At 69.2% G+C, this 57,671-nt stretch carries 45 protein-coding genes, 1 tRNA gene and 1 pseudogene (1 of these 47 running past the window's edge); 20 read left to right on the forward strand and 27 right to left on the reverse strand.

The features are described 5' to 3' along the window. Positions 1-874: pseudogene (locus ACRX5S_RS27250) on the reverse strand (transcriptional regulator); the annotation flags it as partial. Between the two features lie 501 nt (positions 875-1,375). On the opposite strand from ACRX5S_RS27250, the gene ACRX5S_RS27255 reads away from it, so the two are divergent. Next, on the forward strand, positions 1,376-1,819 hold the full coding sequence (locus tag ACRX5S_RS27255) for a hypothetical protein (protein ID WP_436775744.1): 444 nt from the start codon (positions 1,376-1,378) through the stop codon (positions 1,817-1,819). A gap of 726 nt (positions 1,820-2,545) precedes the next feature. Next, on the forward strand, positions 2,546-2,881 hold the full coding sequence (locus tag ACRX5S_RS27260) for a hypothetical protein (RefSeq protein WP_436775745.1): 336 nt from the start codon (positions 2,546-2,548) through the stop codon (positions 2,879-2,881). A 286-nt stretch (positions 2,882-3,167) separates the two neighbouring features. On the opposite strand, the gene ACRX5S_RS27265 is transcribed toward ACRX5S_RS27260, so the two are convergent. From ACRX5S_RS27265 to ACRX5S_RS27280, 4 genes are all read right to left on the reverse strand, one after another. After that, the gene (locus ACRX5S_RS27265) at positions 3,168-4,544 is read right to left on the reverse strand and encodes an AAA family ATPase (RefSeq protein ID WP_436775746.1); all 1,377 of its coding nucleotides are present in this window, start codon (positions 4,542-4,544) and stop codon (positions 3,168-3,170) included. Then, positions 4,541-6,082, reverse strand: a complete 1,542-nt coding sequence (locus ACRX5S_RS27270; RefSeq protein ID WP_436775747.1) for a hypothetical protein — start codon at positions 6,080-6,082, stop codon at positions 4,541-4,543. The genes ACRX5S_RS27265 and ACRX5S_RS27270 overlap by 4 nt, the downstream gene beginning before the upstream one ends. Next, on the reverse strand, positions 6,079-7,272 hold the full coding sequence (locus ACRX5S_RS27275) for a hypothetical protein (protein WP_436775748.1): 1,194 nt from the start codon (positions 7,270-7,272) through the stop codon (positions 6,079-6,081). Before ACRX5S_RS27275 ends, ACRX5S_RS27270 begins: the two co-directional genes overlap by 4 nt. Positions 7,273-7,583: 311 nt before the next feature. Then, positions 7,584-9,335 carry a hypothetical protein gene (locus ACRX5S_RS27280; RefSeq protein WP_436775749.1) on the reverse strand — a complete coding sequence of 584 codons (1,752 nt, stop codon included), beginning with the start codon at positions 9,333-9,335 and terminating at the stop codon, positions 7,584-7,586. Between the two features lie 372 nt (positions 9,336-9,707). On the opposite strand from ACRX5S_RS27280, the gene ACRX5S_RS27285 reads away from it, so the two are divergent. Further along, positions 9,708-9,781 (forward strand) — tRNA-Lys (locus ACRX5S_RS27285). 251 nt (positions 9,782-10,032) lie between these two features. On the opposite strand, the gene ACRX5S_RS27290 is transcribed toward ACRX5S_RS27285, so the two are convergent. Beyond that, positions 10,033-12,009, reverse strand: coding sequence for a tyrosine-type recombinase/integrase (locus tag ACRX5S_RS27290; protein WP_436775750.1), 1,977 nt, complete (start codon positions 12,007-12,009; stop codon positions 10,033-10,035). 850 nt (positions 12,010-12,859) lie between these two features. Between ACRX5S_RS27290 and ACRX5S_RS27295 the strand changes: the two genes are divergently transcribed. Next, positions 12,860-13,009: a hypothetical protein gene (locus ACRX5S_RS27295; RefSeq protein WP_436775751.1), complete on the forward strand. Its 150-nt coding sequence runs from the start codon at positions 12,860-12,862 to the stop codon at positions 13,007-13,009. Positions 13,010-13,803: 794 nt separating this feature from the next. Here ACRX5S_RS27295 and ACRX5S_RS27300 read toward each other — a convergent pair. After that, a complete protein-coding gene (locus ACRX5S_RS27300) occupies positions 13,804-14,034 on the reverse strand; it encodes a hypothetical protein (protein ID WP_436775752.1) in 231 nt (76 codons plus the stop codon). Then, positions 14,031-14,495 (reverse strand): hypothetical protein, encoded by a 465-nt coding sequence (locus ACRX5S_RS27305; protein WP_436775753.1) that lies wholly within the window; start codon positions 14,493-14,495, stop codon positions 14,031-14,033. Before ACRX5S_RS27305 ends, ACRX5S_RS27300 begins: the two co-directional genes overlap by 4 nt. A 265-nt stretch (positions 14,496-14,760) precedes the next feature. Here ACRX5S_RS27305 and ACRX5S_RS27310 point away from each other — a divergent pair, with 265 nt between their 5' ends. Beyond that, entirely contained in the window at positions 14,761-15,621 is an 861-nt protein-coding gene (locus tag ACRX5S_RS27310) for a helix-turn-helix domain-containing protein (RefSeq protein WP_436775754.1), read from the forward strand. Continuing rightward, a complete protein-coding gene (locus ACRX5S_RS27315; RefSeq protein ID WP_436775755.1) occupies positions 15,614-15,823 on the forward strand; it encodes a DUF397 domain-containing protein in 210 nt (69 codons plus the stop codon). The genes ACRX5S_RS27310 and ACRX5S_RS27315 overlap by 8 nt, the downstream gene beginning before the upstream one ends. A 182-nt stretch (positions 15,824-16,005) precedes the next feature. On the opposite strand, the gene ACRX5S_RS27320 is transcribed toward ACRX5S_RS27315, so the two are convergent. Genes ACRX5S_RS27320 through ACRX5S_RS27330 form a run of 3 tightly spaced genes read right to left on the reverse strand, consistent with a single transcriptional unit; the run spans position 16,006 to position 19,557 of the window. Then, on the reverse strand, positions 16,006-17,325 hold the full coding sequence (locus ACRX5S_RS27320) for a UDP-glucose dehydrogenase family protein (RefSeq protein ID WP_436775756.1): 1,320 nt from the start codon (positions 17,323-17,325) through the stop codon (positions 16,006-16,008). Positions 17,326-17,372: 47 nt separating this feature from the next. Further along, a complete protein-coding gene (locus tag ACRX5S_RS27325; protein WP_436775757.1) occupies positions 17,373-17,816 on the reverse strand; it encodes an NUDIX hydrolase in 444 nt (147 codons plus the stop codon). Positions 17,817-17,844: 28 nt separating this feature from the next. Continuing rightward, positions 17,845-19,557: an asparagine synthetase B family protein gene (locus ACRX5S_RS27330; RefSeq protein ID WP_436775758.1), complete on the reverse strand. Its 1,713-nt coding sequence runs from the start codon at positions 19,555-19,557 to the stop codon at positions 17,845-17,847. A gap of 318 nt (positions 19,558-19,875) precedes the next feature. On the opposite strand from ACRX5S_RS27330, the gene ACRX5S_RS27335 reads away from it, so the two are divergent. The 8 genes from ACRX5S_RS27335 to ACRX5S_RS27370 all read left to right on the forward strand — a co-directional run bounded on the left by ACRX5S_RS27335 (position 19,876) and on the right by ACRX5S_RS27370 (position 33,656). Next, positions 19,876-21,282 (forward strand): sporulation protein, encoded by a 1,407-nt coding sequence (locus ACRX5S_RS27335; protein WP_436775759.1) that lies wholly within the window; start codon positions 19,876-19,878, stop codon positions 21,280-21,282. Between the two features lie 1,154 nt (positions 21,283-22,436). Further along, positions 22,437-25,709, forward strand: coding sequence for a type ISP restriction/modification enzyme (locus tag ACRX5S_RS27340; RefSeq protein WP_436775760.1), 3,273 nt, complete (start codon positions 22,437-22,439; stop codon positions 25,707-25,709). Positions 25,710-25,735: 26 nt separating this feature from the next. Next, entirely contained in the window at positions 25,736-26,422 is a 687-nt protein-coding gene (locus tag ACRX5S_RS27345) for a Crp/Fnr family transcriptional regulator (protein ID WP_436775761.1), read from the forward strand. 87 nt (positions 26,423-26,509) lie between these two features. Continuing rightward, the gene (locus tag ACRX5S_RS27350) at positions 26,510-27,313 is read left to right on the forward strand and encodes a hypothetical protein (RefSeq protein WP_436775762.1); all 804 of its coding nucleotides are present in this window, start codon (positions 26,510-26,512) and stop codon (positions 27,311-27,313) included. After that, complete coding sequence (locus ACRX5S_RS27355) at positions 27,306-29,441, forward strand: hypothetical protein (RefSeq protein ID WP_436775763.1); 2,136 nt, start codon at positions 27,306-27,308, stop codon at positions 29,439-29,441. Before ACRX5S_RS27350 ends, ACRX5S_RS27355 begins: the two co-directional genes overlap by 8 nt. Further along, on the forward strand, positions 29,438-30,331 hold the full coding sequence (locus ACRX5S_RS27360) for a hypothetical protein (RefSeq protein ID WP_436775764.1): 894 nt from the start codon (positions 29,438-29,440) through the stop codon (positions 30,329-30,331). Before ACRX5S_RS27355 ends, ACRX5S_RS27360 begins: the two co-directional genes overlap by 4 nt. Next, positions 30,322-30,846: a hypothetical protein gene (locus ACRX5S_RS27365; protein ID WP_436775765.1), complete on the forward strand. Its 525-nt coding sequence runs from the start codon at positions 30,322-30,324 to the stop codon at positions 30,844-30,846. Before ACRX5S_RS27360 ends, ACRX5S_RS27365 begins: the two co-directional genes overlap by 10 nt. A gap of 323 nt (positions 30,847-31,169) precedes the next feature. Then, positions 31,170-33,656, forward strand: a complete 2,487-nt coding sequence (locus tag ACRX5S_RS27370) for a helicase-associated domain-containing protein (RefSeq protein WP_436775766.1) — start codon at positions 31,170-31,172, stop codon at positions 33,654-33,656. Between the two features lie 85 nt (positions 33,657-33,741). Here ACRX5S_RS27370 and ACRX5S_RS27375 read toward each other — a convergent pair whose 3' ends face one another. Both ACRX5S_RS27375 and ACRX5S_RS27380 read right to left on the reverse strand, forming a co-directional pair. Continuing rightward, positions 33,742-33,942 (reverse strand): hypothetical protein, encoded by a 201-nt coding sequence (locus ACRX5S_RS27375; RefSeq protein WP_436775767.1) that lies wholly within the window; start codon positions 33,940-33,942, stop codon positions 33,742-33,744. A 1,138-nt stretch (positions 33,943-35,080) separates the two neighbouring features. Next, positions 35,081-35,503: a hypothetical protein gene (locus ACRX5S_RS27380; protein WP_436775768.1), complete on the reverse strand. Its 423-nt coding sequence runs from the start codon at positions 35,501-35,503 to the stop codon at positions 35,081-35,083. A 628-nt stretch (positions 35,504-36,131) separates the two neighbouring features. Here ACRX5S_RS27380 and ACRX5S_RS27385 point away from each other — a divergent pair. Together ACRX5S_RS27385 and ACRX5S_RS27390 are read left to right on the forward strand one after the other, a co-directional pair. After that, on the forward strand, positions 36,132-36,554 hold the full coding sequence (locus ACRX5S_RS27385; RefSeq protein ID WP_436775769.1) for a winged helix-turn-helix transcriptional regulator: 423 nt from the start codon (positions 36,132-36,134) through the stop codon (positions 36,552-36,554). A gap of 147 nt (positions 36,555-36,701) precedes the next feature. Continuing rightward, positions 36,702-37,595, forward strand: a complete 894-nt coding sequence (locus ACRX5S_RS27390) for an MBL fold metallo-hydrolase (protein WP_436775770.1) — start codon at positions 36,702-36,704, stop codon at positions 37,593-37,595. Here ACRX5S_RS27390 and ACRX5S_RS27395 read toward each other — a convergent pair whose 3' ends face one another. The 6 genes from ACRX5S_RS27395 to ACRX5S_RS27420 form a co-directional block, all read right to left on the reverse strand. Continuing rightward, positions 37,596-38,825: a WD40 repeat domain-containing protein gene (locus tag ACRX5S_RS27395; RefSeq protein WP_436775771.1), complete on the reverse strand. Its 1,230-nt coding sequence runs from the start codon at positions 38,823-38,825 to the stop codon at positions 37,596-37,598. A gap of 55 nt (positions 38,826-38,880) precedes the next feature. Then, positions 38,881-39,813 carry a YDG/SRA domain-containing protein gene (locus ACRX5S_RS27400; protein ID WP_436775772.1) on the reverse strand — a complete coding sequence of 311 codons (933 nt, stop codon included), beginning with the start codon at positions 39,811-39,813 and terminating at the stop codon, positions 38,881-38,883. Next, positions 39,813-42,773 carry a Z1 domain-containing protein gene (locus ACRX5S_RS27405; protein WP_436775773.1) on the reverse strand — a complete coding sequence of 987 codons (2,961 nt, stop codon included), beginning with the start codon at positions 42,771-42,773 and terminating at the stop codon, positions 39,813-39,815. Before ACRX5S_RS27405 ends, ACRX5S_RS27400 begins: the two co-directional genes overlap by 1 nt. After that, positions 42,770-43,795 (reverse strand): PD-(D/E)XK motif protein, encoded by a 1,026-nt coding sequence (locus ACRX5S_RS27410; protein ID WP_436775774.1) that lies wholly within the window; start codon positions 43,793-43,795, stop codon positions 42,770-42,772. Before ACRX5S_RS27410 ends, ACRX5S_RS27405 begins: the two co-directional genes overlap by 4 nt. After that, a complete protein-coding gene (locus ACRX5S_RS27415; RefSeq protein ID WP_436775775.1) occupies positions 43,792-45,315 on the reverse strand; it encodes an ATP-binding protein in 1,524 nt (507 codons plus the stop codon). The genes ACRX5S_RS27410 and ACRX5S_RS27415 overlap by 4 nt, the downstream gene beginning before the upstream one ends. A 157-nt stretch (positions 45,316-45,472) precedes the next feature. Beyond that, entirely contained in the window at positions 45,473-46,534 is a 1,062-nt protein-coding gene (locus tag ACRX5S_RS27420; RefSeq protein WP_436775776.1) for an iron-containing alcohol dehydrogenase family protein, read from the reverse strand. Between the two features lie 527 nt (positions 46,535-47,061). Here ACRX5S_RS27420 and galE point away from each other — a divergent pair. Next, on the forward strand, positions 47,062-48,039 hold the full coding sequence (galE, locus tag ACRX5S_RS27425) for a UDP-glucose 4-epimerase GalE (RefSeq protein WP_436775777.1): 978 nt from the start codon (positions 47,062-47,064) through the stop codon (positions 48,037-48,039). Between the two features lie 36 nt (positions 48,040-48,075). On the opposite strand, the gene ACRX5S_RS27430 is transcribed toward galE, so the two are convergent. The 7 genes from ACRX5S_RS27430 to ACRX5S_RS27460 form a co-directional block, all read right to left on the reverse strand. Continuing rightward, positions 48,076-49,254 (reverse strand): protein kinase domain-containing protein, encoded by a 1,179-nt coding sequence (locus ACRX5S_RS27430; protein WP_436775778.1) that lies wholly within the window; start codon positions 49,252-49,254, stop codon positions 48,076-48,078. Continuing rightward, on the reverse strand, positions 49,251-50,108 hold the full coding sequence (locus ACRX5S_RS27435; RefSeq protein ID WP_436775779.1) for a PP2C family serine/threonine-protein phosphatase: 858 nt from the start codon (positions 50,106-50,108) through the stop codon (positions 49,251-49,253). The genes ACRX5S_RS27430 and ACRX5S_RS27435 overlap by 4 nt, the downstream gene beginning before the upstream one ends. Next, the gene (locus tag ACRX5S_RS27440; protein WP_436775780.1) at positions 50,108-50,866 is read right to left on the reverse strand and encodes a vWA domain-containing protein; all 759 of its coding nucleotides are present in this window, start codon (positions 50,864-50,866) and stop codon (positions 50,108-50,110) included. The genes ACRX5S_RS27435 and ACRX5S_RS27440 overlap by 1 nt, the downstream gene beginning before the upstream one ends. A 57-nt stretch (positions 50,867-50,923) precedes the next feature. Beyond that, positions 50,924-51,967, reverse strand: coding sequence for a hypothetical protein (locus tag ACRX5S_RS27445; RefSeq protein ID WP_436775781.1), 1,044 nt, complete (start codon positions 51,965-51,967; stop codon positions 50,924-50,926). A 47-nt stretch (positions 51,968-52,014) separates the two neighbouring features. Next, positions 52,015-52,470 (reverse strand): hypothetical protein, encoded by a 456-nt coding sequence (locus ACRX5S_RS27450; RefSeq protein WP_436775782.1) that lies wholly within the window; start codon positions 52,468-52,470, stop codon positions 52,015-52,017. Next, entirely contained in the window at positions 52,457-53,581 is a 1,125-nt protein-coding gene (locus ACRX5S_RS27455; RefSeq protein ID WP_436775783.1) for a serine/threonine-protein kinase, read from the reverse strand. Before ACRX5S_RS27455 ends, ACRX5S_RS27450 begins: the two co-directional genes overlap by 14 nt. Before the next feature lie 375 nt (positions 53,582-53,956). Then, positions 53,957-54,718: a group II truncated hemoglobin gene (locus ACRX5S_RS27460; RefSeq protein WP_436775784.1), complete on the reverse strand. Its 762-nt coding sequence runs from the start codon at positions 54,716-54,718 to the stop codon at positions 53,957-53,959. Between the two features lie 1,145 nt (positions 54,719-55,863). Between ACRX5S_RS27460 and ACRX5S_RS27465 the strand changes: the two genes are divergently transcribed. From ACRX5S_RS27465 to ACRX5S_RS27475, 3 genes are all read left to right on the forward strand, one after another. Then, positions 55,864-57,018, forward strand: a complete 1,155-nt coding sequence (locus ACRX5S_RS27465) for a glycosyltransferase (RefSeq protein WP_436775785.1) — start codon at positions 55,864-55,866, stop codon at positions 57,016-57,018. A 3-nt stretch (positions 57,019-57,021) separates the two neighbouring features. Further along, positions 57,022-57,177, forward strand: coding sequence for a hypothetical protein (locus tag ACRX5S_RS27470; protein WP_436775786.1), 156 nt, complete (start codon positions 57,022-57,024; stop codon positions 57,175-57,177). 65 nt (positions 57,178-57,242) lie between these two features. Further along, positions 57,243-57,428, forward strand: coding sequence for a hypothetical protein (locus ACRX5S_RS27475; protein ID WP_436775787.1), 186 nt, complete (start codon positions 57,243-57,245; stop codon positions 57,426-57,428). 220 nt (positions 57,429-57,648) lie between these two features. Here ACRX5S_RS27475 and ACRX5S_RS27480 read toward each other — a convergent pair whose 3' ends face one another. Next, positions 57,649-57,671, reverse strand: partial view of a type IV secretory system conjugative DNA transfer family protein gene (locus tag ACRX5S_RS27480; RefSeq protein WP_436775788.1) — the end only. The gene runs 1,618 nt beyond the window's last position; the window shows 23 of its 1,641 coding nt (coding positions 1,619-1,641); its start codon lies beyond the right edge, outside the window; its stop codon occupies positions 57,649-57,651.

Below are 57,671 nucleotides of genomic sequence, written 5' to 3' on the forward strand. Positions count from 1 at the left end.
CCGCCGCCAGGTCCGCCAGCGTGACCGCGCGCTGCTTGTCCGCGTCGGGGGCGAGCCCCGCGAGGGTGCGGTGCAGCGTGGCCTTCGCATGGTCGGTACGCCCGGCGGCGAGTTCCGCGGCGCCCCGGAAGCCGTCGAGGCGCGGCCCCGAGAACCAGTCGAGCCAAGCCGGCGGCCCCGAGGCGGACCACGAGCCGGCCGTGGTCCGCGACGGATGCAGGACGTCCGCGGCCCGGTCGAGCAGGGGGAACGCGCCGCCCGGATTGCCGAGGCGTACTTCGGCCTCGGACGCGACCGCGTCGATCCACGCGTGGATGACGGGCCCCGCACCGCCGCGAGAAGCACACTCACGGGCGGCGTCGAGACGGCCGCGCGCCTCTCCCCCGCGCCCCGACCAGGCCGGGGCGAAGGCCATGTGGCCCAACACGGCCGCGCCGAGCGCCCCGTCGCCGGCCGATTCGGCCGCCGCAAGGGCGAGGTCCTGCCAGGATTCGACCTGCTCGGCGCCCAGTTGCAGGTCGAAGAAGGCTATGCGCGAGACCAGCAGCGCGGATTCGGCCAACGCGGCGGCGAGCCGCGGGTCGGGGCGGCCGGTCATGAGCCGGGCGCCGATACGGGCGTGCCGCGCGACCTTGGGCAGCAGGTGGGCCGGCTCCTTGGTCCAGTACTCCTCGCGCAGGCGGGCGGTGGTCCGGGCGTACGCCATGGGGTCGGCGGCCCCGGAGCCGGGAACGGATGTGGGGCCGGATCCGCGGGTGCCGGCCGCGGCGCGCCCCGGCGTGCCCGCGCTGACTCCCGCGGCCACGCCGGCGGCACCGGCAAGAAAGTTACGTCGTTGCACCGCGTCCTCCACGCGCAGGGTGATGAAGGGCATGCCCGCACCGCACCGGCCGCCGCGACGTCGCCGTGGCGGGTACCGGACTGCGGAAGGAGACGGAGGGGAGGGCTGCTGGTTCACGATCCTGGAGCCAGAGGACCCGCGCCGCCATCGGTTGAGGCCCCATAGGGGCCAAGAGTCCTCCACGAGTCCTCCAGAAGTCCCCGACGGCGACCTCGTCACACACGGTGCCGACCTGATTGCATCGATGTCAGGACGACGGGAGGACGCACAGGAGGACGTCCTGACACAACGTCAGGCCCGGTACCGGACGCGGGGAACCAACGGACCACTCCCGGAGCACCCGCGGACCACACGGGCGACACAGGCCAGACGGACTGCCACACGGACTGCTTGGACCACAGGCACCGCACAGACGGCACGGACTGCACGAACCGCAAGGACCGCAGGACCGCAAGAACCGCACGAACGGCAAGGACCGCACGACATCCACGGCTCAGACCACGGCCCACGCACCGACGAGAGAGGACGCCTCCGTTGAACGCCGACGTCAACCGCAGCAGGACGGCCGTGGTGCCGCAGGACATGATCCGGAACCCGCACGCCCCGCGCCTGGTCGCGGCCGGCGAGACCTTCGACGTCATCGAGGTCGAGGACCGGCTCGGATTCGAGGCTCTGGGAGCCCTGTACGCCCACCGCGTCGCGGTGGGACCGGTGATCTCCGACCGGCGCTACCGCCGCATCGGATTCCTGGTCCCCCCGGCGACCGCCGCCCCCGCGGCCCGGCAGCGCGCGGTCGGTCCGCGCCACCACGGCCGCGGAGCCTGGATCACCGTGCCCCCCGCGGACTGCGAGGACGGGCCGCTGGTGTGGCTGGTACCGCCCAGCCCCGAAGGACGGCTCACCGCGCTGCACCACGTGCGGGCCGCCATAGCGGAGGCGGCGAGAACGCTCGCCGACTCCCGCCCACGGGCCTCCTGAAGCCCCCGCAACGGGTCTGCTGAGACCCCCACATTCGTACCGGCCGAGGTTCCTGACTGAGCGGCTCCCCCTTGTCCGACTCGCCTCGGCCGGTACGCACCATTCGACTCCCCGACAGTCGTCGGAGTCATCGGAGTCGCCGTCACACACGTGTCACCCGGCGGAAGTCGGCGAACCTGCCTGAAGTTGCCCGATGTCGCGGCAGTCGCCGAAGTCGCCACGGCCCGACGCCGGATGGCGGAAGCGTGCGGCAACGCCGCCACACCGCACAGGCGTTCGGCCGACGCACGCGGAACTTCCCTGGGGCTTCCCGGCGCCGCCACGCCGCACACCCCGCTCCCCGCGGCATCCCTGTGCCGGACCCACCCCCCAGTGGTCGGCAGCCGCGATCCGGGAAGCGCGACCTCCGTAGCGCGGTCCCCGGAGCCCCGACCCCGGTCCCGATCGCAACACCGATCCCGGACCTGACCGATGGCCCGACGGGCCCGATCCCCGCCTTGGTACCGCCCGTCAGATCGGGCGCGAACTCCCCAGCCGGTTCCCCGACCCCGCCAGGTCGGGGAACCGTCGCGTTTTGCCCCGGCTCGGGCATGATTGAGACGAGCGTTGGGGACGTACGCCCCCCGCAAGATCGCGGTTACCGGTCGGTCGTGTGCGTAGTCGCAACGCCAGTGGGCATGCCCACATCGTTGTCACGGGGCCGCGACCACGCAGGAGGAGCAGACCATGCCGCCGGAGCCGTCCAAGCCACGCATTCGTCCCGCGCGGCTGCTGTTTGAACCCGCCGTGTTCGAGCGCGAGGAAGAGCGGTTCTTCGACCTGGACGACCTCACCGACCCCGGGGTCATGCTCGACCGCGCCACGCAGCTCGCGGAGGCCTTCCGGGCCGCCGCGGACCGTGCGGTCGACTACCAGGCCATAGCGGTGGCACGGCTCGCCGACCGCAGGCGGTTCGACCGGCTCGAACCGGCCCAGATCGCGGCCCGGACGGGCTGGAGCGAGGGCTACACGGTCAAGATGATCGAGTACGGCGAACGGCTGATCGCCAAGCGGGGCGAGTGAGTTCACCGCCCCGCTGCCTGCGCACATATCGTGGTGACGACTTCGCGGTCACAGCTCCGTTGACGGCGCGCTCACCGCGTCCCTGACTGCGCGGTCACCCGGTTCCACCGACGCCGCGGTCACAGCTCCAGTTCACGGCTGCCCACAAGCTCCACGTCACAGCTCCCCATAACAGCCCCGCTTCACAGCTCGGCTTCACAGCTCGGCTTCACAGCTCGGCTTCACAGCTCGGCTTCACAGCTCGACTTCACAGCTCGACTTCACAGCTCGGCTTCACAGCTCGACTTCACAGCTCCACGCAGTTGTCCGCGAGCGTGCCCAGGACGGCCTGGTTCGCCTCCCAGCCGTCCGGGAACGACACCGGAAGGCCGAGGTGCACCGGCTCGGACGACGGGTGGGCGTCCAGCAGTTCGGGGATTCCGGCACGCGCGACCACCAGGCACGCGTGGCGGTGGCGGGACGCCAGCACGCACAGGCGTCCGGTCTCCAGGTGGAACGCGGTGGCGTCCCGCCGCCCGGACAACGGGTGGAGGAAGACCGTGACGTCGAACTCCCGTCCCTGGAGCCGGTTCGCGGTGTCGACCACGATGTTGCGCGCGCCCGGCACCTCCGCCTCCAGCTTGAGCAGCGCCGCCTCGACGCGCGACCGCTGCTCGCGGTGGCTGACGCCGACCGCGATCCGGCCCGCGTCCAACGGGTTTTCGCCGCGCTCGGAGACCGCGCTGCCTCGGCGGGCCAACACCCGGGCGGCCAACTCCGCAACCGTACGCACCGTTTCGTCGTCCGAGGGCAGCGTGAAGCCGGGCGGCAGTTCGAGCAGCCCCCAGCCGGACTTCGCCGCGACGTCCACGACCTCGTCGTACGCATCCCCACGACGTCCGGACTCGAAGTGCAGAGCACGGTCCCGGCGTTCGGTGCCCGAGCGGAACGGTGTGAACGGGTAGAACGCCTCGGACACCAGCGGCGCGGCGGTGGCCGGGAGGCGCCAGGACACCGGCAGTCGGTGTACCGGGAGTTCGGGGTTGTGGCGGCGGAGTACCGCGACCGCGCTCTGCGAGGGGTCGTACGTCAGCCCGTGCCACTGCCCGGCGTCGACGGTCGCGAACGGGTCCAACTGGCCCGGGTCGCCCACGAACAGCGCCTTGTCGAACAGCCGCGCGACGAGCAGCAACGCGTCCGACCGCATCTGGTAGGCCTCGTCCACGATGGCCCAGGACCACCGCCGGTCGTCCACCAACGCCCACTTCGCGGCGGTGGACACCACGATCTCGCAGCCGTCGAGGTCGCCCGCCTTGCCCTCGATCTGCACCGGGGTGGCCGCGAGGTCCTCACCGGGGCGGTAGTCGGCGGCCGACAGGCGCCCCAGCACCAGGTTCGGATGGTCCTCGGCCAGCCGCAGCAGCAGGTCGTCGACCTGGTTGTTGGTCTGCGCGACGATCATCAGCCGGTCGCCGCGTCCGGCGATCTCCGCGGCGGCCCGGACCACCAGCGTGGACTTGCCGGCGCCGGGCGGCGAGTCCACGACGACGCCGCGGTGGCGGCCGGACGCGAGGTCGGCGAGGACCGCGGCGGTGACGCGTCCCGCGGCCTTGCCGGGATCGTGGTTCGTGTCCGCTCCCGGGTCGGAACCCAGGCCCGGGAAGAGGCTGTTCGGCCCGGTCATGCCCACTCCTCCTGCGCTGCGGCCAATTCCTCCTCGTCGGGTTCCCGCGGCGCGCCGTCCTCGGCGGGCTCGGGACGCGGCTCGGGCGGGCCGCCGTGGGTCCACGGAGTCTCTTCCGCGGCAGGCCACTTCGGGCCTCCTCGGAAACCGGACGCGGCGACCGTCCAGCACAGCAGCTCGCCTTCCTCGGGGATGCTCCCCTCCTCCGGCTTCTTTCCGCGCCCCATCCCGCCCGTCAGTTCGACGAGCACTTCGCGCGTGCCGCCCGGGCCCTCGACGACCGCGACCAACTTCGCCTTCGCCTTGGGGCGTTCGACGCACTCCAGTTCGGTGTCGAGGGGCAGCAGCGGCTCGTCCGAGGTCTGAAGGACCATCAACGGCCTTGGCCGGGCCTGCTTCTTGCCGGGCTCGGTCACCATGCGGTCCGCCTCGACCGACACGATCCGCCCCCGGAATGCCTGGCCGACCAGCCGTGCGCTCGCCATCAACAGCGGGTCGTCGCGCAGTTGTTCGGTCTCCAGGCGGGCCTGCGCCTGCTCGCGCCGGTGGAGTTGCTGCGCTGCGGCGACCGCGCCGGGGATGCGCGGCTGCGGACGCGAGTCCGGGCTCTCCAGGTCGGCCGCGAACAGGCTGTACGACATGCGGTCGGTCTCCCAGCGGCCCGCCACCGAGGCGCCGACCGGGAGTTCGCGCAGCAGTTCGATGCCGCGCCACATACGTCGCCAGGTCGGCATCAGTTCGGCGCCCAGCGCATCGCGGATGCGCTCCTCTGCGCGGGCCGCCACATGCGGGTCCTCGGCGCGTACCGCGGTGTCGTAGGCGGCGATGAGCGGGGCGAGCCGCTGGTCGAACTCCGGTGCGGACGCCGGGCCCGCGGGCGGCGCGCCCTCCGCGTCCCGGGCCGTGTCGACGCCGGTGCGTCCGGGATCGGGGTCGATCCACCCCATGAGCGCGGCGAGTTCGCCGTTCTCCAGATCGCTCTGGCCGGTTGCCCAGGTCTGCGTGAGCAGGTCGGTGAGGGCCAGGAGGACGCAGGAGCCGGGCGTACGCGCGCGTTCGGCCAGCCAGGTGCTCCAGCGGCCGAGCAGCGGGACGTCCGGGTGCACCGCGTACTCGCCCTCGCTGCGCCGGAAGCGCGTCGAACGCCCGAGCAGGCGCACGTACTCGATTCCGCCGCTCGACGGGACGATGACCTGCGGGGCGTCGAGCGCACGTTCGTACGCGTCGTCGTTGCGGCGCTCGACCGTCTCCGTCTTGGCGATGTACTCGGTGAGGTACGGCAGCAGCACCGTGGCCAGGCCGGCCACGTGGGCGAACCGGCGTGCGCGGTCACGGGGTTGGGGCACCACGAGCAGGTGCGGCGCGGCCGGGTCGTCGCCGACGAGGGCCGCGAGCGGGGCGAAAGCCTCGCCGGACATCGTGTAGGGCACGAAGACCACGGGCCGGTCGGACAGATGCCGGTGCCGCACGGTGGCGGCGGGCTGCGCGTACCCCGTGGCGGCGGCCCGGAGCCGACCGAGCGCCGCGACCGCGCTCACGAGACCGCTCCCGCCGGCGCCGCGGCGTCCGCCAGGACCTCGCGGCGCAGCGCCTCCGCGCGCCGGAGCAGGCGCGCGATCTCCTCCTCGCCGCGCTCCGGCGCACACTTGCCGTCGGCGAGATCAAGCGCGCGCCCGATGTCCTCTATGCCGCCGAGCTCGCCGCGGATGCCGGTGCCGAGTGTGCCGACGAGCCCGCCGGCCCCGTTCCCGCCCGCGCACGCACGGGCCTCCGACCGGCAGAAGTGCGCGAGCTCGCAGGTGGACAGGCAGTCCGGGACGTACGCGGCCCGCACCGCCCCGACCGCGCGCGCGACCGCGGCCTGGCCCGCCTCCTCGTCGAGGTCGAACGTCAGTCCGAGCGGCAGGACGCCGAGCAGGTCGTCCACCCGCGCGAGGCGGGCCAGGCGGCGGCGTGTGACCGCGAGTTCCTTGCGGATGTCGAGCAGCGCGGCGGTCGGCTGGTTCGAGAAGTCGCGGGGGCAGACGAGGACGACGTCGGTGGACACCACCTCGGGCGGGTGGCCGAGGGCGGCCGCGGTCTGCTGGAGGGCCAGCACGTACACCGCAGCCTGCCGCGCGGCCGAGGCGAGCTTGGCCGGGTCCGCGGTGCCGTCGATCACCGAGAAGGACTTGATCTCGACCACGTGCAGCTTCCCGGCGACCAGGCATGCCATGGCGTCGGGCTCCAGGTACGCGCGCGTCCCGGCGACGTCCAGGGGCAGGAGGGGGTGGTCGAGGATCGCGCACAGGCCGGGGCGCGCGTCCGCCAACGCGCGCCGGAGTGCGGACCGGGTGCGTGCGACGCGCTCCTCGCGCCCGGGGCGCTTGGCCGCGTCCGGCGCGTCCTCGGGCGGCTCGCCGCCCAGCTCGGCGTAGTCGCCCTCGCCGACGTCCTCGGGCGCGACCCCGAGGGTCTCGTGGAGCAGCGCGCGCAGCAGGGCGCCCGCGTCCTCCTTCACCAGCGCCTCGAACGCGTGGCCGCGGACGATCGCGAAGGGGGACTGTCCGTACGCCATAGGGAACCCGAGGCGGGCGGCCAGCACGGTCTTGTCTATCCCGGCGGCGTCCATCACACCGCGTCGCGCACAGCCGGGGTTGGCGGCGAGCGCCGCCACCGTGCGCGCATTGTGGTTGCGCGTCGGCAACGACCCCCGCAGCAGGTCGAGTCGTGAGTCGGTGGTGCCCATGTCGTGGTCTGCGGCTCCGTACCGTCGTGGGGCTTGTTGCGGTCCCGCCACAGTGTGTCCCATGTGTGCGACAACGCAGGCCATTCGGGTGGAGTCCGCGTGCCGCAACCTGTTTTCGAGGTGCGGGCGGGGGTTGTCGGGGGCTGTGGGGAGGGCTCTTGGGGCTGTGTGGCTGGGGCTGTGTGGCTGGGCTGGTGTGGCCGGGGTTGGTGTGGCCCGGTTGGTGTGGCCGGGGTTGATGTGGCCCGGTTGGTGTGGCTGAGGTTGGTGTGGCTGGGGCTACGGGTGTTCGTTCGCGTCCGTACGTCCCGTCACATCAGCGCCGGCGGGTTCCCGCCTTCCTCCGACGGGAGTTCGAGCGCGGGCTGCCCGTTCTGCCATGCGGACAGCTCCTGGTCGAGGCGCCGTATGCAGTGCGCGTTCTTGAACGGTTCGAGTTCGCGCCGGACTTGCCACACGCGGTCCATCGCGACCGAGTACCACTGCTTCGTCAGCGCTTCGAGCGCCCGCGACAACATGCCGCTCGCCTCGTCGACATCGCCGCTGGCGGCGGCGACCCGGGCGAGGCCCGCACACGTCACGGCCTGCTGCTTCGACGAGTTGGCCGGGAGGTCGCCGAGTGCGTCGGTCAGGGCGTCGCGCGCCGCGTCGTACCGCTTCGCGGCGAGCTCCGCCGTGCCCCGGAAGCCCCACAGGCGCGAGGAGTCGAAGAAGTCCAGCCAGGCGGGGACTTCGTGCTCGTCGGGATGGCAGAGCAGGTCTTCGGCCCGGTCCATCAGGTGGAGGGCGAGGTCCTTGTCGCCGATGATCGACTCGATCTCGGCGTTCACCGAGCACAGCCAGGACCGCATCAGCGCGGGGGCACCCGCATCGGCAAGTGCCCCGGGATTGTTGGCCCGTGCGATCATCGCCCGCGCCTCGGGACCGCGTCCCGCAAACGCCGGCATGAACGCCTGGTGCGCGAACACCGCCTGCCGCAACAGCGGTTCCTGCGCCTCGTAGGCCGCCTGGTCGGCCAACTGGTAGAACCGCCGGGCGATCGACTCACTGCCCAGGTCGAAGAAGGCGATGCGCCCCGCGAGCAGCGCCGTCTCCGCCACCGACGCCGCCAGCACACGGCGCGGCCGGGCGGGCCCGGGTGCCTTCAACAGCTTGTCGCCCAGCAGCACGTGGTTCACCACGGGGTCGTACGTCATCAACGCCGGTGCGACCCAGTACATCTGCCGGTACGAAGCGGTCAGCCGCGCGTACTGGTCCGCCACCGGCGACCCCAGCCGCCCGACCCGCCCCGGCCCCGGCACCGCCTCGGTGAGGTCCGGCAGTCCGCCGACCCGCTCCACGCGGTCGACCGCCCGCAGCAGCGCCGGCGTCGCCGCCCGCAACCGATCGGGCCGCGCGGACCGCGGTAGCGGATGCTCCTCCGGCCCACCCGGCAACCCACCGTGCGGCCCGACCTGCCCGGGCAGGATCAGACCGGACGAACGGCGGTACCCACCGGGCGCATTGAAGTCCGCCTCGGGCTCGACGTGACGCGCCGGCTCGGGCATCAGCCCGGGTGCGGGCGGTATCCCGCCGGGCGGCGGCGCGGCGCGGGGTAAGACGCGCTGGTTCGGAGGCTCGCGTCCCTCGTCCGCCATCCGGTGCGCCCGCGGCGTGAACCGGTACCCACCGGGCCGCGGCGGCGGTCTGGGCGTGTCTGCCGCCCCGTTCACCGGCCCGGACACGTACCCCCGCGGATGCTGCGGCGGCGTACCCGCCCCCGGCGCCGGCCCCGCCGCATCGAGATCGGCCTGCCACGGCGGCGTGAACCCCAGATCCGCCAACTGACAGCCGAACAACTCCTGGAGGACCTTCTGATAATCAGGCGTCGGCCACGGTGGATCCGCACTCTCCCACCGCCGCACCTGGCGCACGCTCACGGCGAGCCGCAGCCCGCACTCCAGCGCCTTCTTCTCGAAGGCGTCCGCAAGCTGCTGCTGGGAAACCCACCCCTTGGCGTGGCGCAGCGCTTTGAGACGCACGTTCCCCGGCATCGAGGAGCCGCCACCCTGCCGCATGGCCATCGGCGTCCTCCCCAGAGATGCACGGCCCACGGTTTTGGACCGTCAACCTACAACGAAGCAAAGTGTGGCGGCCCGTGATCCTGACGGTACCCGTCGTGAGCTACACGCGGGGACCACTTTGCACATGTCCGGAAAGAGGCGTCCTCCCCACGTCCTCCAAAAAGTCCTCCCCAAGACCTACTCCAGCCCCCTCACCCCCTTACCCACCTCCACCCAATCCCCCACCTCTCACCCCTCCCCGCTCTCCCGCCCATCCGCCTCCGTTGCCCCCCACCCCCCGCTCCCCACCCCGACCGCCCCCTCCCCTTCCTTCCCCCCTCGCCGATTTTTTGATCTCCCCCTCCCCCTGCTAATGTCTACCCATCGCAACAAGCGCCGCTAGCTCAGTTGGTTAGAGCAGCTGACTCTTAATCAGCGGGTCCGGGGTTCGAGTCCCTGGCGGCGCACAAATGATCAGTACCCTGACCTGGGCGTTCTCGTTTCGACGAGGGCGCCCTTGTCGTTTTTGATGTTGTGGTGGGAGCGTGGTGGGAGCCAGCGTTCGATCACGGTCATTTCGCTTGATCGATTTCCCCGCGCTGTGTGGTGGTTGGCCTCCGGTGGCGGGCTGACGACTGCCACGAGCACCCACCGCGCACATACGCACCACGCTTCGGGCCCAGCCGGGATGGCCGGGCCCGACGCGGTGCGGAGGCTGTCATGCCGGTCGCAGCGAGCGGACGTTGTCCGGGACCGCCGTCTCCACGTGGATGACCGCCGCAGCGGCGAGATCACGCGACCGGTACAGCCCCGCGTTGTTGGCGCCGACGGTGACGTCCGTGCCGCGCCGAGTCGCGTGCCAGCCGAGGGTGTTGGCGCCGGTGCTGGTCGTCCGGCGTTCGATGACACCGACGACCTCGCCGTTGCGGAGGACATGCCAGGTGCCGGCGTGCTGGCGTTCCGCGGCGAGTTCCCAGCCGGTTCCTGCGTGGGGTTCGAGGCGTGGGTCGAGGTTGATCCGCCGCGCGTACGCCGAGGACCCTGCGGCCCCGTACAGGCGTTCGGCGGTGGGTAGTTGCAGCTTGGGCAGCGGCCGGGGCTGTTTGCGCGTCGAGTCCGCCGCGTTCAGGAACGCGGAGATCGCGTCCGCGGCAGCATGCTTCGCCTCGTCCGCAACCGACGTGTACGTGTCCCGGGTCAGCACTGAGGACGAGTGCCCGAGCATGTCCTGGACGACCTTCACGTCCACCCCCGCAGTGAGGGCATGGGTGGCGGCGCCGTGCCGCAGGTCGTGCAGCCGGATCGGCGGCAGGTCGGCCTCGCGGCTGAGTTGATGGAACAGGTCCGTGACCCGCGCCGGGTGCAGAGGTGCACCCTGGTCGTCGGTGAACACGTACCCGGGATGGTCCTTCGGCTGCGTACCCGACGCACCCCGGCGGGCGTTCTGCCGGTTCCGGTGTACCCGCAGCAGGTGCACCGTGTCCGCGGCGAGCGCGACGCTGCGCTCCCCGGCATCGGACTTCGGCTTGCCGGTCACGGTCTCCCATCCCAACTGCACGATCTGCTCGCGCACATGCAGCACCCCGACCCCCGTACGCCCGGCGACCTGGTACCCCAGGTCCAGGTCTACCCAGCGCAGCCCGATCACCTCTCCGCGCCGCAGCCCGGTCATCGCCACCAGATGGAACAGCGGGTACACGTTCTTCGCCTTCGCCGCCCGGGCGAGGAACCGCATTGTCTGCTCCGCGGTCCACACCATCACCGGCGACGGCACCTCACCGGTCTTGCGCCACGCCGCCTCCCGCTCCCGCGTCCACATCAACGCCCGCGGCTTCGCCCCCGACGCCAACTTCACCAGCTTGGCCACGTTCACCGTCACCAGCTCCTGCGCGGCCGCGTCCGACAACGCCGACCGCAGCGTCGCGCGTATCCGCTGCCGCGACCCGGCGCTCACCTCCCGTTTAAGCGGCGGCAGTTCCGCCAACCGAGCCCGAGCTTTGCGTGCGGCGTCCGAGTCGTGGGCGTGCCACGCGGCCTTCGCGGCCCTCTGTACGGCGTGCCTGTGCGCGTTGTTCGCGGCGATCTCCTCATTACGGTCCTCGATCGCGGCGAACATCGCGTTCAGGTGCGCCACCCGCAACCGGTCCAACCGCACCTTCCCCAGGTACGGGATCAGGTACAACCGCAGGTGCGACTCGTAACACCTGCGGGTCGTCGCCCGCACGTCCTTCTTCCCCGCGAACCACTCCCGCAGCCACTGCTCCACGGTGAGGATCTCGTCCACCGGCCTGGTCGACCGCACCCGACGCCGGGTCTCGTCATAGTCCGGCAGCGGCTCCTTCGCCCGAATTGCCGCCTGCACCAAGTCCGCGATCCGGGTACGCGCGTCCCACGGGTCATCCGCCAGGTCCGCAACCCCCAACAACCGCACCACCGCATCCATCACCTCGGACGCCTTCGACTCGCTGGGGTGCCCGCCCTGCCGCAGATGCCGCCGCTTCACCCCCGGCGCCGTCGGGACCTCCAGCAGCCACCACCACGTCCCGTGCGTCGGCGACCAACTCCCCGACTTGCGGCGCAATCTCGGACACCCCGCACCCAACTCCCGGCGCTTGACCCGACCGTCCTCACCCCGAACAGGGCTGCCGTCGGGGTGGAGCACAGGGGCCTTGCAGCCGCAGCGTTTGAACGTCATCCCAGACACGGGAACACCAACTCCCCTTGATGGATCAGCGGATTCGCGAGCTCGCCGGCCACCAGCGGATCGCCCGAGCGGGCGGAATCCGCTGGTGCCGACGACGATCGATCGCTCTGCACCCGCCCCCGGGTCAAGTCCCGGCACCCTGTACGGAGGATCCGCCGCCCCGAAACGACAGCCCTGGAGGTATCGATCCGGTCACGCGCGGACGCGCAACGCTGCACCGCCCGCGGACCGCACCGAGGTGCACCACGAAATCCCCCGGCACCAAGGGGGTTTCGCGTCCACGTCGGCAGGCCGGGCGGGCGCGGCGGCCGACAGCGCCCGCGACACGCCCCCAACACCGCCGCCCCGCCCACCACCCCACCCGCCAGCCGTCCGGGCGCGACGCGGCCCGACACGGCCCCACGGCGCGCCGACTACGGGGCGGGTGCGGCGCCGTCCCGCGCACGCCCAGGCCAGCCGTGCCCGCCCGGGCACCACCGCACCGCAGTTCTCTCCCCCCGGTTCACCGTCACCACGGAGTGGAAGACCACAGACGGCCACGCACAGATGGATCGCAGCACAGTACGGAAGGCAAGGAACGCAACGACGGTGACAGCGGGAGGGAGGCTCAGCACACGGGCACAGACACAGGGAGGACGCCGAAGCGAGATCACAACGGAACGCGACATCGCCGCCTCGCGCGGGCCGCCGCATGTGGATCGAGGGGGCACGAACGGGACTCCTATATACAGTCGTCTCCACTACACAACCGGCAAAAGGGAACCTGACCTGCGGAAACGACCGGTTCGGGGTCCTCCATTCTCAGCGGGAGCCCAGACGGGAGCGGAGACAGGAGTACGGAATGGAGCACCAATTGGCATCCGAAGAACTGACGGTTCGTCAGGTCCTGCACATGGCAGCATCCGCCCCGACGCACGTACGCAAGCGCACAGCTCCGCACCGGCTCGCAACCGACCAGCAGTGGGCAGGCAAATGGCAGATCTGCCCCTGACCTGCGCTTTTGCCAACGCCAAGACTTGAGGAGTGACGGTCGCGGTCGGAGTGGGTCTCCGTAGCGGCACGGCAATGGCGGTCGCGAAGGCGCGGCAACCGAATCGAGCCGCGTCGCCGATGCCCGCACGGATGCCAATTCCGCAGACGTGCACGAGCGCAGACGCCCGTTGGCCAGCTCCGACCCGCCCGCTCGAACACCCTTACACCCCATACGGAAAAGACGAACCTGGCGCGGGATAGGCCGGAGGCAGCGCGCAGCAGGCGGTGGACGGCGGGCTGCAGAACCGTGCAGCCGGGTGGCCACCCCCTTGCCGTTCAACTGTATAGTTGGCCAGTTCGGACAGAGTGCGGGCACGGCCGACGGGGCCCGGTGGTCACTTGCGGCAAATCGCCCCCTGGCCTTCCATCTGGCGAGGTGGCCGTCGGGTGGAACGGGCTGCTGCCCGCGACGGGGCGGGCGGCAGCCCGTCGGCGCTGTGGCGGCAGCGCCGGGCGCCGCTGCGTGTCGGTCGAGTCGCGACACGTGCGGTGGGCACGTCGAGCCCGTCACGCAAGGGACGGCGCCGGGTCGGGATGTCCGCGCTGATCGCGGACTCGGGGTTCGGCTCGTCGGGGCGGTGTCCGACTCGATCGACTGCGTGTCGGCAGCAAGGCAAAAGGCACCTGCACTTCGCGCGTAGGGCGCGTGGCTCGGGCGCGGTCCGCGTTGACCGGCACCGCGTCATGCGGTGCCTGGGCGCACGTCTTGACTGCGTCGTACCGCCGCGGTTCAAGTCGGAGGCCGGCGAACGTTCATCGGCGTCCGTACGGACTGGCCATTGAAGGCCCCGGCGGGGCACGGGCGCGTTCTGCGGCGGGAGCGAACACGGGTTCGGCGAGCGGGGCGTACACGCTGCCGTCGCCCTCAGATGCAGCGCCGAAGTCCAGGTCGCCGCATGCCGCAAGCGTGCTGGACGTGACGCGCAGCCCCTCAATGGCGTACACCGACCAGATCAGCGCGACGCAGACCGCGAATACCGTCATGGCTCGCGCGCCGCTTCCATGAAGGCAACCGCCAACGCGGTTAAGGGAGTCAGGTTCTCCCCCAGACCCGGCGGCACGATCCACCGCAACCACGCACCAGGTTCGGGTACCGGGCCCGGGACCAAGAGCGCTCCCCGACTGTTGATGTAGCGGTACCAGCTGCGGACGTTCGCCTCGCCGGGCGGGCCAACGGTCAGCCGCCACGCCCCCTCGGAGCCGGGGCCGACGAGCCACGCCCAGTGGCGGGCCCGCGAGTCGCTGATGACCGCGCCGACCGGTTGCAGCCGTGCCGCCAGGCGCTCCAGCACGCTGCCGCCGGTGTCGTCGCGCGTGATCACCGCATCGAAGAGGCGGCCCGGACGCGCGAGTTGGTGTTCGTACGGGACGGCCGTCCAGTTGTAGCGAGTGGTTCGCGGGTCGTCCGTGGCCGCGCTCAGCCACTCGATGCCCGCATGGTTCACATGTTCTTGCTGTGGAAGCACAACGCCCCCCGAGGCGCTAGCGGTTGGTCGCAAACGCGTCGCCTGCGGGCGAACAGTCGACATTGCGCACCGCATGGTGATGATCACTGATGGTGATCCGGGCAATCAACACCATGCCCAACTGAGCAATCACATGCAATCTCATATGGCAAAGCAAAGGCAAAGTATCGACGGCCTGGAGTAAGCAATCCCGTGGAACGATGGACCCGTTCGGCAGCAGACTTGGCCACGGGAGGGATGACGGGTGGACGCGCCAAAGCCCAGACTCGCGAGGAAGCGCCTCGGCGAGACGTTTCGCGAACTCCGCAAGGCCCGGCCGTGGACGCTCGGTGAGGCCGCGCGTCGCGTCAAGCTGACGGACTCGAAGCTGAGCCGCATCGAGAACGCCGAGAGCGGCATCAGCCGCGACGACCTGAACCTACTCTGCGCGCTCTACGACGTGGACGACGACCAGCGCGCTGAGTTGTTGGGCTTGTTCAACGAGTCGAAGGCTCGTACCTGGTGGACGTACGCACCGTTCTCGAACTTCCTCACCGGCAACTACCAGGCGCTGATTGGCTATGAAGCCGAGTGCTCGCACGAGAAGGAGTACCAGCCGGTCGTCTGGCCCGGACTCCTCCAGATCCCCGAGTACGCTCGCGCGGTCATCTCCGCAGGGCCGCTGGTACAGGACGAGGAAGCGATCGAGACGCTCGTGGAGGCGCGTACACGACGCCAAGACGCTCTCAATCGCGAAGACTTCGCCTTGACCGCCGTCGTCACGCTCTCAGCAATCACCTACCGCCACGGCGGAACCGACGTGCTGAGAGCGCAACTCGAACACGTCCTCCACATGATGGAGCGCCCGAACGTGCGCGTTCACCTCATCCCCGAGGACGTGAGCGCGGGCGGATTCGCCGGCGGCGTGACCCTGCTCCGCTTCGAGCCCGCCGCGGACCTCAGCATCGCCTATCTCGACTCCGTAGTAGACACTGAAGAGACGGACAACCCGCGGGTCATCGGCTGGATCAACCGCCTGTTCACGCACTTCGAGACGATCGCGCTCGACCCGCATGCCACCCGCGCTGTGATCACCAAGAGAGTGGAAAGCCTCCAGAATGCCTAAGCCACCCGCCACGGTCCCGCGCGCCTCTGCGCTCGGCGCCGTCCACTGGTTCAAGTCATCCGCAAGCGCCGAACGCAACGGATGCGTCATGATCGCCGACCTGGACGGACGCACCGCAGTGCGCGACAGCAAGTCCGCCGACGGCCCGGCCTTCATGGTGAGCGCGTCCGCTTGGCGGACGTTCATCGCCCGGACGCGTTGAGTCGATTTAGAACGAAAGCCCCTGCTCCAGGGGGTTTTTGGCGCCGTCAGGCAGCTCCCTGCCGAGAGCCGATCTCAGCCCCCAAGGGGGCGTCGGCCTCGCTACGTCACCGAGACGCGCACGCCCCCGTCAGCAATGCGTGGAGCTCGACCTGACCGGCAACACCGCATGCACAGAACGGTTCACGGTCGGCCGAGTGCGCGGTAGGTCCATCCGGCGCGGCGCCAGGAAGCGGGATCCAGGGTGCCGCGAGCATCGATGACGCTAGGGCGCGCGACCCGGGCTCGGAGGCGTTCAGGGTCGACGTCGAGGTAGTCGTCCCATTCGGTCAGGTGGAGCAGGAGCTCGGCGCCCTCGGTGGCGTCGGCGGGATCGTCGTCGTAGTTCAGGTACGGGAAGGCTTTGCGGGCGTTGTCGAGGGCCATCGGGTCGTGGACGGTGACGACGGCGCCAGCCTCATGGAGCAGGTTGGCGACGTCGAGTGCGGGGGATTCGCGGATGTCGTCGGTGCGAGGTTTGAACGCGGCTCCCCAGATGGTGATGCGAGCGCCGCTGAGCGTGCTGCCGTGTTGTTCGCGGGCGAGCTGGACGATGCGGCTGCGGCGCCGGGTATTGATGGCGTCGACTTCGCGGAGGAAGGTCAGCGCCTGGTCGACGCCGAGTTCGTCGGCGCGGGCCATGAACGCGCGGATGTCCTTGGGCAGGCAGCCGCCGCCGAACCCGAGGCCGGGGCGCATGCCAAGCGCACCGATCCTGGGGTCGCGCGTGAGAGCGTCGGCAAGTTGGTGAACGTCCGCGCCTGTCGCTTCGCAGACTTCGGCCATCGCGTTGATGAACGAGATCTTTGTGGCCAGGAACGCGTTCGCGGCGGTCTTGACCAGCTCGGCGGTCGCGAGGTCGGTGACGATCAGCGGGATCCCGGCGTTGATCAGCGGCGCGTAGGCGTTCCGCAGGGCGGCTTCGGCGAAGCTGTGGCGGTCTTCAAAGCCGAGGACGAGACGGTCGGGGCTGAGGGTGTCGGCGATGGCGTGGGACTCGCGCAAGAACTCCGGGTTCCAGGCGACCTCGACCGCGTCCCGGGCGGGGGCGAGTTCGTGGAAAATCTCGGTCAGGCGGGCGGCGGTTCCGACCGGGACGGTGGACTTGCCGGCGATCACGCAGGCCCGGGTGAGGTGGACGGCCAATCGGCGGACCGCAGCTTCGAGGTGGGTGAGGTCGGCGGCCATATCGCCCGGCTTCTGCGGGGTTCCGACGCCGAGGAAGTGCAGGTCGCCGAACTCGGCGGCATCTGCGTAGGAGGTCGTGAAACGGAGTTTGCCGGTAGCCAGATGCTTCGCGATCAGGTCGTCGAGACCGCGTTCGAAGAACGGGGCTTGTGCCTGGTTGAGGGCGGCAACGCGGCCGGCGTCGGCGTCCATGCCGAGGACATGGTGGCCGAGTTCGGCCATGCAGGCCGCGTGGGTGGCGCCGAGATAGCCGCAGCCGATGACGGAGATGTGCATGACGAGTGGTCCTTCCCGTTGGGGGCCGAGGCCCCCGAGAAGGGGCGTCAGCCGTGAGTGGTGAGGCGGCGGGCGATCCCGTCGCGGATGAACGGCGGGACGGTGAGGGCACCGAGGACATGCTCGAGAGCGAAGAACTGGAGCTTGACGCCCTCGGCCAGCGGGAGTTGGGTCTCGTCGCCGTCCCATCGCCCAGCGAAGAAAGAGATCAGTTGCCCCGATCCGTGATGGTCGGGCTCGGCGAAGCAGAAGGTGAGCCGGTCGAGCGTGAGGCCGGCTTCCTCGGCGAGTTCGCGGACGATCGCGGAAGCCGGGGCCTCGCCCGGGTCGCAGCCGCCGCCGAGCAGGGACCAATAGCCGGGCCAGGCGATCGTGGGGATGTCGTCACGCAGGTGCATCAGCACCTCGCCGTGGGCGTTCGCGATGATCGCGACCGCCCCTTCGGGGCGGTCCCCGCGGTCCGGGGCGGAGCTCGGGTGGCTGTCAGGCATCCGCCCACGGTACGGGCGCTGCTGGCGCTCATGCGGCCTGGCTCACCGGTTCGGGGGACAACCAGCTCGCGGTCATGACCGCGAGGGTGCGAGTGCGGTCGAACCGTCCTCCTGCGGCAAGTCCGGCCCTCAGCAGCGGCCGGAACGCCTCCGGTGCCTTCGGCAGCGCGCTGCTGATGGTCCGGTCCGCCCAGTCGCGCAGCTCGCTGCCGAGCCAGTCCGGGAGCGGGGAGGCGAACCCGAGCTTGTCGCGGTTGTCCCACACCGCACGCGGCAGTCCGAGCGTACGGGCAGCGTCCCGCAGGATCCGCTTGCCGACACCCGGCTCGGCGATCTTGTGCCCCACGGGCAACGACCAAGCCAACTCGACCAAGTCCCGGGCGAGATACGGCGACCGCCGCTCCATCGAGAACGCTGCGGCGAGCTTGTCGCTGGTCAGCACCAAGGGCCGCCACGCGGTCTCCAGCTCGGCGAGGGTGAGCCCGCGCGCCGGATCGCCACCTGCGCGGGCGAAACAGTCCGCGACCAGGACTCCGATGCGGCCGTCCGGGTCCGGGCCACGGACCATCAACCGCGCGGCAGCGTCTGCGGCGTCCGTACAGCCCGTCGCGGCGTCGGCGCCAAGCTTCGCCGCGAGAGGACGATAGGAGTGCAGCGCGGGCGTCCGCATCACCGCCCCCGCCCCGAACAACGCAAGCGCGTGCCGGGCATAGCCCATCAGCAACTCGTCCGGGCCGAGCCCGCCGACGACGACCCGGATCCCGAGTTTGGCAACGGTCTGGCATGCCTGGTACTCGGAGAAGACAGCCGCGTTCCCCATCGGGTAGTCGAGCGCGGCCATCATGTGCCCGAGTGCGGCCGGGAACTCTTCCGGCCGCGGTTCAACAACGATCAGTTCGGCACCGACGTCCTTGGCGATCTCCGCAGCGACCTGCGACTCATCCAGGCGATCGCGGCCGGGATAGCGAACAGTGACGCATACCTGCGGTCGCATTAGGTACGCCAGCATCGTCGAGTCAATCCCGCCCGAGAGCAGCAACGCGAAATCGCCCGCAGGCGCACGCTCCGGAACACGCTCGGCGAGCGCGACCGCGAAGCGCGGCAGAGCATCGCCGTAGGCGAGCAGGTCACGAACCGGCACCTCGGCAAGGTCCCACCACCGGTGGTGGGACAGCGATCCTGTGACCGTATGGACGACCAGCAGGCAGCCGGGCTCAAGCAACTGGACGCCCTGGAACGGAGTATCGGCTCCCAGCGGGGTCTCGACCGAGGCCATCTCGGCGCGGGCGACGACGGCGGTCGGACCATAGCCGAGCAGCGCCGACACCTCCGATGCGAAGGCGACCCTCGGTCCGTCAAGCCGCCAGTAGAGCGGCTTCTCCCCCAGCCGGTCCCGAACCAGGGTCAACCTGCCGTCGCGCGGGTCGAACACGGCGAAGGCGAACATCCCGTCGAGGGCGTCCAGGCAGCCGGGGCCGAGCTTGGCCCAAGCCCGCAGCAGCGCGTGCGCGTCGGTCTCGCCGCGGCCGAGGGTGATGCCCCAGTCCGCGGCGAGGCGACGCCAGTTGTAGATCTGGCCGTTGAAGGCGAGCACGATCCCGGTCGCCTCGTCGGTGTAAGGCCCGATAGCGGCCTTCGGGTCGACGATCCGCAGCGTGTTCATCGCCAACACCGCCCGACCGCAGCAACTCGTCGTCAGCGCGGTGCCGTCCGGGCCACGATGGCGCTGTGCCTGACCCATCACCGCGACAGTGTGCTCGTGCCTCGCCGCATCCGGCCCGACGATCCCCGCGATCCCACACATGCTGGTCACCCCCGATTGCTTGAGTCGCTTGTTTCAACCGTCGGCCGCCGCCGGGGGCACCAGTCAGGACGAGGACGGGGACGAGTCCCCGCGTCAGGGCCGGCGAGATCCGGCGGCGGTCTGGACTTGAGACAACCGCCGCGAGGAGCGCAGCAGGAGGGCTCACACGGGGGCTCACAAATCGCGCACCAGGTTCACGGGCTGTCGCAGGCGACATACTCTTCGCAAGCCCGTCGTCTCGGGAAGGACGACCACGTGGCCGAGAACAGCGCCATTGCCCGTCGCGCAGCACCCGTAAGCAAGTCACCCAACACCGATCTGGCCCGACTCATCGAGAAGTCGGGCGCCAGCCACAAGGCGATCGCGTTCCGGGTCAACGAACTCGCCGCCCGCGCAGGCGTCGCGTGCGAATACACGCATACCTCTGTCGCGAACTGGTGCCGCCGCGGCATGACCCCACGCTGGCCCACACCCAAGTTCCTGGCCTTGGCGCTGGGCGAACGGTTGGGCCATCCGGTCACGCTTAGGGACCTGGGAATGGCGGCCGCCGAGACACCGGACCGGGACTTGGGATTGGATTTCCCGCGGAATCCCGCGGATGCCGTCCGCGAAGCCACTGAGTTCTGGAGCACTGTGCACCGCCGCGACTTCCTCACCGGCGCGTTCTCCGTCGGCGCGTTTGCCACTCCGACCACCCGGTGGCTCGCCGTTCCCGCCGACCCGGCGGCCGATCATCCCGGGACTGTCCGAGTCGGCCGCAGCGACTTGGGAGAACTGGCCGAGGCCGCCGACGAGGCCCGCCGCTGGGACTCGAAGTACGGCGGCGGCAATTGGCGCGCGTCCTCAGTCGCCGCCTGCCTACGCGAACGCGCGGCCCCGCTACTGCGCGGAACCTTCACGGACGCGGTGGGCCGCGAACTGTTCTCCACTACTTCCGAGTTGTCCCGCCTGGCCGGCTGGACCGCGTTCGACACCGGCCAGCACGACGCCGCGCAGCGGTACTTCATCCAAGCCCTACGACTCGCCCGCGCCGGCGGGGATGTACAACTCGGCTGCTACGTGCTCACCACCATGGCCATGCAAGCCCTCATGCGCGGCTTCCACACCGAGGCGATCGACATGGCCGAAGGCGCGTTCGAGCGCGCCCGCGGCCGGGCCACCCCACGCGTACTCGGGTTCACCAAGCTCATCGAAGCCCGCGCTCATGCGCGCGCACGCGACTCCGGCGCCGCATCCGCCGCGCTCGCCGCGTCCGAAGACCTGCTCAGCCGCGCCGCCACCGAATCCGGCGACGAACCGAACTGGATCGACTTCTTCACCCACGCCCGCCTCTCCGCCGACGCCACCGAAGTCTTCCGCGACCTCCGCAATCCGAAGGCGTCCCTGGCCTGGGAGCAACGCGCCGCCATGCCGGCCGGAGTCTTCACCCGCTCCGTCGGCATGCGCCTCGCCATCGTCGCCACCGCCCACCTCCAGGCCCGCGACCTGGACCACGGCCTCGAACTCGGACACCAGAGCATTGACATCCTCGCCCGCGTGAACTCCACCCGCGCCCTCGACTACGTCCGCGAACTCACAACCGCACTCATCGCCTGGCGACGCGAAGCTCAGGTGGTCGAGTTCATCCACCGAGCCCGAACCGAACTGAGCATAGCCACCTGACAACCCCGCGACGGTATACGCGCAAACCACGCTGCCAGGGCATCACCGTCGGCTGGTCCGATCGCTACGAGAAGCGGTCTGACGCGCACCGCCAACCCGCGCTCTGCGATTCCAAGGGAGGAACAAGCTCAGGGCTTCAAGAACGTGCCCCAGGCCCGGAAGCACGTGGGGCAAGTCCTGGGGTCGAGCCTTCTTCACTACCGTACGCGCGACAACGGCTACGACGGCGAGGAGAACCACGATGGCCGCGAAGCCACCCAGCAACACGTACGCGGGTAATGCCATCGGCAGCGGGACGGAATCTCTCATGGGAACCTCCGGAGAACACGAATAAGCCCCGGCGGACCCGCCGGGGCTTGCACACATGGACAGTAGACACAAAGGCCCCCTCCCCCTCTTCCGGGGACCGAGCCTTCATAAGTGGTGCATCACGCCACAACCCTGCGCGCGAGGGAGCAAAGGCTCGACCCAGGCACACAGAGTCTGCCGCACGGGAGGGATTGGATGGTGCTATCAACCTCCACCCACGGCGGCGTCCTTATGAGGTTGTTGCCCGCGATGCTGGCATAGCACCGAACAGACGGTCAAATCCGGGGCAGGGCAACCGTGTTGGGCAAGCGAGTGAGGCCACGGGCTGGCAGGGTGACCCAGCCGAGGATCTCGACCGCCGATCGACAACCCGGTGGGAGCGTCGTGGGAGCCACTGTTCTGGAACGCCACGCGCACGTACGACACCCTCCCGTACCACCTGCCGCCCATATCGGTACAAGACGCGTCCGACGGCCCCGAAGTCGTTTCCAACTGGACATATGGAGCTGACTCTTTCTCAGTAGGTCCAAGTACCCAGGTCAGAGCACGGGTTGGCTTGAAGTCTGCGGCTATCAGTACCAGGCATGCCATGAGGCAGCACCCGCATGCAGCATCGCCTTTGGCCAAGCGTTGGCGATGGTCGGATAGTGCAGATTGCCGACGACGGCTGGTGCGCGGGAGTCACCACGCCACTGGAGCACTCGACGGACACGTGTATGTGGGTGGTTTGCATCTGATGGGGCCAACCCTCTCGACGGTCGTTCGTGGGGGCTTCTACAGTTCTGACTGACTGTGAAATTCCTTGGTGGGTGAGGGAGTTGCACCAAGTCAGGGGGCTCATGGGCGTGTCCGGTGCGTTCGAGCAGGCGGTTGCGGCGGCGGTGTCGCGTTTTGGGGCGGAGGTCAAGCCCAAGCTCAGGGGCCCTGGTGGGCCTGAGGATCAATTGCGGGCGCCGTTTGAGGGCCTGATTCAGGCCGTCGGTGCCGCGTTGGGCTTCCCGATCGTCATGCACGGCGAGGTCCCGTTGGTTCACTTGGATGCTCGGCCGGACTACGCGGTGGACGTCGCCGATGCCTTGACTGGCTACGTGGAGTTGAAGAGGCCGGGTCTGGGGGCCGATCCGGACGGTTTCACGGGCAGGAATGCGGTGCAGTGGAGCAAGCTGCGGTTGCTGCCGAATGTGCTGTACACGGACGGAAACGAGTGGGGTCTCTACCGCAACGGGCGGCGCGCGGGGGACCTGGCCTCGGTGGTGGGGAAGGTTCAGTCCGCCGGCGCGAGGTTGGCGCCCCGCAATGGTGATCTCGCGCATCTGCTCCACGACTTCTTGACGTGGAAGCCTGTGGTGCCGAGGAATGTCGGGCAACTTGTACGTGCGGTGGCTGGCCTTTGTCAGTTGCTACGTGCTGAGGTGCAGCGGGCGTTGGAGCTGGAGGCGGCGGGACAGCGCGCACCGTTGCTGAGTGTGGTCGCGGACGGGTGGCGGAGGTTGCTCTTCCCCGGTGCCAGCGACGAGGCGTTCGCGGATCAGTACGCGCAGACCGTGACGTTCGCGCTGTTGCTGGCGCGCGTCGAGGGCATCACGTTCGACGGCCGAGATGTCACGCAGATTGCCAGGTTGCTCGGCAAGCGGCACTTGCTGATGGGGAGTGCCCTGGCCGCCCTCACGGACGACGTGCTTTCGGGTTTGTCGACGACGTTGCAGACGTTGGTGCGCGTGATCGGGGCTGTGGACTGGGCCCGGCTCGACGATGGGAGTGGGGAAGCCTACCTGCGGCTGTATGAGGATTTCCTCGCTGTGTACGACCCGGAGCTGCGCAAGACGACAGGCTCTTATTACACGCCGAACGACGTGGTCCGGTTCATGGTGTCGTTCGTCGAGGAGATCCTGCGCACCCGATTGCGTCGCCCGCAGGGGTTCGCGTCCACGGATGTCGTGGTCGTCGACCCTGCCATGGGCACCGGCACCTTTCTGCTGAACGTGATCGAGCGTGCCTCGCAGGTTATTCGCGACACCGAGGGTCCTGGCCAAGTCGGTCCTCGGCTCCGGGAACTGCTCGGGGAGCGGCTGGTCGGCTTCGAGAAGCAGGCTGGGCCGTACGCCGTGGCCGAGTTGCGTCTGTACGAGGCGCTTCGGCGTGCACAGTCCGACGCTCCCGCGGGTGGGCTGCGGATCTATGTCACCGACACGTTGGCGAACCCTCGTGGCAAGGCCGGGTGGTTGCCCCTGACCTACAAGGCGTTGGCCGAGTCGCGGAAGAAGGCCGATCAGGTCAAGAACTCCGAATCGGTGCTTGTGGTGTTGGGCAACCCGCCGTACGACGCGGTGACCGCGGGGGCCGGCGAGTGGATCGAACGCGGTGACCGTGCGCAGGCCGAGCCGCCACCTTTGGACGCCTTTCGTGCGGAAGGAAACGGGCGCTACGAGTCAGTGTTGAGCAACCTCCATGCCTACTTTTGGCGGTGGGCGACCTGGAAGGTCTTCGACCGCCACCCAGAATGCCCCGAGGGAGTGGTCGCGTTCATCACCCCCTCGGCGTATCTCAAGAGCATTGGGTTCGCTGGGATGCGGGAGTACCTTCGCCGCACAGCGGACGAAGGGTGGATCATCGACGTCTCGCCGGAGGGGCATACTCCGGACGTCCCGACGCGGGTCTTTCCCGGGGTGCGTCAGCCGTTGTGCATCGGGATCTTTGTCCGGTCGGGTCCGCCGTCGCCGGAGATACCGGCCCGGATCCAGTACACGGCTGTCGAAGGGCGACGCGCGGAGAAGTTCGCCGGGTTGCGTACCTTGACACCCGACGGGGGCAACTGGTCCCCGTGTGCCACGGGTTGGCGTGCGGCGCTGCTGCCCGCGGGCAGTGGGGTGTGGGAGGCCAGTCCCCTGCTGAGCGACCTGATGCCTTGGTCCTCCCGAGGGGTCACTCCCGGCAGGGTCTGGGTCTATGCGCCCACGCCCTCGACGCTGACCCGACGCTGGAACCTGTTCTTGGCAGCGGGCACTGAGGCGCGCCGCGAGATGTTCCGTGAAGCGCGGGACCGGAAGCTGACGACGGATGTCGCTGCTTTGCCCGGTGTGCCCGAGCATCACGGCGCCCTGGCAGACGAGCACTTGCCGCATCCGGCGCCGGTGCGCGTCGCGTACCGATCCTTCGACCGCCAGTGGCTTATCCCCGACAGCCGGCTCATGGAGGTTCCTCGGCCCGATTTGTGGCGCGTGCGCAGCGACGGCCAGATCTTCGTGTCCGAGCAGAACGCCCATCCGATCACCGGCGGCCCCGCGCTCGTATTCACAGCTCTGATCCCGGACATGCACCACTACAACGGCCGCAGCGGCTGCGTCCGTCCGCTGTATCGTGACGCGGTCGCGAGCGCTCCCAACGTCGCCCCGCGGCTGCTTCAGGAACTGCGTCGCCGCCTCGGGATCGACGTCAGCGAGGACGATTTGTTGGCGTACATAGCGGCGGTGGCAGCCCATCCCGCCTACACAGAGTGCTTCGCCGAGGATCTCCAGGTCCCGGGCGTCCGCGTTCCACTCACCGCCAGCCCTGAATTGTGGCTGCGTGCTGTAGCCCTGGGGCGACGCTGCCTCTGGCTCCACACCTACGGCGAGCGGTTCGTCGACCCCGGCGACGGTCGACCCGCCGGTCCCCCGATGCTGCCTCCGTCGTCCAGGCCGTTGTCCCATGTCGAGATACCGGACAGCGAATCCGGTATGCCTGACGAAGTGCGCTATGACTATGCCACCGAGACCCTGCACGTAGGCACAGGCCAGATCGGCCCCGTGCGGGCTGCGACTTGGGCGTACCAGGTCTCAGGCATGCCGGTCGTCAGGAAGTGGTTCGGCTACCGCAAGAGGAACCCCGCCGGCCGCCGACTTCTCCAACTGGACCGAGAAGTTGCCACGACGTGGGCCCCGAACCTGACGACGGAACTCCTGGAACTATTGAACGTCCTCACCATGCTGATCGAGCTCGAACCCGAGCAACGTGACCTCCTTGACGAGATTCGCTTGGCGGACTGCATCACCGTCGACGACCTCGCCACCGCAGCAGTTTTCCCCGTCCCCGCCCATGCACGAAAGCCTCTCCCGCAGACCCTTCAAGGGCTCTTCTGAGGCACACCACACCGACGGGGAGGGCCATGCCCGACGAGCACAGCGCCGAGCGGCTGACCGCTGCCGAGGTCGAAGCGTGGAAGGCACAGGCTCGGCTGCGCCGGTACGCCGACGGGGAAGCGCTCATGAGCCAAGAGGAGCCCGCCGAGCACGCGCTGCTCCTGACAAGCGGGAGAGTCAAGGTGCTGTCCTCCTCTGAGGACGGCCTGGATGTGGTGCTCGCCTACCGCGAACCGGGAGAGATCTTCGGCGAGATGGCGCTCCTGGACGGCGGGGTGCATTCGGCGACTGTGTACGCGATCGGGCCGGTGGAGGTCTGGGCCATGCCGCCGGACCGCTTTCTGGGCTACCTGGAGCGGCAACCTCGGGTGTCGGTCACGCTGTTACTGGTGATGATCCGCCGTTTGCGGCAGGCCGATACCCAGCGGCTGCGATACCGCGCGCGGAGCGTGGTGGAGCGGGTAGCGGAGCGACTGCTGCACCTGGCTGAGCAGTGTGGGGTGCAGACGGGCGAGGGCATCCGGTTGGAAATGCGGCTGACGTATCCGGAGTTGGCGGCCGCGGTGGCTGCCTCTCGCGAGTCTGCGGTCAAGGCGGTCGCGAGCCTGAGAGCCGCAGGCGTGCTCGTAGCCGGCCCGGACCGGAGGTTCGTGATCACGAAGCCGGACGTCCTGCACCGAATCGCCTTCAAAGGGTGCGGAGATCTTCGGTGAGTGAGTAAAAGTACGCTGCACGCCAGCGGTCCCTGCGGAAACCTGATGCATGCAGTCAGTGACTCTTCGAGTACGCAGGGGGAAAGCATGGTCGAGATGCCGCCGTACCGCGCGCTGATCACCGTCGACGCGGAGAAATTCTCGGCGACCAGCGACATCGGGATGCCAGCCGTTCGTGACTCCATCCGCAGCGTGATGCGGTCCGCCCTCACCGACGTGGGTCTGGAATGGGACACCGACGTCGAACGCTGCGATGACACCGGCGACGGCGTGATCATCACCCTGACAGACGAGCGTGTGCACCTGCTGGTGGACGCGGTGCACTACCTGAACCGAGAGTTGCGCAAGCGCACGCTCCGGTTCGACGGTCCGCCGCTGCGGCTCCGAGCCGCGGTGCACTGCGGACCGATCGACCCTGAGGAGGGCTCGGGTACCGCGAAGATCGAGGTGTGTCGGATCTCCGACTCCGATCTGGGCCGCGAAGTGCTCAAGGCGACGGCGTCACGTGTCGCCCTGCTGGTCTCCGACCAGGTGTTCCGTACCGCCGTGCGGCAGGGGTACGCCGAGACGGTCGAGGAGGGCATGTTCCACCGCGTCGACGCCCCGATCAAGAACGGCACGTTGACGGTCTGGGTACACGTGCCGGCCAACGACTGGCGTCCGGCCGCAACGGCCTCCGCGGCAGACTCCGCAGCGACACCGGAGCCGACCTCGCCGATCGCTCCCCCGCCTCCGCAGCGCACCGGGCAGGTGCACATCGGGAGCGTCAGCGGCCCTTCGGTCGTGGCTGAGACGTTCAACGGCGGGATCAACCACACCACGAACAGCGACATCGTGCACGGGCACAAGGGCGACAACGTGTACGGCGACAAGCAGGTCGGCGGTGCCTGAGATGTTGGATGAAGCCGTCGAGGCGCCCGACGACGCGCGTGAGAACGTGCAGTTGCTGCGCGGCGTGGACGACGTCACGGACATCGAAGACGACGATCTCGCCGACGGACCGCCAGCGTACGGGTTTGATTGGTTGGGGCCGGCTGCGGTGGGTGTGGGTTCCGCCAGGACCATCGTCTTCGCCAACAACCTGTACGGCGATGTCAACAGCACCGACGGGACCACGGCCCGTCCTGTCCGCCAGGTCCGCGCGGGTACCGTACGCCGCGAGGAACTGGACTTTGTGACACGTGTGTTCGTCGAGCCCCCCAGTTACCTGCGCGCGCTTCGCAGGGTGAGGGGACACCTGCTGATCGTCGACGGCGCACCGCGTAGCGGACGACGGACATTGGCACTGCATCTGCTGATCGAACAAGAGGTGCGGAAGGTCACTGCTCTCGCGCCCGATTTCGATCTGGCGTCCCTGGACTCCGCTCGGCTCAAGCGCGGACATGGCTATCTGATCGAGGCGACAACGCCTGACCTGCTGGCAGGTCACACGACCGCAGACGTCCAGACACTGGCCGACGTCCTGGGCAACTCCGGCGCGTACCTGGTCATCACGACGTCCGACGGCCGACGCACTCTTCCGGGAAGCTGGCAGCCCTACCTGTTCGAAGGCACAGCACCGAGCGGCGAACACGTGGTGCGTGAGTTCTTGCGGGATCGCCTCGGGGAAAGGTGGGCCCAGGATCACCCCGATCTCCTCGACGAGGAGATCACTCGGATCGCGGAAGGATCGCAACCGTCTGACGCCGCTTCCCTCGCGGCCGATCTCATCGGGGTCGCCCGCGGGCTCTACGGCAAGTCGCGCGTGCTCGGCACGTTGGGCAAGCGTGGGAGCGACGCGGTCCGTGACTGGTTCGCCGAACACCCCAGGCCTGGCGACTGGGCGCTGATGTTGGCTGCGTCGGTGTTCGAAGGCCACGACTACGCGGTGGTGAACGAACGCGCCGACGCACTGACTCGACGGCTGGACAGCGGCACGCCGACATCGCCGGACCGCGTCGGGACGGATGCCACGTCGGTGTGGGCGCCCATCTCGCGCAGCACACGACTCGACTCCATCCGTGCCGAGTGCTTGTCGGAGCCGTCCATCATCAGCAACAGGTCGCTGAGCTACCGGATCGACGCAGTGCGCTTCAACGCACTGCACTGGGGAGGCTCCGCGCTCGAACACTTCTGGTCGGAGTACCCCGAACTCAGGGATCCGCTGTTCGACTGGCTGGCCGCGACCCCGACCGGTCGCAACCTGCACAAGGTTGCGGGGGTGACCGCCGGCCGCCTCGCCGGAGCGGGGTCCGGCTTCAACACGCTGCGTCCCATCCGTAGTTGGGCACGGTTGGACCGGCATCGACAGGAGATGGCGGCGATCGCCCTGGGCATCGCGGCCGAGGATCCTGTCACAGCGACCCAAGTCCGTCATCTGCTCAACAGTTGGAGCGGTGCCAATGCGTCGCCTGCACTGCGTTGGACGGCCGCACGCGCGTACGGCGGTCCCTTCGGCGAGGCCTTCCCGGAGCTCGCACTGACGCGCCTCCTGCGCCTCGCCCGCACCACCGACTCCGACGTGATGACCGAGGCTGTCGCCGGCATCCGGAGGCTGTGCAACTCCGTCATCGAACTGGTGGATGCCGTACGGCAGCTCAACCAGCCCACCCAGGCCGATCCGCCTGCACGTGCCACCGTCAGCGCCGTGACCAGGCTTCTCCTCGGAGCCGAGCAACAAGCCCGCGCACCGCAACTCACCGCAGAGGTGATCGCCCTCCTGCGCGACTCCGACGGCCGGGCCGAGACCGTCACGCTGTTGCGGGCTCTGGTGGCTGAGCCGGGGGGCTACGACGCCGTCCACCAGATGGTGACCGGCTGGCTCGCCGCGACAGCCGACCCAACTCGGCGTGCTGAAGCGGAGCTTGTCCGGGATCTGCTGGTCGAACTGTTCGCCGGCAACCGCCGCGCGGGCATGGAGCGACTGGCGTACGACGTCATGCGGCTCGCCTTCGACGGCGGCACGGTGAACGTCGACGTTCTCCAGCCGGCCATCGACACCTTTGAAGACCCCCTGCCCACGCCGGGGGGTGCTCCGTGACACCGACGGGACTGCTCACGCCGGTGGTCGGCTCCCGACTCGTCGCGTACGTCAAGCACCGGCTGTCCCTGCACCGCTCACACGCCTTGGTCCCGGTCACCGATACCACCGACAACGGAGGCCGGCTGGCGGCGTTACGCAGTGCACGTGACGCCTACTGGGTGCACCTCGGCGAGAGAACGGCCAACTTCGCGTGCCACGTGGGTGCCTCAGGCAGCCATCACGGGCAGATGGTGGACGTCAGCGTGGTCTGGTGGGTGAACAACCCACAGGTCGTCGTCGACCGGCGCGTCCTCGACGCCGTCCCCTACGTACGCCGCGACATCCAGCACCGCCTCACGGACTTCGCTACGGACCGCTCCTGGCCGTCGACCATCGCGATGCAGGAACAATGCAACGCGTACCTGCAACCAACCGCAGTCCTGGATGCGATCGGCATCGGGTACGGGCACGTGCATGTCGACGTCACCGACCCGACCATGCCCGAGATCCGGAAGGCCGAACTGGATGACGTCCGGTGGAGCTCGGACGTGGAGTTGGAGCGCCAACAGCTCGAACGGCTGCGGCTGGACTACTACCAGCGGCTCGTCGAAGACGGTCCTGTGGCTTTGCTCGCCTACTGGCTCCAACGGCGCCCGGACGACATCAGGGAGATCATCGACTACGTGCGGCAACTTCCGCCTGCGCCAGACCGCGTGGAGGAAACCGCCGTCCTACTCTCGAAGCTGGCCCAGATGAGCGACTTCGACCGACTACAGGTACGCAAGTGGGTCTCTGTAGCGATGGCTCATTCCGGGCCCTCCATGGAGAACGTGCTGCGCGAGCTCGGCTTCCTCGGCCACAACGGCAAAGCCACCGACCCGCTCGAAGCGGAACAGCCATGGCCGTAAGACGACACCGAATCGCACCCAGGCGCGACCGCGAACTCGCGTCAGCCCTCCACGCCATCGACGACTTCAGCCGCTGGATCGAAAACGCCGATACCAAGGCCGCGCATCTGGTGGCAATACTAGGGACTCTCGCAGCCGGACTCCTCAGCCAATCAGCACGAGTCAGCGCCACGTGGCGCTACGCCTCAACCGGCAACCCGACACCGGCAATCCTGCTCGCCTTCGTCCTCGTCTTGTTGTCGGCGGCACTGATCGAAGTCGCGCTCGCCCTGCTACCGCACACCACACCATCCGGCCCCACCCGCCTCGCGTTCCCGTGGATGGCCGAACGAACCAATGACGTGGCAGGACGCGCCATCCAGACGCGTGAAGCGTGGTCGCACGCGCAGTTCTTGGCCCGCAGGGCTCGAACCAAGTTGCGTCACGTTCGCCGTGCAGTGCACGCCGTCGCCGTGTCATCGGTGCTGTTCATAACTTGGTGGGTCGTGATCTTGTCTCTCAACGCCCATCAGTGAAACACCTCCGCCAGGCCGCCGCGCCAGATGGTGGGAGCGTGGTGGGAGCGGGCGTTCGAGACCGTGGCGTGGACGCGTGGAGCTGCCTGGTGTTCGGGAGTCGCGCATAGCGGGACAAGACATTTGAAGACCCACTGAACGCACGGTAAGGCTGGGTTGAATAGGTCACTCTTTCTCAGCGGGTTTGAGTCTGTTGGTCAGAGAGTGATCGTCTCGGGGAATAGTCTCAGGGAGCATCAGAGCTGTCGCTGGCTGATGGTCGCCCGCGGGGCGATGGCCACTCGGTCCGGGTAGGTGGGTGCGTGGTGGCCTACGCTCGTGTTGTGGATTCACGTACGGCACTTGAGGGTTGGTTGGCGCACCTTCCGGTGGACCGGTTGACGGCCTTGTTGGAGGAGCGGGCGCTGCCGCAGGCGGCGGGGTATGCGCGGGTCGCGACGTTCGCGGAGTTGGCCGGGTGGTTGCTGGCGGACCAGTCTGTGCTGTTGGGGCTGTCGCGGGTGACGGCTGGTGAGGTCGGGCTGTTGGCAACGGTGGCGTTGCGGGCGTTGGAGGAACACGGCCCGGTGGCTGGCGCGCGACGGCCCGTGCCTGCGTGGTCGACGTCGGTGGCCGCGCCGGTCGAGCCGTTCGAGCGGCTGGTGTCCGAGCGGGAGTTGCTGGATTCGCTGGCGGCCGGCGGGCTGTTCCGGGAGCAGGCGGCGGAGGTCCTGGACGGGTTGCGGGAACGGGCGCTGGTGCTGCCTGCACCGGACGGCCGGTTGGCGGTGCCGTCGCTATTGCACACGAACGCGGCGGAATGGGCGGGCTTCGGCGCGCCCGTCGACGAGTTGATGACGGCGGCGTTCAACGCGCCGGAGGTCAAGCGTGTCGCGGCCGGGCTCGGGTTGGGCGAGGTGCGGACTCGCACGGAGGCGCAGCAGGGGGTCGCGGCGGTTCTGGGGGATCCGCTGCGGGTGCGCGCGATGGTGGCGGATGCGCCGCGGGATGCGCTGGATCTGCTGGAGCATCTGGTTGCGGGGCCGCCGCTGATGCGTACGCACTGCTTCGAGGTGATCGGCGGGCGGTACTACGGGCCCGGATCCAAGTACACGTTCCGCGCGGCGGGTTCCGGGGATACGGGTACTGATTGGCTGGCTGCGCGGGGCATGGTCGTGCCCGTCGACCACGATCTGGTCGAGCTGCCGTATGAGGTGGCGCAGGCCCTGCGTACCGACGAACTGGTCCTGCCGGTCGCCCTGGACCCCGAGCCGCTGACACGGACCGTGGAGCTGCCGCGCGACGCGGCCGGGCACGGTGCAGTCGCGGCGGCAGCCGCCGTGTGGCGGGCGGAGCTGGTGCTGCGAGAGTTGGCGGCGCGCCCGGTCACGGTACGCAAGGCGGGCGGCATTGCAGTGCGCGACACGCGGCGGCTCGCGAAGGCCGCCGGAGCGAGCGAGGAACACACAAGGCTGTGGCTGGACCTGGCGGTGAACGCCGGGCTCGCCGCGCCGCACGCAGACTCCCCGGAGCCCACGCGGAGCAGGCGGAAAGGCGGGCGAGCTCCCTCACCGTCCGCGGCGGTGCAGCTGCTGCCCACCGAACGGTTCGACGCGTGGGCGGCCGCGGCGCCTGCGGGCAAGATGCTGGCGCTGGTCGCCGCCTGGGCCGTGGTGCCCGAGGTGTTCACGTACTGGCCGGACGATGCGGGCGAGACGCCCGTGGCCCTGGTCAGCCCGCAGGACGGCACCGCGGTACCGCTGCGACGCGGCGTACTGCGCGCGCTGGGGACCCTCCCCGAGGGCCGCGGTCTCGCGCCTGGATCGGAGGCACGGGCCGAACTGCTGGAGCGCGCCGTGTGGTTCCAGCCGTTGCTGGGTCCTTCCCTGCTGAGCTCTTCCGTGTCGGACGCGGCAGCCGATGCGTCCGCGGACGAGGACGGGTTCGCCGGCCGGCTCCAGGCGACCTTGGCGGAAGCGGAGCTGCTGGGGCTGGTCTCCGGCGGCGCGCTGACCGCGGCCGGGCACGCGGTCGGCGCCCTGCTGGAGGCGGGCGCCGCCGACCATTTCCCCGCGGTCCCGGGTGCCGACGCGGATCCCGGAGCGTCCGGCCTCGACGGGCTGGGCGCCGACCTGGAGCGGCGGCCCGCGCTGGCGCGTGCGGTCGCCGGGCTGCGCGACGCGTTGCAGTCCACGTTGCCCGCGCCGAGCACCACCGCCCGGTTCCAGTCCGACCTGACCGCCACCGTGACCGGTGCGCCTGCCCCCGAGCTCGCCGAACTGCTTTCTGCCGTCGGGGACATCGAGTCCGAAGGGCATGCGGTGGTGTGGCGGATCAGCCCGGCCTCGCTGCGCCGCGCCTACGACGCGGGCCGCAGCGCGGACGACGTCGCCGAACGCCTGACCGCCGTGTCCGCGAACGGACTCCCACTGCCGCAGCCGCTGGCGTACACGATCAAGGACACCGCCCGGACCCACGGCAAGCTGAAGGTGGTCCGCTCAGCCTGCTGCATCCGCTGCGACGACCCGACGCTGATCGCCGAGGTCGCCGGCACGCGGGGACTGGCCAAGCTGGGCCTGCGGCGCATCGCCTCGACCGTGCTGATCTCCACCGCGCCGCCGGACGAGACGCTGGCCGCACTACGTGGTGCCGGGTTCGCGCCTGTGCTGGAGGCCGAGACCGGCACCACCGTCCTGGAACGCGTGCCCGCGCAACGCGCCCCAAGCGTCCTGCCGAGTCTGGACCAGGCGCACCCGCAATACGGCACGCCCGCCCGGGGCATCCCGTCCAGCGCCCGTGAACTCGCCGAGCAACTCACCGCGAAGCGCTGAGACGACGCCTACGCCGCCAGCCTCGGTGCGAACCGCGAAGTCGTCGAGTGTGCATCGCAACGGCCGCGCGGTCGCGCAAACGCGCCTACGAGATCCGTGCCACAGGCGGATAGCCCTGCCCGGCGAGCCACTCCCGGGCGCGACCGCGCCGGCGCTCCTCGGAGAAGCCGTGGAAGTGCACCAACAGATCGCCGTCCGCGTCGGCCACCGCGTCCTTGAACCGGAGGAAGGCCCCCCGACCAGCCCGAGCCCGCGCCAACCGCTCGGCGAGCCGCGTGTCTTCCACCCACGGGCGTGGTGGGAGCGTGGTGGGAGCGGGCGTTCGGGACCATGCCGTGGACGCGTGGAGCTGCCCCGTGTTCATGAGTCGCGCATAGCGGGACAAGGTAATTGAAGACCCACTGAACGCACGGTAAGGCTGGGTTGACTAGGTCACTCTTAATCAGCGGGTCCGGGGTTCGAGTCCCTGGCGGCGCACCAAAGCCCTGGGTCCCTTCTGTCCGCGGAAAACGCGGACCGGGGGGACTTTGGTCGTTTTTGCGCTGCTTCGCCACGCGCTGTGGGGGCTTCGCCACCCACACCCCCGTCCATCCGCACCGGGGCTGATCCGCGCCGCGGCCTCGTTCGGGCGTGTGGTGGGAGCGTGGCGGAGTCGGCGTCGGACCACAGTCGTTCTGCTTGATCGAACGTTCCGGACCGTGCAGCCGGGGCGCTGGTCCGCAGCACCACGACGGGCCAAAATCCGGAACGCCTGCTCGCCGTGTGAACACACGAGCGCGATGCCGTGGGCCCGGCCAGGATGAACAGGCCCGCGGCATATCGCAGGACCGTCACGCCGGGCGCAGCGAGCGAACGCCGTCCGGGGCCGCCGTCTCCACGTGGATGATCGCCGCAGCCGCAAGGTCGCGGGAACGATGCAGACCCGACCTGATGGCGCCGATGGTGACGTGTGTACCGCGGCGGTTCGCCTGCCACCGCGTGTGTTGGCGCCGCTGCCAGTCATCCGGCGTTCGACGTCCCCGCTTCGCAGGACATGCCGCGTGCCGACACGCTCGCGTTCCGCGGCGACTTCCCACCCGCTACCCGCCTGGGGCTCGGCGCGCAGGTCCAGGTTGACCGGCCGCGTGTACGCCGCGAACGCGCTGCCTCGTTGCTACGCGGAACCTTCACCGACATGGTGGGCCACGAAATGCCCTCCACCACTTCCGATTTGCCCCGCCTGGCCGGCTGGACCGCTTTCGGCACCGGTCGGTCCGCGCCTCGACTATGTCCGTTAACGCACCACCGCACTCAGCGCCTGGCGCCGCGAGCCCCAAGTAATCGAGTTCATCCACCGGGCTCGAACCGAACTGGCATGGCCGCGTGAGCCTCGCTCTCGCGCCCTGTCGGGACACCACCAAACTGCGATCTCCTCATCCGCCGGTTCAGTCTTCATGGACCTTGAAGACGGCCAGTTTCGTCCAGTCCAATGGCCGCACGATCTCGGCGAGGCGGGTGAAGGGGTCCTCAGCGGGATACTGGAACCACACGACCAACAGTTCTGACTCACCGAAGCCCGCCGCAGACTCCGGGCGCCACATCGAGGTCAATCGGGCGTGGCAACGTACTCGGGGCAGCCACGAATCGACGTGGGCCGCCATGTCAGCCCGCATGCCGTCCAAACCATGAACATAGACGCCGTTCGTCTCGGCGACCTGTCGCTCGAGCTGCATCAGTCTGAACTTGCGATGCAGGTACGGCGTTCCCTCCAGCATCCCCTCGACGTCGTCCCAGAAGCGGAGTTCACGCAGGACGACGCGTACCTCTCCCGCTGGGAAGTCACGAAGGTCAGAAGTCCCAGGTGTCATGGCGCAAAGCCTACGCAGGCACCCGCCGATGACCGTCGAGGTTCTCACCCGATCGCGACGCACTGCGCGAAGCCGGAGCGCGCATGACGGGGCAACCCACAGCGTGGTGGGAGCATCGTGCGAGCCGCCGTTCCGGAATACCGCGCGAACGTACGGTGTCCCCGCGCGTCACCGGACGCCACCTACAGGCCTTCGCCACCGGCCTCGAACTCGACCGCTCAGCAGTCGACGCCCCACCACAACAAACCCATCGAAGAAGTCAACACCCACACCAAACGCATCATGCGGCAGACCCACGAGTCGGATTCGACCTCCTCCGCCACCGCATCCCTCTCCCGCGACGCTCACGAAGAGCTAGCACCAAAGTGAGGCAGAGCCGTTCGATCTACAGACCCTTCAGGGCCCCGGCGTATACGTATGAACCTGATTGAGATGCCTTTTTCTCTTCTTTGTCATGCTTTGAAGTGATTTACCAACAGCCCCTCGTTTCACCGTTCTGAGGTTGGTCTGGGTCTCAGGTGCAGTTGTCGGCTGGTGTTGCGTCTGGACGCGTCGGTCCGCCGGGGGGTACCGACGAAGCGGCCGGCGCGCCGCATCTGTGTGTGGGGGTTCGTCGTGCGGATGGGTCTTGCTGGCATTCTGGATCGTTATGGAGAGCACTGGCCGGGTCATCGTTGCGTCGTCTGGGCTTCCTGCCGATGTCTTCTCCGAGAAGTGCGCGACGCGGCAGGTTCTTGACCACATTGCGAGCAAGTGGACCGTCCTGATCGTTGACGCTCTCGGGGACGGGCCGCGGCGGCATGCTGAGTTGCGGCGGCGGGTTGAGGGGGTGACTCAGAAGATGCTCACGCAGACGCTGCGGCTCCTCGAAGCTGACGGGTTCGTCGAGCGCGCTGTCACGCCGACCGTGCCGCCCGAGGTCAGTTACGCCCTCACTCCGCTCGGGCAGAGTCTGCGCGAGCCCATTGCCGCGATCCGGTTGTGGACCGAGACGCACATCAACGAGATCGAACGCGCCCGCGCCGCCCGTACCGCGGGCGCATCTGGCTGACGCCGCTGAGGCTTCGGGGCGAGGGGCGGGGCGGGGCGGGGTCGGGCGAGGGGGCGGGCACTTCAAAGTGCCGTCTTACGAACGCCGCGCTGCTGTCCGAGGGTTGAGTCATCCCCCGGAAGCCTCTAGGCGAACTGGAGTACCACCATGGTTGCAGCGGCCCCCCGAGCCACCGTTCACGTCGGCGAGACCGCCATCACCTTCCTGCCCGACGGGCACGGATGGCTGAACCCCGACGTCCTCTTCCCGGCCAGCGCGCCCGACGGCTGGTCGACACACGCGGCGTTCCTCGATGACGCGGGCCGATTCCCGGTGAGCATCGGCGCGTTCCTCATCCGTACCGGGCGTCGCACGATCCTTGTCGATCTGGGGCTGGGGGACGTCGCGTTCGGTATCCCGGGCGTCGCCGACTTCCGCGGTGGCGGGCTGCTCGACAGCCTCGCCGAAGAAGGCCTGACTCCCGACGACATCGACACCGTCGTCTACACCCACCTACACCACGATCACGTCGGCTGGACGACCAACGTCGCGCCCGCCCCCAACGCCCCGGAGGGGCAACGCGTCACGGGCCTCACCTTCGCCGGTGCGCGGCACATGGTCGCCGAGGCCGAGTGGCGGCACTGGGCCGGTACGGACGACCCCGTCGGCCCGCACCCCTACGCCGTTCAGGCTTCTCTCGCCGAGTTGGTCGAGCATGTCGGTGACGGCGACGAAATAGCGCCGGGTGTACGCGTGTTGGCGACCCCGGGCCACACCCCCGGCCACATCAGCCTCGTCGTCACCGACCCCGCGGGCGCATCCCCCGACCGCCTCGTCATCCTCGGCGACGTGATGCACTGCCAGGTGCAAGTCACCGAGAGCTCCTGGAACTTCGCGTTCGACGTCGATCCCGGGCAGAGCGTCGCAACGCGCGAACTCCTGCTCAAGGAACTCGAAGACGAGCACACGGTGCTGGCCGGCGGCCACTTCGCCGGGCATGTGTTCGGCCGCGTCCTGCCGCCGAAGTCGGCCCGGGCGTGGCAGCGCGGACGCGTAGCGTGATCAGAGTTTGCGGATGAGGATGCGGCCGTTGTCGCCGTGGCTCGCTATCACGGTTTGGGCCGCATCGAATCTGATGATGTCGGTGCGGCCCGTACCGCCGTTGTCGGAACGGGAGTTGAAGGCGGCGTCGTAGTGGCGGGCGGCGACGTCCAGGACCGAGATGTCGCCGCGGCCGCCGACGACAAGGGTTGTACCGTCGGGTGAGAAGGCCCAACCGTGGCAGCGGGCCCAGCGGTCCGGGTTCCGGAGCGCCGGGCAGTACCAGGCGAGTTCGCCGGTCTCCAGGGCGTACGCGGCTGGGCCTTCGACGGCCTCGGAGTTGACGACGAGCCAGGTGTCGGCGGGGTCGAAGCCGACGGTGTACGGCCTGTCCTGCATCGGGAGACGCCGTACGAGCTGCCGCGCGTCGACGTCCCAGATCTCGATCTCGACGGTCCGCGGGGCGTCCTCGCTGTAGCGCGACCCCTGGACGAAGCACAGTGCCAGGAGCTTCCCGGACGGCGACAGGCCGGCGGCCCAGCATTCCGATGGCTGCCTGGCCGCGGAGGTCTGGAACAGTTCGTCGCCGTCAGGGTCGAGTACGCGGACGCTGTCGTCGCGGTCGAAGACCAACAGCCGTTCGCGCCGGGCGTCCCACTGCGGGCGGAGCCGGAACGGGTTGTAGTGCGCGGTCTTGAACTGCACGTAGGCGGCGAGCGTCCGCGTCCCACCGGAGGCGAGGTCGAGCAGCCGCGTCTCGCCGCCGACCGCGAAGACGACGCGCTCGGCGGCGACGTCGAACAGCACGGCGTGCGGCAGCGGTTGGGCGAGCTCGGGTGACGGCGGCACGGAGTGGACCAGGCGGCGGAGGTTCGTCGCGGCATCGATCACATGGATCTCCGCGGTGTTGGTGCTGTCGCGGAAGCCACCGGTCACGAGGGTCCTGGCGTCCGGCGACAGGTCGAACCCGCCGGTGCACCGCAGCGGCGCCTTGAGGTACAGCAGGGTGTCGCCGCGTACCGCCCCCGCGGGATCGACGACGTACGCGAACCCCTCCTGCATCTTCTTCCGCCGATACGCGTGAAACCCCTCCACCGCCTGGTCCGCGGTCGCGAAGTCCCGCACCGTCTCCCGCGGCCGACGCGCATCGGTCCACGTCTGGCACGTCAGCCGCACCCCGTCCGCCACCATCCGGCAAAACCTCGTCCGCGCGGGCTCGGACAACCTCAGCGTCATATCCAGAACCGTCATGCGCGCCGAGGCTATACGCCCGGTCGGACGCCGTCCCAGATGCCCCGAGATGCGGTCAGTGCTGTCGGCGGGCGACCAGGTCGCGATGCTTCGCCAGGAACGTGTCCCGGACATGGTGGCCGGGCGCGAGTCGCAGCGTGCCGAGGCTTTCCTGGTTCATTACGTGCCAGACGGAACGGTCATGGCGTATTTCCAAAGCCAGTCCGTCGAAGAGTGCGTGGTGGTTAGGACAAAGGCACAGCAGGTTTTCGGGAATGTCTGGGCCATTGTGGGGCTTGCCCAGCGGGACTATGTGGGCGCCCTGCACCTTGTGTCCCATAGGGGTTTCAAGGCGGAGACCACAAACCTGACAACGATGATCATGCAGTTGCTTGACCTTTTCGGCCAGCAGCGAGTCGCGGCGTATCCGATAGGACGTGCGCGTCGTCCGCCCTGGGGTGTCGTTGCCCGTCGGCAGGGGTAGGCGCCCGATCTCAACAGTATCGGCGGGAGCTCCGACTACAGGATCCTGTTCCGGGAGCTTTACCAATTCGTAGCGCCAGATGAGGAATCCGTCTCTACCGGCTTCCGACCATGACCGGGCGACCGCGAAGAGTCCGTCGTAGCGGTAGCCCGAGGGAGGTGAGAACGCCACGTCCGGCACGTGACCGCGCACAACACGTACGGGTAGGTTGAGGGCCTGGCTCTGCAAGAGTGCGGCGTTTCCCTTAGTCAGGACCTGGTCTGCTACTTGGCGGCCGTTGGCAGGGTTGCGGCCGCCCTCGCCGGTGTAGATGATCACGTCGCCGTGGTCCACGTCGTCTTGGTATCCCCCGGAAACCACGATCGATTCGGCACCTTCCGCAGCCCGGCCGCAGATTCCGGCCTGCAACTGACGGTGCACTTTGGCTTCCCGAACGGCGGCACGACTAACAAACATCTGGCCAACATGAACTCCGGCGATCGGGCCGAAGAACCCGTTGTCGCTTCGATTTTCGAGTCGCGCCATCAGGAGGGCTCCACAAAATGGTCAATGATGGGAACGTTTGGGCGGGATGAGTCGCGCGTGCGGAAGCGCACGAGTTCGCGTCCCGCTCCCTGGGCAACGACGGGTGGGATCAACGCAAATCCCATGACCACTTTAGTTGGGTCGATGGTGCCGGCAACGACCAGTTCCGCGGGGTCCTGCTCCACGATCGGATAGAGGACGACCGCACCGCGCCTCGGCCGTGCCAACCGGTCTGCGCTCTCGTCACCCACGCTCTCCGGAGCACCAGCGATGCGGTACGCAGCCTGACGATGCTCGGGGTTCATGATCGCGCCAAACAACGGATAGCGACGACGGTTTCGGCGGGCCAACGGCAGCGGGCGCGCGCCGAGGATCGAAGCTTCAGTACGTCCTTGGGCGGACTGCCCCGGCAACAGCAGCACCCAGTCGTCCACTTGCCCTGGTGTCTCACCCAACTCCTCAAGGTAGGCAAGGTGTGGCGAGAACGTGGTGGGGTCCCACCACCTCAAGTCGCTCATGACAGCGAGGAGTTGCTGGTGTCCTACTGCCCCGTAGAAGGCGTGGTAGTGGCGAGGACGTTCACCAACGTAGTTGGGCTTGTAGAAAAACTCCGCGGCTTCAGGCGCCAACAGGTCAAGCAGCGGACGCCAGAGCGCCGTGTTGTGCTTGAGGTCCGCAGCCTTCAGTGGGTAACCGGTGGGCTCGACGCGCCGCCCTGGGGAGCGCACGACTACCAACTCCGCGTTGTACATCTTGTTGGCACCCGTGGGCTTGAGCCAGGGCAAGTGTTGGGCAACGAGCGGTGGGACTTGGGCGGGGGTGACCTGCGGCTTGCCATCGACGAGTTCGGCGTACTTGTGCAGTTCCTCGCGAAAGGCTTCCTCGTCGCGACAGATCGCCTCGAAGGCGTCGTAGAGGTCGACGGTTTGTCTGCCGAAGGCTTCGGAGCGACCGATGAAGAGGCGTACGAGGTCGCGGTAGCCACGGCGGAAGCCGAACCAACGACCCATCTGCATCAGAGTGTCGGCCTGGGCGGTGGTGCGTCGGTAGTAGGTGACCGTCAGACCCTCGACCGTGAATCCGCGCGACAGCTTCGTTCCACCGACAAGGATTTTCCAGATGGACCGCTTGTCGAAGTCGGCGGCGCCCTTCTCCACGTCCTGGTCGCCGTTGACGGTAATGACCGGGCCGCCGTCGCCGCTGATGCGTACAAGCACCGGCCCAAGACAAGGGATGAGTTCGTCGAAGGTGTCAGGTACGGCCTGACCGGCGGCGTGGTGGGTGGACACCGGCTTCAGGTCAGAGGCAAACAGGGCGCGAAGGCGCTGGTGACCCGCCTCGCCCATGTAAGCGGATTCGTACCACATCTTGGTGAGCCGCTTGGACAGTTCCCGATGCTCCGCGACGCGCACGGACTGGTGTACCAACATCGTGTGGTGTCGGAAGTAGTCGTTACCGAGCCCGTGCTGCTCGCGAAAGAGCTTGACGGCTCCGGTGAGGACGTACATGTCCAAGGCCTGTTGCAGGAAAACGTCATCGGATTCGTCGCCGACAGTGATGCCTCGCACGTGCGCTGCCTCTTGAGAGTTCGCGATCGCGCGTTCCTCTGGCGGGACGTCGGAGTCGAGGTCGTGGAAATCCCGGACACCCATATACCCGTCGGGGCGTTGCAGAGAGATGATGAAGTCCTTCGGGAAGATGTCCACCGCGTCGGACGGGTCGATGAACACGTTGGCGAAGGGTGTGGCAGTGTAGCCCACGTACTGTGCGCGCGGAAGTTGGGCCAGCAACTGTGCGATCAGGCCGTTGATGGCGGTACGTTCCGCCTTGCCTTCCTGCCACTTCTTCGGGTTGGACGTGTTGACGGACGCCTGATCCGACTCATCGTCGATGATCAGCACCGGGATCTGATCCAGCGGAGTATGGATCTTCCTCAGATCCTTGAGCAACTTCTCCAGAACGATCTTGTTCTTCTTGACCACCATCAGCCGCGCCTTGCTGGCGTGCAGGTTGTCCGAATGGAACAACGGCTTGTGTGGATACTTCTTCTCGAACTCCAGGGCGGATATCCCTTGTTGGAGCCGCTTGTAGTCGTAGTCGCGTGTGGTCAGGCGTTCGATGTCGAAGTGATGCAGCAGCGAGGGAAGTCCACCGTGCTTAAGGAACTTGCCCTGATGCCACTCGGGATCGTCGCCATAGTCCAAGTCCTCCAGGGCTTCCGGATCGTTGCGGTCCCGTCCGCGCAGGATGTTCTCTTCGCCAACGAGTTCCATGTCCAGCCGCCTTTGGGTCTGACCGCGCAGGAGATTGAGCGTTCCACCCAGGACGATGATCAGCCTGTAGCCGGCGTCCATGGCCTTGGCCACCACACCTGTGAAGTTGGCCGTCTTGCCACTCTGGACGTAACCCACGACCAGGCCTTTGGATTGGTACGCCTCAGGCTGTGACGGATTCGCCAGGCGCTCCACCACCTTCGTCGTTGCATCGTCGAGCGAGGCGACAGCCTCCGGCTTCCAGCCCTTGTTGAGCAGCAGGCCGCGGTACGCGGGCCAGTACCAGCCCTCTCGCCGCGCGTCGTACCACGGGCTGAACTCGTCGCTGATGACGGTCGGTCCATCCTCAACTGCCACCGGTGCAATGGCGTCCAGCACTTCGGCGGTCCGGGGTTCGACGTCCAGCAACTTGTAGGTATGCGAGCGACGTTCGAGCGTGCGTGGGGGTGCGTCCGTCCACGTCGCCTCGCTGGCGAAGTCCCACTCGGCGAGGATGTGTCGCCACAACAGACTGAGTTCGTCCCCGGCGCGAGCCTCGAATAGCCTTTGGCGCAGCACCGACTCGCTGAGATCCGGAACGAAGTCGAAGTCCTCGGCCGCGAATTCCAAGGCTCGCGCCAACGGCCGCGGCTTGCGTTTCATCGCGCCCAACGCGGCCTGATGCACGAACAGCAGCGTGTCACTCATGCGACGAACTCCCCTTGCTGCGAGGCGGAAAGCAACTGGGCAACCTCACTCGTCGCACATGCGAGGTTGTCGACATCAATGCGGTACGTCACGTCAACGAGGTGAGAGCGCACCTCAGGCGGCAGCGCGAGGAGATCCGGCGTCAGCCTCGGGAACCTCCCATCGACAACGTACGCGGCCGGCCGCGTGCGCAAGGCCCATGACTCTTCGTCCGCCTGTTCACGATCGTCCAATCTCCCGTAGGCGATCAGTCGTCCCTCGAAATGGTCACGCTCCGCCGGAGCCTCCGCGTCGATCTGCGCCCGCAAGGCGGCGATGCAGCTTGTCAAGGTGCGTCCAGATGCTCCGCCGCGAGTGAATTGAAGTGAGCAGAGCAGCAGTTCACGATCCCCCGTGGTTGCGAGTTGCGTAAGCCCCGAAATGCGGTGCACGCGCCGCTCGGACGCTGTGGTCTTGACCTCGATGTCCACGTCTGGAAGCCCGAAATCGTGCTCCTCATCGGCGCTCCCCCGCCAGGACTTCACCGCCAACTGCCAGCCGTACCCCGCGGCAAGGCGTTCCAGCACAAACAATTCCCCCAGCAGCCCAAGTTCCTGCGTGAGCGATCGGGTCCGCGCGCGGGTTAGCAGTTCGTTCCACGACCGAACCGTGGCTCCCCACGCAGCGACTGGGTTCGCACCCGAGCGCACCCGTTCGGCGACACCCGACAGCAAGTCGTGGAAATCCCGGTACAGTTCCCGCTCGACAGTCGAGATCTCCATGAACCTCTTGCCCCCTTGCACCACCTTCGCAAGTTTGACAGCGGCTAGGGGCGATGTTGGGAGGCGCATCTCGGCGTCGACCTCGACCCGCAGTCCGATGCGTTCCCCGTCACTACCGACGAAGTACTCGACGTGAGGATCCTTCGTGTCCACGGGTATTCGCCGAGGTTCGCCGACGTCGATGCAATGCGAGATCTCCGCCCACGCCCCGTAGGACCCGGTCATGTCGTACGCCCTTCCCGACAACGCGTCGACGCTCATGCGCCGTTTCGCTCCGCTTCGCTCTGTGCGGCGGCCACCAGAATCGCCTGCCAGAGAGCCAGGTTGTCCTTCTCGCGTGAACCTTGCATCTCAGACTCGAAGACCTTGTGCAACAGCAGGTAAAGCAGGCTCTTGAGCACGGGAAGGTCGTTGAGCCCCGCCGACCGACCAGCCAGCAGAGCCGGGCGGTACTTCTGGTTGAGGTAGACGACGTGATCCTCGCGGTCCAGGTCGAAGAAGGCATCCGAGTCGAAGCGCCGCCAGCGCATCGAAATCGGCTCCTCACCGTCCAGAAACGGGAGTTCGGCGTCAATCGCCTTGCGCAAGTCTGGGTCGAAGCCCTTCCCGGGTGGGATCACTGACTTGCGTTCCGGACCACGCCTCTTGCGCGCCTCGCGGTACGTCGTCTCGGCGTCCGCCAAGAACTCCGCAAACGCCCGCTGTTGCGCGTCCTCGGCGGCCTCGATCGCAACGGCGAACTCCGGCGACGCCTCGACACCGGCCTTCTTGACGGTCAGTCGGAAGACGTCGCCGTATTCCTTCGGCAGATCCACCGCGATGCGCGCAAGCGACAGGTGCTGCTCCGGTTGTCGGAAGCCGTTCCAACCGCCGGCCTGGACCAACCGATTATTGCGGTAAAAATAGAAGCCTTGACGGTCAAGCACCGTTCCAAGTCCGCGGTACTCCGGCATGCTCGACTTCGCCGGCCAGATATGGGCGGAGATGGGGAGTTCGCCGACTGTCGGTAGATGGGCCTGGAACTGCCTGGGATACTCGGCACGTCCGGGCATCGGGTAGCCGAACGGGTCGAGCGGTTCGACTCCGTACTCCATGTAGACGATGCCGGAACGCACGTCCTCAACCGCGATCGTAATGTTGAAGTCCGGCTGGTCCAGGAAGCGGTGCAGATATAGGCCCAGGTGGAGTCCGAGCTTGTCGATGACGCGATGCAGGTACCGATCCGTCTGCGCCAGGTCGCCGTGCTTGGGGAAGTCTTTAACGCCGTCCCAGCGAACGACCGTTCCCTGCCAGGTGATCGGACGCTCCGCGTAGCGGTCAAGCAGCGCCTGCGCGTACTTGGCATCCACGATGTCGCACAGGAAGTCGGTGCGCGCCTGTTCCATTCGCCAACGACGTCCGATAGGGCGGCTGCGCTTCGTCTTGGTGACGACGGTGAGCGACGTAGCGTGACTCAAGGAGGCGGACTTGAGGCCCGTACCGAACATGCCGAGCTTGTCGGCACCGTAATCACGTCGGCCACCCACCGTCATCGCTACGTCAAGGGCCTCCTCGTTCATCCCGGCGCCGTCGTCAACAACCAACAGACTGACCAGGAAGTCGCCGTCGCGGAGGAAGTGAATGACCACATCCTTGGCTCCCGCGTCGATCGAGTTGTCGACGAGGTCCGCGATGGCGACTTCGAAGCCGTACCCCTGGCTCGTCAACGCATCCACGTAGCGGGGATCTGGTGGCAGTTGCTTAGAACCGGATGTCGGTACGTCGAATTGCCAGTCGGTCATGCCCCACCCCGGTGTCAGACCACGCACCCCCGCGCGGTCGCGCCTCACATGTGTCGGCTCCGAGGATATGGAGCCAGTACCACCGGCCGCGACGGGACCGGACAATCTCGTTGGAGTGCCTGGCCGCAGCAGTCAACGGCGACGGCCGCCGGCTGACTCACGAACCGTACGTGTCGATGTAGGTGCGGACGGCTTCGTGGAGGGTGGTTGGGGGGAGGTCGAGGTGTTCGAGGATGGTGTAGCGGCCGGGGCGGGTGTTGGGGGCGTGGTGGAGGACGTCGACGAACTGGGCTTCGGTGAGGCCGAGTTGGGCGGGGACTATGGGGAGGTTGTGGCGGTCCAGGCAGGTGGCGAGGCGGGTGGCGAGGTCGGTGTCGCCGCGGAGGTGGCTGGCGAAGACGGCGCCGAGGCCGACTTGTTCGCCGTGGAGACCGTCGAGGCCGGGGTGGAGGAGGTCGACGGCGTGCGAGATCTCGTGGCAGGCGCCGCTGCACGGGCGGGTGGTGCCGGCGACGGACATGGCGAGGCCGGACATGACCAGGCCCTCGGCGAGGGTGGCGAGGAAGGCTTCGTCGTCGGCGTCCTGGGGGCGGTTGAGGAGGGCTTCGGCGGCGGTACGGGCGAAGGCGGCGGCCAGGCCGTCCAGGTCCTCGCCGGTGTGCTCGGCGGAGAGTTCCCAGTCGGCGAGGGCGGAGAGGTTGGAGAGGGCCTCGCCGATGCCGGAGCGTACGAAGCGGATCGGGGACGTACGGATGACGTCCAGGTCGACGACGAGGGCGATGGGCATGGGGACGCCGTACGAGCCGCGCCCCGACTCGTTGTCGAGGATGCTCACCGGCGACGCGATGCCGTCGTGCGCGAGGTTGGTGGCGACCGCGACCATGGGCAGGCCGACGCGCGAGGCGGCGTACTTCGTCGCGTCGAGCACCCGTCCGCCGCCGACGCCGACGACCGCGTCGTAGTTCCCCTTGGTCAGCCGCGCCGCGAGGTCGACCGCCGAGTCGAGGGTGCCGCCGCGGATCGGGAACCAGTCGGCCGCGGGCATCGAGGCCGCGAGCCGGTCGCGCAGCCGCGCGCCCGAGCCGTCGCTGACCACCAGCGCCAGGCGTCCGGACGTCGACACCCGGCGGTCGCTGAGGATCGCCCCGAGGTCTTCGAGCGCCCCGGGCCGGATGTCGACCGTGAGCGGCGCCGACACGAGCCGCGTCAGTACCGGCACGCGATCTCCCGGAGGTGGTTCGGGGCTTCGGGTGCGCCGGTGCGGGTCGGGGCGGTGGGCGGCGTCGTGGGGGCGGATGTGGGGAGGGGATCGAGGCGCGGGTTCACGGTCGCCTCGACGCGTGGGGTCGCGGTGCCGTGGTCGGGGCGCCGTGAGCGGTGGCGGGGGCTTTCCTGCGGGGCGCCATCGGTTGCAAGTGGAGACGGCGGCCTGTGCCTGCTGCGAGGATGCGGCCGGTCATGCACTGTCTCCTGCTTCTCGTGGTTCTCGATTGCGGTCACTCGGGCGCATGGAACGCGCACGTCGGACCTCGGGAGACAGCGGCGCTGTGGCGCCGGTCACGCAAAACAGGGCCGTGCCACGGCATCGGGCGCCGCCGGGGCCCTCACGTTCGAAAACGTGTGCGCCTAGTTGAACACACGGTGAACAGCCGAAGCCAGTCCGATGCAGACGGCTGCTCCACCGCCTGGGCCAACCCGCTGCGCCAAGCGGCCCGGCGGCCTTCCATCTGCCGTTAGCCTGGACCGATGAGTTGGCTGGTCACCGGCGGCGCCGGGTACATCGGCGCGCACGTCGTGCGCTCACTGCGGTCCGACGGGTTCGACGTGGTCGTGCTCGACGACCTCTCGACCGGCTCCGCCGACCGGGTGCCCGACGGCGTGCCGCTCGTGGTCGGATCGGTCCTCGATCGTGTGCTGCTCGACACCGTGCTGAAGAACCATGCGGTCAACGGGGTCGTGCACATCGCCGGGAAGAAGCGCGTCGACGAGTCGGTGGCCCGGCCGCTGTACTACTACGAGGAGAACGTCGAGGGCCTGCGCACACTGCTGGCCGCCGTCGTGGATGCGGGTGTGCAGCGCTTCGTGTTCTCCTCCAGCGCCGCCGTCTACGGCACGCCGGACACCGACCTGGTCGACGAGGGCTCTGCCTGCCTGCCCGTCAACCCGTACGGCGAGAGCAAGCTCGCCGGCGAATGGCTGATCCGGGCGACTGCCGCGGCGCACGGCATCGCCTATGTGTCGCTCCGCTACTTCAACGTCGCCGGCGCGGGCGCGCCCGAATTGGCCGACCCCGGCGTCTTCAACCTCGTGCCCATGGTCTTCGAGCGCCTGCGCGCGGGCGCGGCGCCGCTCATCTTCGGCGACGACTACCCGACCCCTGACGGGACGTGTGTGCGCGACTACATCCACGTGCAGGACGTCGCCGACGCGCACACGGCCGCCGCCGGCCGCCTGCTCGCCGACCCCGATGCGGGACTGACACTCAACGTCGGCCGTGGAGAAGGCACTTCGGTCCGCGCGATGATCGAACTGATCCTCGCCGAGGTGGGGAGCGAGGACGTGGCGGCCGTTGTTCGGCCCCGGCGGCCTGGGGATCCGGCGCGGGTGGTGGCGTCCGCGGAGCGGATCGGGCGCGAATTGGGATTCAAGGCTCGTTATGGCGTCCAGGACATGGTCGCCTCGGCGTGGCGTGCCCGCGCGGCGGTGGCGCACCCAGTCACGTAGCGGCGGCGCGGCCGGCCTTCGCGGTCAGCGGGAACCTCAGGAGCCTGCTGCGAGGGCTACTGCCACGGCCAGGACTGCCACGAGGGCTATCAGGGCGTAGAGGAGGGTTCGCGGGAAGGGGGTTGAGGTGGGAGGCGGGGTGGTTGGGGGTGGGGTGGGGAGTGGGGGACGGGGTGGGGGGAGGTTGAAGGGGTCTTGGCCGGTGGCTCGGGTTCGGGTACACCAGGGGCAGGTGGTGAGGTGGAAGCCGTAGGTGTGGCGGGGGCGGGCGGGGCAGGTCTCGACGCGGGAGCGTTCGCTGTCGAGGGCGCGGAGCCAGTCCTCGGCGGAGGGGCGGGAGTCGGGCTGGTGGACGCCGGGGCCGAAGGCCTGGCGGGCGAGGGCCAGGAGTGAGGGCGGCAGGACGGTGGGCTCGATCATGTTGCGCGGGGTCGTGACGGCCTCCGGGTGGACGACGTAGGAGCAACTGGCCGCGATGTTGTCCTTGATGGTGCTGTCGCTGCTGCTGCCGTGCGGTACGCCGCCGAAGGGGTGGTTGCCGACGGTCAGCAACTGGTAGATGAGGACGGCGAGGGCGAAGTTGTCGGTGTGCCGGGTGGCGGGGCCGCCGGCCTGGCGTTCCGGGGCGGAGTAGTCGGCGGTCTGCATGAGGGCCGGGAAGTGCTCGCCGCTGGCCGGGTCGGTGAAGGCGATGGAGTCGCAGTCGAGCAGGGTGACGAAGCCGTTGCCGTCGACCACGATGTTGTTGCTGGAGAAGTCGCCGATGACCAGACCCTCGTGGTGCATGCGGGCGGTCATGAAGGCGAGGTTCCAGCAGACGCCGAGCAGGAACCGCCAGTCGGTCCGCGGCGGGAAGCAGCGCAGGCGCTGGGCGCGGGTGAACAGGCCGATGAGCGGTACGTGTTCGGGTTCGCCGAAGCGGCGCATGGCGTAGCCGAGGAATTCGCCGTCGACGCCGCGCACCACGGCGGTGGGCCAGGCGAGTTCGGGCGGCTGGGAGGTGTTGGTGGGCCGTCCGCCGAGCGGGGTCAGGTTGAGCATGCGTTCGACGCGGCGCTCCTGGTCGGGGCCCTGCGGTTCGCGGTAGAGCTTCACGACGGTGCCGGGGCGGTCCGCGAGGGGGTACACGGCCGCCTGGCCGCCGCCCTTGGGGGCGACGCCGCTGCTGAGCACCACTTCGTCGTCGCCCACGCGCAAGCGTCGTTCGGTCGTCACGGGCGCATCACCGGCACGTCCCGCACGGCTCGCAGCAGGGTCTTGTCGTCGGCGTTCAGCGCGGTGAGACGGTCCGAGCGCAGGAGGGTGGCGAGGGCGTCCTCGTCCGCCCGCGGGTCGGGTCCGGGGTTGTCGAGGGAGCGGAAGACGGCGGTCGCGAAGGACTTGTTCGGGTCGATCGCGCGTCCGCCGAACCACGAGATCGCGGCCTGCGCCAGGCCGTCCGTGGACAGCAGGACGCCGTTCGCCTCCGGGTCGAGGACGCATTCGGTGTGGAACCGGCGCGGCGCGTCACGGGACGTCAGGAACACGGTCTCGTTGCTGTATTCGCTCACCGCCTCGGGCTGCGGCAGCAGGTGGTAGAGCGGGGTGCCGCCGTCGGAACCGGCGCGGAGGATTACGAAGCCGTCGCCGACGCTCGCGTACCCGATCCAGGTCGGGGCGAGCACGACGACGGTGAGCGTGGTGGCGAAGTCGTCGGGGCGGCCGCCGTTTTCGCCGGTCCGGCGCAGGAACTCGTCGCGGACCTCCAGGAAGGTGTCGCCGAGTAGTTCGTGTGCGGCCCGGCCGTCCACTGCCGTGGCACCCGTGCTGTTCGCGAACAGATGTGCGGTGCGCACGCGTTCGGCGAAGTAGGCGGTGGCCAGGTGTACCGCCAACTGCGAACCCTCGTCGGAGCGCGGTCGGCTGCCCGCGCCGTCCGCGACCGCCAGCACCACCACGCGGGCGTGTTCGGGTCCCGTCGCGGCCTCGGCCCATGCGTCCTGACACGGCACGCCCTCTCGCCGGTGCCGGTAACCCTCGACGCTGATGCCGTGCGTACGCCACAGGCTGCCCTGCCCGCGCGGCCCCATCAGGGCTCCCACGCGGAGCGCTGGGTGCGGAACTGGTGGAAGATCTTCTCGAACACCTCGTCGCCCGCGCCCTTTTGCTCGGCGTTCGCGCTCGCCGACATCATCGCCAGCAGCTCGCGGAACGGGAAACCCTGCAACTGCGCGTGGAACGCCGGTGCGAGCGCCCGCAGTACGTCCAGGCCCTGCGGGGTGATACCGCCGACGCCGATCGCGTACAGCCGGAAGTGCCGCTTCTCCTGCTCGTCGGCCAGAACCGGCACCAACCGCTGCCAGGTGTCGGTGAGTTGCCCCTGTGTGTCGGTCGGCAGGCCGTCGGTCATGAGGCAGATCTGCGGGCGGTAGTACTGGAGTCCGGCCTGTCGCAGCTCCTGTTTGCGGGCCGCGACGATTTGCATGGCCAGTTCGACGGCCTCGGTCAGCAGCGTCACACCGGTCGCCGCCAAGTGCGGTGCCTGAAACTGGTGGGCCGGGACGAACGGCGTCCCGGGCTGGCCGGGCGGGATCGCGTGCGGCCCGCGCCAGGCGGCAACTCCCGTACCGCCGAAGGTGATGACCGCGACCTCGACGCTCGCGCTCAGGCTGACGTCGTCGTGCAGCTCGCGCGCCCACTGGCCGAGCGCCTCGTTGAGCGTCGCGATGGGCGCGCCACCCATCGAACTCGACGTGTCCAGGCACAGGACGAGCGGCAGGCGCTGCGCGTTGTTCTCGAAGTCGATGTCGGCGTACGCGTCTTGCGGCGCCGCCTGCTGTCGGGGCACGGGGGCGTCCTGCGGCACCGACCGTCCCCAGCGATTGCCGGGCAAGGTACGACCCCCTCAGTTCTTTCCCCGCCGCGCCGACGCCCGGACGGCCGGCAGGGCCCCGGACTGGGCGGCGAAGGTTTCGACGGATTCCCCCACAGCCGGCGGATCGCCGGTGTCCGCCCAGGTGGCACGGACGAGGCAGCGGTCGAGTTCGACATATCCCTGCGGGTGCAGGCTGGTGCGCACGGTCGCGGTACGCGTCGGGCCGCCGGGCCGGACGCGGCCCGAGGACGGCGCTCCCGCGGTCGGTCGGGTCGGGGGCGCCGGTGTCGCGGTGGTCGCGGTGGCGGCCGTGGCGACAGACGTGTTCGCGGCGGTGGCCGTGGCGGTGGCCGTGTATACCTCCGGCCCGCCGCCGTAGGCACGTTGCGCGGCGAGGCGGCGCCGTACGGGCACCGCGAGCGCGAGCACGACGGCGAGTGCGAGGACGGGGAGGACGAGCGTCCAGGCCGGTACTCCCCCGTCACCGCCGCCGGTGTTCCGGGTGGGCAGCATCAGCACGGCGCCGTTCTCCTGCGCGTGCCGGTCGGCGACGAGCTGGTCCCCCGGCAGCCCCTCGGGCGGTGCGGCGCCCAGCAGTTCGCATATCTCGGTACAGCCTCCCGCCGACCTGAGCAGCATGACCGTGGCCGGGTCGAGGCGGGCGACCGAGCTGTCGCGTGCGACGACGCGGCTCGACGGGTCGGCGGCGAGGGCGAACAGCAGACTCCCGCCCACGCCGCTGTTGCCGCTCGGCAGCACGACCGCGAACCGGCCCCCGGCGAATGCCTTTTGGGCCTCGCGGACGTCCGTGGCGTCCAGGCTCACCAGCCCCAGCGGGCGCGTGAGCGTGACCACGACGGCGCCCGTGCGCGAGGACCGCGCCGCCTCGGCGAGGCAGCGCAGCGCGGGCTTGTCGAGCTGCGCGGGGGCTCCCGCGGCGCATCCGTCGGGAAGCACGATGCCGGGCGGGTCGGCGGAGTTCGCGACGGCCGTCGACCGGGCCGTCGGAGACAGGCCGAGAAGCAGCACGGCACTCGCGACCGCGGCCGAATTCCGCACTCGCGTCCAGGTCATGCGCGCCCCCACCCCATGAGGAATGCCGCATTCTATCGGCGTGCGGTTCAGAGCCGGAACAATTCCTGGCAGCGCGTGAACAACGTCCTCCCGTGCTCCACCCAACGCGTCGCCAGCGCGTCGAAATCGGGTTGGGTGAGGCGGCAGGAGAGCGGCAGCGTGCAGGTTCCGGCGATACAGGGGTGCGGACCGCGTACGTCCCACACCGACAGCATGGGCACCAACTGCTCGGTGTTCCAGGCGTTTGCGGCGGCCGCGGCGGTGGCCAACTGGTCGTGGCGGAGCGTACGGCCGTTGGTCATGAACGCGACCAGGAGGCTCGACGTCGTCATGAACCGTACGGTCAAAAGGCGTTCGGTCGACGGGATGTCGAACTCCAGGGTCACCGAGACGGTGTCGGCGGTCGTGCGCAGTTGGTGCCGGACGGCCCAACGGTCCAGCAGCACACGCCAGTCCGAGCCGAGCAGGTGCACCTGCGGCCGACTGTGCTCAACGTCCGGCACGGGTCATCGCCTCGACGATCATCTCGCCGGTCAGCCCGGCGTCCAGCAGCGTCTGCGCGTGCAGGGTGAGGCACGAGGCCGTGGGCCCCGGCGTCCCGGCGTGGCCGGACGGCGGCAGCGCGTGCACCCGCAGCGTCTCGGCCACGGCGGGGAAGGGCCAGGCGCCGGCGCGGATGGCCTGTTCGGCGCTCGAACCGGGGCTTGAACCGGCGCTCGCACCGGGGCCTGAACCGGCGGTGCCTGCGCTGCTCTTGGCAGAGCCCGGGTGCGAATCGTGGTTGTTTTGTTCGGACTTGGGCCCACCGTCGGCGAACGCCCGGGAATCGGCGAGAAGTTCCGTGAGCATGTCGTCCAGGTTCGGACGCTCGGCGGGCTCCTTGGCGAGGCACCGCCGGATCAGATCACGCAATCCGTCGGGGGCTCCGTCGAGTTCGGGTTCCCCGTGGACGAGCCGGTACAAGTGGCCTTCGCCTCCCGGGAAGGGCTGCCCGCCCGTGGCGGCGAACAGCAGGACGCCGCCGAGCGAGAAAAGGTCGGTCGACGGCCCCACCACCATGCCGGTGATCTGCTCCGGCGACATGAACGCCGGGGTGCCGAGCACGATTCCGCTCCGCGTGAGCCCCGCGGCGCCGAGCATGCGCGAGATGCCGAAGTCGATGACGCGGGGACCGTCGGGAGCGAGCAGGACGTTCGACGGCTTGAGGTCGCGGTGGACGACACCCGCCGCGTGGATCGCCCGCAGTGCCTCCGCCAACCCAGCGCCCAGCAACCGGACTTGCGGTTCGGGGAGTGGTCCGTTGCGGGCCACCTCCTCGGCCAGCGACGGGCCGGGAACGTAGACCGTGGCCAGCCACGGCGGGTCGCCCTGGGTGTCCGCGTCGACGACGGCCGCGGTGAAGAGTCCGCCGACGGCCCGCGCGGCGTCGACCTCGCGCTCGAAGCGGTCCCGGAACTCGGGCTCCATGGCCAGTTCTGGGCGCACGACCTTGACCGCCACCATGCGGCCGGTCGGCGAACGTCCCAGGTACACCCACCCCATGCCGCCGGAGCCGAGCCGTCCGACGATCTGGTACGGCCCCACCCGCTGCGGATCGCTCAACGGCGTCCTCACGCTGCCTCCCTCCCCTGGGTCGTGCCTTCAAATTCCCGCCGGTCCCGCGACGCCGGGCCTTGACGGCCCTCCCAAGCCAAACCCAGGCCGAGCCGCGGGCCGGGCCTTGCGAGCGCACACACCACGACCCGCGGGCTATCCGACGGTAATTTGAGGACACTCCCTAGCCCGCCCCCGCACGGCAGTCGCCTGGTGCCGGACGCCCGCATAAGGATTGTCCCGGGAAAGGACGCCTCCCGGTAAGCAAACCGGCGAGACCGCCCCCACCGGGGGTGTCGACGCGGCCGAAGGCGACCCGCCGGTGCGCGATCGGCCCTTCCCCGTCAGCCCTTCCCCGTCAGCCCGTCCCGGTCAGCTCGTCCCAGCCCTTCCCGATCAGCCCTTCCACGGCGGCGTGAGCCCCCAGTCCCACCGCGGCATGGGGGTCTGCGGGAGCGGCGGCGGGTTCGAACCGGAGTAGATGATCGCCATGCGCGTGCCCCACTCCAGGTAGTACGCCAGCACGCCGCGGAACTCCGGATCGTCCGGCAGCCCGACCTCGTCCGCTGTGTCGACGAGCAGGGCGACCCAGCGCCGCCGCTGGGTCTCGGTGATCCCCCGGCCGAGGTGCATGGACGCCATGTGCTGGTGGCCGCCGTGTTCGGTGCTGTAGACCTCGGGGCCGCCGAACACCTCGCCGAGCCAGGCGGCGACGTGTTGCGCGTGGTGCGCATCCATCCCGGCGAACACCGGTGCGAGCACCTCGTCTTCGGCGACGCGCTCGTAGAAACGGGTGAACAGCCGGTCGAGCGCCTCGGCGCCGCCGGCCCACTCGAACAACGTGGGGTTGGACCCGCCGGTTCCGACGACGTCGGTCACCTCGTAGTGGCGCATTTCCTGGATGTTCGAGAAGTACGGCTTGATCTCGGCGAAGAACGCGGGGAAGTGCTCGCCCTTCCGGAAGCCCTCCAGATGGTCGGGGGCGGACGTCCAGCGGATGCGCAGCACGTAGGAGCCAGGCTCCTCGGTACAGCGCGACAGCTCGTAGTCGGCACATTGCGGCGCCGCGCGCAATGAGGCGGCTGCACGGCCGTACGCGGCCTCGAACGCCGCGGCGTCGGACTCGGGGATGGTGTAGCGGATGTACTCGACAATCATGCTCGCGCCCCTGGGCTCGAAGACGGGTTTTCCCGCCCCAACGACCCTACGCCGAGGGATGATTCCCCACGCGCGCGAGGCATAGGGCGTGGGCGACGGGGGGCGGGCCGCGAGGCGCGGGCGGGCGGGCGGGGGCAAGGGGGGACGCGCGGACGCGACGCGCGAGCGGGGGGTGACCGCGGACGCGACGCCGTGCGAACACGCACGCGCGTTGGCGAGCAGAGCGGGGGCGCGTGCTCCCGGGTTGCGCAAGCGCGGCGCGATGCGGCAACACGGCAGCCGGCGTGCGTCAGTGGGTCGGGCGTGAGGTGGCCGCCGTACAGGGTGGGCACGGCCGCCCGGCGCGACGCAGGCGCGGGGGCAATGCGGTCGTGGGCGCAGGCGCTGGTACCGCGCGACGCCGGCCCGGCGCGACGCAGGTGTAAGGCTGGTGCCTAGCAACGCGGGCGCAGGGTAACGCGGGCTAACGCGGGCGCGGCGCAACGCAGGCGCGGAGTAGCGCGGGCGCAACGCAGGCGCGGGGCAACGCAAGCGCAGGCGCGGGGCAATGTTGGCGCGGGGCAAGGCGGGCGCACGTGACGCTGGCGCCGCGCAACGCAGGCGCGGCGCAACGCAAGCGCAGGCGCAGGGCAACGTTCGCGCGGGGCAAGGCGGGCGCAGGCGTGACGCTGGCGCCGCGCAACGCGGGCGCAGGCGCGGGGGCGACACTGGTGCCGCGCAACGCGGGCGCGGGGGCGGGCGCGGCGCGACGCAGGCGCGGGGGCGACACTGGTGCCGCGCGGTGCGGGGGTGCAAGGGAGCCTGGGCGTGGCGCGCGCTCCGCGGTTGGCGCGACGGGGCCAGTGCAGGGGCAGCACCGGAGCGACGCGGCGCGAGCACCGCCACACCCGGCGGATTGTCGCTTTTGCCGCTTTTGTTGAACTTGATAGCTGTGACGTTACGCACCCTCACATACCAGCCCAATCCCACAAGACCCTTGGTACCTCTGGCGTTCGGTCCAGATACCAGGACATCCACGGACTTTCTCCAGGTTTACAAATCGACCCTCCGGCCGCACGATCATGCTTCGCGGGTTCGGGGCCCGCCTCCCACGCGACCGCGAGCTGCGGGCGCGTGCCTTCGCGTACATCTTCGGAGACGGACCCATGGCCCCCACCGTCGTGCTCCCGCGCGCCCAGGAACAGCCGGGGTTGCGCGCGCGGCTGCGACCCAAGCGCCGCCATCAGCGTTCGCTCCCCCAGGCCGAGCCCTCCCGCATGCGCATCACCGCGCTGGTGCCCGCGCACAACGAGGAAGCGCAGATAGCCGAGACGATCGAATCGCTGCTGATGCAGCAACGTCCGCCCGAGCGCATCATCGTCGTCGCCGACAACTGCACCGACCGCACCGCCGAGATCGCCCGTTCGCTCGGTGCCGAGGTGCGCCACACGGTCGGCAACCGGCACAAGAAGGCCGGTGCGCTCAACCAGGTCCTCGACGGCCTGTTGCCGACCCTCGGCGCCGACGACGCCGTCCTGGTCATGGACGCCGACTCCGCGCTCGGCCCCGAGTTCCTGAGCCACGGCCTCGACACCCTCGCCGAGGGCCGGTACGCCGCCGTCGGCGGCACCTTCACCGGCAAGCCCGGCGGCGGGTTCGTCGGCATGTTGCAGCGCAACGAATACGCCCGCTACGCGCGCGACGTCCAGCGCCTGCAAGGCCGCGCCCTCGTCCTCACCGGCACCGCGACGCTCTTCCGCGCGCTCACCCTCCACGAGGTCGTCGCCGCCCGCGCCGACGGCGGACTCCCCGGCAACGCACACGTCTACGACACGCGCGTGCTCACGGAGGACAACGAACTCACCCTCGCGATCCTGCACTTGGGCCTGCGCATCATCTGCCCGCCGCAGTGCGCGCTGGAGACCGAGGTCATGGAGACCTGGCGCGACCTGTTCAACCAGCGGCTGCGCTGGAAGCGCGGCGCACTGGAGAACCTCACCGACTACGGCTGGACGTACGTCACCCGCGCCTACTGGGGACGCCAACTCCTGTCGCTTGTCGGCCTATTGGTGATCGCAATTTACCTGGGCTCGGTCGCGTACGCCCTCGTCGCCGACGGCGGCCTGCTGGTCCGCCCGCTGTGGCTGGCCGTGACCCTGATCTTCGCCCTGGAGCGGTGCGTCACCGTACGCCGCCGGGGCCCCGCGCAGATGGCGCTCGCCGCCGTGATCGTGGTCGAGATGGCCTTCGACCTGTACCTCCAGGCAGCCCAGGGCAAGGCGTTCTGGGACGCCGTCCGCAACAAGGAAAGGAAGTGGTGACCGATGTACAACGCCAGCACCGGAGTCGCGGCGGGAGGAACCGCAGGGAGCCTCGCCGCCACCGGCGTCAATGTCGTGTGGGCGCTCGTGGCCGCGTTCACGCTGTTCAGCGCGGGCCTCGCGCTCAAGCGGATCGCCCCCGCCCGCAAGTCCCGCTGACCCGCCCGCGCGTGGCGGCGCCCGTCGCCGCCCGCGCGTGCCGTCCACGATCGGGGAGGAACACCGTGGTCCGTCCGGGCTCCGGACTGCGGCGCCGGTGCGCGGCCGTGCGCGCGGCGGCCGGTATCGCCGCCGCTGCGGCGATCCCCGCGCAGGCCGACGACTCGGCGACGCCCGCGCGGGCGACCGCCGGGCCTGGGGCCGTGCCGTGGCCGGGGACGACGTACCACGCGGTGGCGGCACGCTGGTAGGCGGCGGACGCGGGGATTCCACCGTCGGTCGGCGGTCCACCGCAAAGACCGGGCCGTCGCCGGTGTACGCGGAAGCAACTCGCGCGGTCTCGAACCCGGTCGTCCTTCCGCCAACCCCTCGGCGCGCAGTTTGCGCCGGGACCGCAGTGGCCCCACCCACCGAACAGCCAGGCAGAGGCGGGCTGTCAGCTGGAGAACGGGGCGCCTCGGCCACCGTCGACTACCTCGGCTCCCCTGCGTGGC

Origin of the sequence: Yinghuangia sp. YIM S09857, assembly GCF_051388915.1 — a bacterium.
GTDB lineage: Bacteria > Actinomycetota > Actinomycetes > Streptomycetales > Streptomycetaceae > Yinghuangia.

What these genes read in the sequence shown, in the direction of transcription:
- ACRX5S_RS27350 (WP_436775762.1), top strand. Translation starts at nt 26,510, where the DNA reads ATGGTCGAGATGCCGCCGTACCGCGCGCTGATCACCGTCGACGCGGAG.
- ACRX5S_RS27295 (WP_436775751.1), top strand. Translation starts at nt 12,860, where the DNA reads ATGGAGCACCAATTGGCATCCGAAGAACTGACGGTTCGTCAGGTCCTG.
- ACRX5S_RS27405 (WP_436775773.1), bottom strand. Translation starts at nt 42,773, where the DNA reads ATGAGTGACACGCTGCTGTTCGTGCATCAGGCCGCGTTGGGCGCGATG.
- ACRX5S_RS27290 (WP_436775750.1), bottom strand. Translation starts at nt 12,009, where the DNA reads ATGACGTTCAAACGCTGCGGCTGCAAGGCCCCTGTGCTCCACCCCGAC.
- ACRX5S_RS27400 (WP_436775772.1), bottom strand. Translation starts at nt 39,813, where the DNA reads ATGGCGCGACTCGAAAATCGAAGCGACAACGGGTTCTTCGGCCCGATC.
- ACRX5S_RS27465 (WP_436775785.1), top strand. Translation starts at nt 55,864, where the DNA reads ATGGCCCCCACCGTCGTGCTCCCGCGCGCCCAGGAACAGCCGGGGTTG.
- ACRX5S_RS27395 (WP_436775771.1), bottom strand. Translation starts at nt 38,825, where the DNA reads ATGACGGTTCTGGATATGACGCTGAGGTTGTCCGAGCCCGCGCGGACG.
- ACRX5S_RS27325 (WP_436775757.1), bottom strand. Translation starts at nt 17,816, where the DNA reads ATGCCTGACAGCCACCCGAGCTCCGCCCCGGACCGCGGGGACCGCCCC.
- ACRX5S_RS27320 (WP_436775756.1), bottom strand. Translation starts at nt 17,325, where the DNA reads ATGCACATCTCCGTCATCGGCTGCGGCTATCTCGGCGCCACCCACGCG.
- ACRX5S_RS27460 (WP_436775784.1), bottom strand. Translation starts at nt 54,718, where the DNA reads ATGATTGTCGAGTACATCCGCTACACCATCCCCGAGTCCGACGCCGCG.
- ACRX5S_RS27415 (WP_436775775.1), bottom strand. Translation starts at nt 45,315, where the DNA reads ATGACCGACTGGCAATTCGACGTACCGACATCCGGTTCTAAGCAACTG.
- ACRX5S_RS27445 (WP_436775781.1), bottom strand. Translation starts at nt 51,967, where the DNA reads ATGACCTGGACGCGAGTGCGGAATTCGGCCGCGGTCGCGAGTGCCGTG.
- ACRX5S_RS27365 (WP_436775765.1), top strand. Translation starts at nt 30,322, where the DNA reads ATGGCCGTAAGACGACACCGAATCGCACCCAGGCGCGACCGCGAACTC.
- ACRX5S_RS27275 (WP_436775748.1), bottom strand. Translation starts at nt 7,272, where the DNA reads ATGGGCACCACCGACTCACGACTCGACCTGCTGCGGGGGTCGTTGCCG.
- ACRX5S_RS27265 (WP_436775746.1), bottom strand. Translation starts at nt 4,544, where the DNA reads ATGACCGGGCCGAACAGCCTCTTCCCGGGCCTGGGTTCCGACCCGGGA.
- ACRX5S_RS27435 (WP_436775779.1), bottom strand. Translation starts at nt 50,108, where the DNA reads ATGGGGCCGCGCGGGCAGGGCAGCCTGTGGCGTACGCACGGCATCAGC.
- ACRX5S_RS27470 (WP_436775786.1), top strand. Translation starts at nt 57,022, where the DNA reads ATGTACAACGCCAGCACCGGAGTCGCGGCGGGAGGAACCGCAGGGAGC.
- ACRX5S_RS27410 (WP_436775774.1), bottom strand. Translation starts at nt 43,795, where the DNA reads ATGAGCGTCGACGCGTTGTCGGGAAGGGCGTACGACATGACCGGGTCC.
- ACRX5S_RS27280 (WP_436775749.1), bottom strand. Translation starts at nt 9,335, where the DNA reads ATGGCCATGCGGCAGGGTGGCGGCTCCTCGATGCCGGGGAACGTGCGT.
- ACRX5S_RS27390 (WP_436775770.1), top strand. Translation starts at nt 36,702, where the DNA reads ATGGTTGCAGCGGCCCCCCGAGCCACCGTTCACGTCGGCGAGACCGCC.
- ACRX5S_RS27330 (WP_436775758.1), bottom strand. Translation starts at nt 19,557, where the DNA reads ATGGGTCAGGCACAGCGCCATCGTGGCCCGGACGGCACCGCGCTGACG.
- ACRX5S_RS27260 (WP_436775745.1), top strand. Translation starts at nt 2,546, where the DNA reads ATGCCGCCGGAGCCGTCCAAGCCACGCATTCGTCCCGCGCGGCTGCTG.
- ACRX5S_RS27315 (WP_436775755.1), top strand. Translation starts at nt 15,614, where the DNA reads ATGCCTAAGCCACCCGCCACGGTCCCGCGCGCCTCTGCGCTCGGCGCC.
- ACRX5S_RS27380 (WP_436775768.1), bottom strand. Translation starts at nt 35,503, where the DNA reads ATGACACCTGGGACTTCTGACCTTCGTGACTTCCCAGCGGGAGAGGTA.
- ACRX5S_RS27300 (WP_436775752.1), bottom strand. Translation starts at nt 14,034, where the DNA reads ATGACGGTATTCGCGGTCTGCGTCGCGCTGATCTGGTCGGTGTACGCC.
- galE (WP_436775777.1), top strand. Translation starts at nt 47,062, where the DNA reads ATGAGTTGGCTGGTCACCGGCGGCGCCGGGTACATCGGCGCGCACGTC.
- ACRX5S_RS27345 (WP_436775761.1), top strand. Translation starts at nt 25,736, where the DNA reads ATGCCCGACGAGCACAGCGCCGAGCGGCTGACCGCTGCCGAGGTCGAA.